The organism is Sphingobium sp. MP9-4 (assembly GCF_005281675.1).
GTDB classification, from domain to species: Bacteria; Pseudomonadota; Alphaproteobacteria; order Sphingomonadales; family Sphingomonadaceae; genus Sphingobium; species Sphingobium yanoikuyae.
Window position 1 is genome coordinate 1 of sequence record NZ_LUFI01000050.1, and the last position, 41,466, is coordinate 41,466.

Annotated in this window: 35 protein-coding genes; 9 read left to right on the forward strand and 26 right to left on the reverse strand. The window is 59.7% G+C overall.

The genetic code is table 11. The annotated features are described in order from the left end of the window. Positions 1 to 179 precede the first annotated feature (179 nt). Positions 180 to 446, forward strand: coding sequence for a hypothetical protein (locus A0U87_RS16745; protein WP_137405750.1), 267 nt, complete (start codon positions 180 to 182; stop codon positions 444 to 446). 793 nt (positions 447 to 1,239) lie between these two features. Here the strand turns inward: A0U87_RS16745 and A0U87_RS16760 are convergent. The 16 genes from A0U87_RS16760 to A0U87_RS16835 all read right to left on the reverse strand — a co-directional run bounded on the left by A0U87_RS16760 (position 1,240) and on the right by A0U87_RS16835 (position 17,398). Then, the gene (locus tag A0U87_RS16760; protein ID WP_240700580.1) at positions 1,240 to 1,911 is read right to left on the reverse strand and encodes a hypothetical protein; all 672 of its coding nucleotides are present in this window, start codon (positions 1,909 to 1,911) and stop codon (positions 1,240 to 1,242) included. Beyond that, positions 1,908 to 3,077, reverse strand: a complete 1,170-nt coding sequence (locus A0U87_RS16765; RefSeq protein ID WP_137405752.1) for a toxic anion resistance protein — start codon at positions 3,075 to 3,077, stop codon at positions 1,908 to 1,910. Before A0U87_RS16765 ends, A0U87_RS16760 begins: the two co-directional genes overlap by 4 nt. A 61-nt stretch (positions 3,078 to 3,138) precedes the next feature. Then, on the reverse strand, positions 3,139 to 4,041 hold the full coding sequence (locus A0U87_RS16770; protein ID WP_137405753.1) for an HpcH/HpaI aldolase/citrate lyase family protein: 903 nt from the start codon (positions 4,039 to 4,041) through the stop codon (positions 3,139 to 3,141). Then, a complete protein-coding gene (locus A0U87_RS16775) occupies positions 4,038 to 5,141 on the reverse strand; it encodes a cysteine protease StiP family protein (protein ID WP_137405754.1) in 1,104 nt (367 codons plus the stop codon). The genes A0U87_RS16770 and A0U87_RS16775 overlap by 4 nt, the downstream gene beginning before the upstream one ends. Then, entirely contained in the window at positions 5,141 to 5,887 is a 747-nt protein-coding gene (locus tag A0U87_RS16780; RefSeq protein WP_137405755.1) for a sucrose-6-phosphate hydrolase, read from the reverse strand. Before A0U87_RS16780 ends, A0U87_RS16775 begins: the two co-directional genes overlap by 1 nt. Before the next feature lie 2 nt (positions 5,888 to 5,889). Then, positions 5,890 to 7,041, reverse strand: coding sequence for a phosphoribosyltransferase domain-containing protein (locus tag A0U87_RS16785; RefSeq protein ID WP_137405756.1), 1,152 nt, complete (start codon positions 7,039 to 7,041; stop codon positions 5,890 to 5,892). A gap of 62 nt (positions 7,042 to 7,103) precedes the next feature. Then, complete coding sequence (locus A0U87_RS16790; protein WP_137405757.1) at positions 7,104 to 8,171, reverse strand: DUF4236 domain-containing protein; 1,068 nt, start codon at positions 8,169 to 8,171, stop codon at positions 7,104 to 7,106. Between the two features lie 9 nt (positions 8,172 to 8,180). Further along, positions 8,181 to 9,323 (reverse strand): serine protease, encoded by a 1,143-nt coding sequence (locus tag A0U87_RS16795; RefSeq protein WP_206366608.1) that lies wholly within the window; start codon positions 9,321 to 9,323, stop codon positions 8,181 to 8,183. A gap of 15 nt (positions 9,324 to 9,338) precedes the next feature. After that, positions 9,339 to 10,337, reverse strand: a complete 999-nt coding sequence (locus A0U87_RS16800; protein ID WP_137405758.1) for an ATP-grasp domain-containing protein — start codon at positions 10,335 to 10,337, stop codon at positions 9,339 to 9,341. 48 nt (positions 10,338 to 10,385) lie between these two features. After that, positions 10,386 to 11,690 carry a VWA domain-containing protein gene (locus A0U87_RS16805; protein ID WP_240700582.1) on the reverse strand — a complete coding sequence of 435 codons (1,305 nt, stop codon included), beginning with the start codon at positions 11,688 to 11,690 and terminating at the stop codon, positions 10,386 to 10,388. A gap of 108 nt (positions 11,691 to 11,798) precedes the next feature. Beyond that, entirely contained in the window at positions 11,799 to 12,380 is a 582-nt protein-coding gene (locus A0U87_RS16810) for a TerD family protein (RefSeq protein ID WP_017500766.1), read from the reverse strand. Positions 12,381 to 12,456: 76 nt separating this feature from the next. Beyond that, entirely contained in the window at positions 12,457 to 13,029 is a 573-nt protein-coding gene (locus A0U87_RS16815; RefSeq protein ID WP_048937930.1) for a TerD family protein, read from the reverse strand. A 76-nt stretch (positions 13,030 to 13,105) separates the two neighbouring features. Beyond that, the gene (locus A0U87_RS16820) at positions 13,106 to 14,242 is read right to left on the reverse strand and encodes a TerD family protein (protein WP_137405760.1); all 1,137 of its coding nucleotides are present in this window, start codon (positions 14,240 to 14,242) and stop codon (positions 13,106 to 13,108) included. 60 nt (positions 14,243 to 14,302) lie between these two features. Next, positions 14,303 to 15,469 (reverse strand): DUF475 domain-containing protein, encoded by a 1,167-nt coding sequence (locus A0U87_RS16825; RefSeq protein ID WP_137405761.1) that lies wholly within the window; start codon positions 15,467 to 15,469, stop codon positions 14,303 to 14,305. Between the two features lie 72 nt (positions 15,470 to 15,541). Further along, entirely contained in the window at positions 15,542 to 16,756 is a 1,215-nt protein-coding gene (locus tag A0U87_RS16830) for a TerD family protein (protein WP_137405762.1), read from the reverse strand. Positions 16,757 to 16,807: 51 nt separating this feature from the next. Then, positions 16,808 to 17,398 carry a TerD family protein gene (locus A0U87_RS16835; RefSeq protein WP_137405763.1) on the reverse strand — a complete coding sequence of 197 codons (591 nt, stop codon included), beginning with the start codon at positions 17,396 to 17,398 and terminating at the stop codon, positions 16,808 to 16,810. Positions 17,399 to 17,704: 306 nt separating this feature from the next. Here A0U87_RS16835 and A0U87_RS16840 point away from each other — a divergent pair, with 306 nt between their 5' ends. Next, positions 17,705 to 18,253, forward strand: coding sequence for a hypothetical protein (locus tag A0U87_RS16840; protein WP_137405764.1), 549 nt, complete (start codon positions 17,705 to 17,707; stop codon positions 18,251 to 18,253). Between the two features lie 508 nt (positions 18,254 to 18,761). On the opposite strand, the gene A0U87_RS16845 is transcribed toward A0U87_RS16840, so the two are convergent. The 7 genes from A0U87_RS16845 to A0U87_RS16875 all read right to left on the reverse strand — a co-directional run bounded on the left by A0U87_RS16845 (position 18,762) and on the right by A0U87_RS16875 (position 25,244). After that, positions 18,762 to 19,730: a fumarylacetoacetate hydrolase family protein gene (locus tag A0U87_RS16845; protein ID WP_137405765.1), complete on the reverse strand. Its 969-nt coding sequence runs from the start codon at positions 19,728 to 19,730 to the stop codon at positions 18,762 to 18,764. A gap of 2 nt (positions 19,731 to 19,732) precedes the next feature. After that, the gene (locus A0U87_RS16850; RefSeq protein WP_137405766.1) at positions 19,733 to 20,524 is read right to left on the reverse strand and encodes a cyclase family protein; all 792 of its coding nucleotides are present in this window, start codon (positions 20,522 to 20,524) and stop codon (positions 19,733 to 19,735) included. Between the two features lie 34 nt (positions 20,525 to 20,558). Then, positions 20,559 to 21,026: a hypothetical protein gene (locus tag A0U87_RS16855; RefSeq protein ID WP_137405767.1), complete on the reverse strand. Its 468-nt coding sequence runs from the start codon at positions 21,024 to 21,026 to the stop codon at positions 20,559 to 20,561. Continuing rightward, positions 21,026 to 22,183, reverse strand: coding sequence for an alpha/beta fold hydrolase (locus A0U87_RS16860; protein WP_137405768.1), 1,158 nt, complete (start codon positions 22,181 to 22,183; stop codon positions 21,026 to 21,028). Before A0U87_RS16860 ends, A0U87_RS16855 begins: the two co-directional genes overlap by 1 nt. A 3-nt stretch (positions 22,184 to 22,186) precedes the next feature. Beyond that, positions 22,187 to 23,089 (reverse strand): VOC family protein, encoded by a 903-nt coding sequence (locus tag A0U87_RS16865; protein ID WP_137405769.1) that lies wholly within the window; start codon positions 23,087 to 23,089, stop codon positions 22,187 to 22,189. 43 nt (positions 23,090 to 23,132) lie between these two features. Continuing rightward, positions 23,133 to 24,248 (reverse strand): FAD-dependent oxidoreductase, encoded by a 1,116-nt coding sequence (locus A0U87_RS16870; RefSeq protein WP_137405770.1) that lies wholly within the window; start codon positions 24,246 to 24,248, stop codon positions 23,133 to 23,135. An 81-nt stretch (positions 24,249 to 24,329) separates the two neighbouring features. Continuing rightward, on the reverse strand, positions 24,330 to 25,244 hold the full coding sequence (locus A0U87_RS16875; RefSeq protein ID WP_137405771.1) for a LysR family transcriptional regulator: 915 nt from the start codon (positions 25,242 to 25,244) through the stop codon (positions 24,330 to 24,332). A 122-nt stretch (positions 25,245 to 25,366) separates the two neighbouring features. Here A0U87_RS16875 and A0U87_RS16880 point away from each other — a divergent pair, with 122 nt between their 5' ends. From A0U87_RS16880 to A0U87_RS16890, 3 genes are read left to right on the forward strand one after another with little or no spacing between them, the layout of a single operon-like run. Beyond that, complete coding sequence (locus A0U87_RS16880; RefSeq protein ID WP_137405772.1) at positions 25,367 to 27,649, forward strand: TonB-dependent receptor; 2,283 nt, start codon at positions 25,367 to 25,369, stop codon at positions 27,647 to 27,649. A 58-nt stretch (positions 27,650 to 27,707) separates the two neighbouring features. Continuing rightward, positions 27,708 to 28,262 carry a cupin domain-containing protein gene (locus tag A0U87_RS16885; RefSeq protein WP_137405773.1) on the forward strand — a complete coding sequence of 185 codons (555 nt, stop codon included), beginning with the start codon at positions 27,708 to 27,710 and terminating at the stop codon, positions 28,260 to 28,262. Beyond that, positions 28,259 to 29,188: an NAD-dependent epimerase/dehydratase family protein gene (locus A0U87_RS16890; RefSeq protein ID WP_137405774.1), complete on the forward strand. Its 930-nt coding sequence runs from the start codon at positions 28,259 to 28,261 to the stop codon at positions 29,186 to 29,188. The genes A0U87_RS16885 and A0U87_RS16890 overlap by 4 nt, the downstream gene beginning before the upstream one ends. Here the strand turns inward: A0U87_RS16890 and A0U87_RS16895 are convergent. Beyond that, positions 29,175 to 30,119 carry a LysR family transcriptional regulator gene (locus A0U87_RS16895; protein WP_137405775.1) on the reverse strand — a complete coding sequence of 315 codons (945 nt, stop codon included), beginning with the start codon at positions 30,117 to 30,119 and terminating at the stop codon, positions 29,175 to 29,177. The two genes, A0U87_RS16890 and A0U87_RS16895, sit on opposite strands and share 14 nt — an antisense overlap. Positions 30,120 to 30,255: 136 nt before the next feature. On the opposite strand from A0U87_RS16895, the gene A0U87_RS16900 reads away from it, so the two are divergent. Beyond that, positions 30,256 to 31,275: an aromatic ring-hydroxylating dioxygenase subunit alpha gene (locus A0U87_RS16900; protein ID WP_240700583.1), complete on the forward strand. Its 1,020-nt coding sequence runs from the start codon at positions 30,256 to 30,258 to the stop codon at positions 31,273 to 31,275. Between the two features lie 39 nt (positions 31,276 to 31,314). Here the strand turns inward: A0U87_RS16900 and A0U87_RS16905 are convergent, their stop codons facing one another. Further along, a complete protein-coding gene (locus A0U87_RS16905) occupies positions 31,315 to 31,953 on the reverse strand; it encodes a TetR/AcrR family transcriptional regulator (RefSeq protein WP_137405777.1) in 639 nt (212 codons plus the stop codon). A 191-nt stretch (positions 31,954 to 32,144) separates the two neighbouring features. Between A0U87_RS16905 and A0U87_RS16910 the strand changes: the two genes are divergently transcribed. The 3 genes from A0U87_RS16910 to A0U87_RS16920 are packed head-to-tail and all read left to right on the forward strand — an operon-like array spanning position 32,145 to position 38,911. Further along, entirely contained in the window at positions 32,145 to 34,472 is a 2,328-nt protein-coding gene (locus tag A0U87_RS16910) for a TonB-dependent receptor (protein WP_137405778.1), read from the forward strand. 11 nt (positions 34,473 to 34,483) lie between these two features. Beyond that, the gene (locus tag A0U87_RS16915; protein WP_240700581.1) at positions 34,484 to 35,791 is read left to right on the forward strand and encodes a family 1 glycosylhydrolase; all 1,308 of its coding nucleotides are present in this window, start codon (positions 34,484 to 34,486) and stop codon (positions 35,789 to 35,791) included. Between the two features lie 45 nt (positions 35,792 to 35,836). After that, the gene (locus A0U87_RS16920; RefSeq protein WP_137405779.1) at positions 35,837 to 38,911 is read left to right on the forward strand and encodes an alpha-L-rhamnosidase; all 3,075 of its coding nucleotides are present in this window, start codon (positions 35,837 to 35,839) and stop codon (positions 38,909 to 38,911) included. Between the two features lie 282 nt (positions 38,912 to 39,193). Here the strand turns inward: A0U87_RS16920 and A0U87_RS16925 are convergent, their stop codons facing one another. Beyond that, positions 39,194 to 40,948, reverse strand: coding sequence for a relaxase/mobilization nuclease domain-containing protein (locus tag A0U87_RS16925; RefSeq protein ID WP_137405780.1), 1,755 nt, complete (start codon positions 40,946 to 40,948; stop codon positions 39,194 to 39,196). Positions 40,949 to 41,466: the final 518 nt, after the last annotated feature.

The window sequence follows — 41,466 nt, forward strand, 5'->3', positions numbered from 1 at the left end:
CTCGCCGCATGAACTTCCACGCGACTGTGTAAGCTATCGAAATGAGGGGTCCCTTTTAGACGCCGATCACCCCGCTAACGGGGTTCTTTTTGCACGCCGATTCACAGCCAACCGGCACCAAGCCTGCGCCAGGGGCATCCTTCGTTGACGCAGCAGCTGCGCCCGGACAGCATAGTGCGATGGAACAGCCCCAGATCAAGGGCGGCGAGACATATGCCGAATATGAAACCCGACGCGATTCGCTGGAAGGCTCGGCGGGTTCCTATGAAGGTTATGGCTGCACACAGGATTGCAGCGGCCATGACGCTGGATATCGGTGGGCTGAGGACAATGACCTGACCGACCCCGACGATTGCGGCGGTAAGTCCTGGTCCTTTGAAGAAGGTTGTCGCTCTTTCGCGGAAGAACGCCAGGACGCAGAGGCTGAAGACGATTCGGAGCAATGAGGCCCTGGCATGTCGGCATGGTTGGGATGCCCCAGTCCCAACGGCGCAGTGCTATGTTGCGTATTCCGTGATTGGCAAAATTGCCCGGCTATAGCGGATTTTTGCAGAGCTGAAGAAACCGCCGCATTCGTTCTTCGCCAAACAGCCTGTGCAGTCGGGCATGTATTCCTGTTTCCAGTCGCTGATTGAGCGACGAGCGAAGCGTCGGATCGACGGCGCAAGGACGCAGGTCTGGCTGTTGTAAATCGATGTCCTGAGCCCGGCCCGATCGAGGATTCCTACGGCTTCGGCCAGCTCTGCCTGGTAGACGGCGTGGGTAACCGGAGTTACTCACCGCCCTCGGTCATTCGTTCACTTTCGGGCTAGTGCTGGAATCGATGATCACGGCAATATCGAGGCCAGACCAACACCATTTTAGTTGCGATCATCGCGCACGAAAGGTCGCGCTCATCGGCCAAAGTGCACCATGCCGCCGTACGACTTCCGCCGGCGTCTCCGACTGAACGACATACCATCGGGGCTGACCGAACCTGAATGTGGCCAGTCGCAATGCGTCCTTTTCGTCCTCCGAACAGATTGACCAATGCGTCACGCGCTTGCTGCGCTGACGCTTGAGGACAAGGCTGATTAGCACGGCATGTGCCATCGGCCTCTAGCGCAGCGATGCCGCTGATCCGAACTTTTGGACCCTCGGCACACCATACCGGTCCATCTCCGTCATATACGTGAGTGGGACGACACTGGAAAATCTTGCCAGAAGGCACAATCATTGCAGCGGCGGCAATCAATGATATCATAAAAAGGGGTTGTCCTCATCCGCATAGCGCTGCCCGATAAACTGGGTGTTTTGAGTGAAGGCATCTATGTCATGCTGAGCGAGATTGCGCAGGATTTCGTCGATCCGGCTCTGCATCTTGTCGAGGCTCTCATTCAGGATGAAGCTGGCTGATTTGCCGGTCTTGCGAAAGATCTCTGACCGGTGCAACGCCGGGATGTCGATGTAGCTTTTGACAAGCTTGGGCAGATGATGACTGCGCATTTGCTCGACATCGACGCGGGAGAAGCCGGGAATGGTTTCACGTTCCATCGCTGCCTCGACCTGCTGCAGACAAGCATGGATGCGGCGTATCCGGTCTTTGGCTGGGCCGGGTACGCGTTCATCTTCATAGTCGATGATCGCCGGCGGTAGCGGAGTGGCGGCGGCAGAAATGGCATTGGTCGGCTTCGTGGATGGGGAATTCTGGGCACCGAACAGGGCGCGGTTGAGCTTGTCAAAAATGCTCAATTCAGCCTCCAGCTCGCGTCTTGCTTCTCGCCATGACCTTCGTCCATCTTTCTTCAACCGCGCGTCATACACCACCCATACTGCCCTGCCAGCACGCTTATTGCGATACTGGTAGAGCAGCAACTGCAGGACGTACCATGCAGCAATCAGTCCAAAAAGGATTGCAAGGGCAGCGATCATGCGATGCTGAGAAGCGGATCCGTCCCGAGAGCGCGCTGCGATGCGCCTTCCGAGCGGGCGATATAGCCCTTGGCCTTTTCGGTTTCGGCCGAGAGGGCATCGACCGTCTGCTTCATGTTCGACAGCGCCTTGATCTTGAATTCATCGACGGCGTCCATCGTCGCGTAGATGTTGGCAAAGGCCCTCTGAAGCGTTTCGACCTGAATGGTCGAGGAGGCCGCCTCCTCATGTATGCGTGCCGTGTTGGTCTTGAGCAGTTCGCTGGTGCTCTCGATCATGTTCGAGGTGGCCGTGTTGAGGGCCGTGATCTGATCCAGCACGAGCTTCTGGCTGGCGAGCGCCTGCGCTACCGTCACGGCGGTGCGCAGGGCTGCAATGGTCGTCGTTGACGCACGATCGACGCCCTTGATCAGCTCGATGTTGTTCTTCTTGATCAGGTCCATGGCGAGGTAACCCTGGACCGTGACGGCCATCTGGGTGAGAAGATCGGTGGTGCGCTGGCGAACGTAGAACAACGCCTGCTCGCGGATGGCCTTGGCTTTCGCTGGATCAATCGCGTCCAGCTCTGCCGCCTTGTCCTCGAGGCGGGTGTCGAGGGTCTTGGAGATATGGATCATCTGCTCCAGTTTCCCCATCATTTCCCACATTTTGCGACGCTCAGCTTCGATGGCGATGTTGTCCTGAAGCAAGCCATCCTTGCCTCGGGTCAAAGCCGTGAGAATGCCGTTGATGTGGCTTTGAGCAGACGCATATTTGTCGAAATAGGCCTTCAGCTTGCTGCCAAAGGGGATAATGCCGAACAGCTTGCGTGGCTGGAGCAGGCCGCCATCGCGCGACGGATCGAGCCCTTCGATGACATTGCGCAATTCAATCAAGGAGCTGCCGACGCCACCCTCACCGTCCATCGCCTTGGTTGGGCGATCGAGAAAGCGGTTGCTCTGGCTCGTGAGGGCAACGATCTCCTTCTGGCCGATGTTGGCCAGCTGGTTGACCTTGTTGCCGAAGTCCGGGCTGTTGGCGTCGAGCGATACCAGTTCGCCGACATATTGGTCCACCTTGACGTCGAGCTTGCTCTTAACGTCGGAATCAATCGGCACAAGGACAGCAGCCTTTTCCGATGGGATAGAGGCTACGGGTTCCGGCGCTTTAAGGACAAGATCGTTCATGGTTACCCCCAAAATTCGTTCTGCATTCAGTAACTAGGCGATTTCTTGCGCGTGCTCCAGCCTATGCGACTCTGCTTTGCGCCTCTGTGACCGGTGTCGCGGTGCCATAGATTTGTGCTCGCTGAATGATCGTGCCGGCCCATCGCGAGTGCGTGGCAGGCTCGCACATGCTGCCATGGGCGCCGAAAACCGCCGGGGCGTCCTTTTCGAGGATCGCCCGAGCTTCGGCCATTTCTGCGCCGCTTGGACGGTACAGGCTCTGGATGGTTTCCATCTGCAAAGGATGAACCGCTGTCTTGGTCAGCAAGCCATGTTCGATGTCCTGTTCAACCTCAGCGCGGAGCAAATCGGTTGAGGAGAAATGCTCGAAAACGGGCGCTGCGACGCTGAAGCCGTAGGGCAGGAAGGTTCCAGCAATGTCGCGGATGACCGGCCCAAGCGGACCATCATAGGCGGTCCGCGTATTGGAGCGACGAACCCCTAGGATGTTGAGGATATCATTGCCGCCAATGCGAATAGCGGTGACACGGTCGGCATAGGGCAGCAGCTGGTCCCGCAGACGGCTAAGCGCCGTCCGTTCAAAGGCTTCCTCGCCCTCGATCGTGGGCATGAAGGCATGTTTTCCGTGGACGAGCACGGAAAGCCATTGGGGCAGGTTCTGAGTCGTGATCTTCGGGAGGACAAATCCCTGGATTGCTTCAATGCCCGGAAGGCGCAGCAAGCGGACCAGCATCTCGATATTGCGCGGACGCGCGAATACCAGAACAGGCGTTTCGCGCGCAGCAAATTGGGCCAGCGCTTCGGCAAAGCGCGCTTCAGCTTGCTCAACCTGATCCTCGCGAATGGCGTCCTCAAGGCAGATGACAATGGAACGAACCGAAGGGTTGGCTCCGTAGGCAGTGTCGAGGAGATTGTCCTTGATCGCAGGGACGTACAGGGTTGCCCCCAACTCAATTGCTTTCATTCCTGTTCCCCCTGCAGGCGCTTGATGATCGTCACGGCGCGGTAGTTTTTCAGGTCCATTTCTTCGACCACCAGGCCGACAGCTTCTGCCAAATGCCTGATATGCTGGACTTCAGGGTCATCGAGATCGCGGACGCAGACCCGATCAGGAACTCGGCGCAGGATCGCGCGGGTAGCTTCGGCGATGCCCGGCTTGATCCGGTTTACGTCGCTGATCTCACCTTCCACGGTGAACTTGCGGAGCAGGGCTTCGCGTCCGTCGCGTGCTGCATTCGCTTCATTCAGCGACCATGGATTCCAAATTGCCTTCGGCATGGGCGCATTTTCGATGGCAGTGATGAAATGACGGCTGATGTCGAATGGCGCGTGCTCTTCCTGGAAAAGGCAGGCGTGGAAATCGTCTGGACCCACGAGGTCATCGGTCAGGACAGAACGGCTGATGAGACCCGAGACGATGCCGTTCAGTAGGCCGCTCGGAATGACATAATCTTCGGCCGTGGCAGCCAGATCCGCGCAGCCAGCGGGATCGGCGATGACTGCAAGATAGGGCGAGAAGCCGAGCGATTCCTCAGCGAGCGAGCGCTCGAGCTCACCCTTGATCGCGCCCTTGCCGGTCCATCCGTCGAGGAAGATCGAGGTTTCGGTACCGTGACGAGCCTTGATGTAGCGAAGGGCATTGAGATCGATGCCGCGACCGCGAATGATACTGATCGAATAATGATGGGCATCAACGCCGATACGGACCAGAGCGCGCTTCAAAAGGACGCCGATGGGCGTCCCTGCCCGCGCCAGAGAAATGACGACACATTCCTTGGCGGTTTCCGGGCACGCCGCGGTCTTGCGCGCGAGGAACTCGATATGTGCCCGCAGCGTCCCGCCATTACGGCGAAGCGCGTCGGCGTAGAGCGTCATATAGCGCTCGTCCGGCACCTTTTCCGGTGACAGCATTTCAGAATAGTGGCGCGTGCCCGACTGGATCAGGCGCTCCTTCTCCTCGACATCGACATGCTGGATTGCGGCCGGCTTAAGCAGGATCTGGACGTCAGACGGATCGTAAGAGCCGGAGAACAGGGCGGGTTTTTCAGCGAGGATCGTGCTCATTAGCGGGTCCAATCATTGCCGCTGCGCACAGCGTTCCAGAACTGAGAATTAGTGGGGGCCATGGCAAAGTCACACAGGTCCATGAAGCCGACGTCCGAGGTGCTGTCGCCGACGCCGATGATCGGGGCGCCGGGCGCGGTGGAGCGGACTTTCTCGATGAGGTAGGTGACCGCGTGCCGCTTGCTCAGCCACGAGGGCATGTAGGCGAGATTGTTGCCGTTCTTGTGGCGACGCCAGCCGAACGGCGTAATCTCGGCATGAACCTCGGTCAGCTCATCCAGGATCTCGCCATCATCGATGTTGCTCTTGATGACGATGTAGAGTGGCAGGCCGTGCTCGGAGACGATCCAGTGACGGAACTGCTCTGCTTCAAGCGGTCGGGTCATCTCCCCGTATATCTCATGGATGCTGGGCTCTTTGGCGGCCGAGGCGATGAGGTGGCTGTGCCACTCTTCGTCGACCGCCCCCCCTTCAAGTGTGATGCAACCACCGTTGGAGCAGATCGCTGGCGCCTGCTCAATATCGACCCGGGACACCACTTCGGTGCTGCGGGCGGTCACGGGGATGACCTTGCCGGCGCGAAACCAGCCGAGCAGGTTTTCCTGGCGCTTAGTGGCATAGCCCGACGGCGAACCATCGACGAGCGTGCTCATCAGGCGGAGACCATCCGCCTTCTTGTCAGGGCACTTCCGGGCAGTTTGGAACAGGGTGTCATCCAGATCGGTGAACACAACAGGCGCGGTCATTCTTATTTTTCCTCCGCAGAGTGGTATGCGCAAAGGACCATCTCAATCGGTATGTCCTTGCCAAGAGCGGCGACGGCCGCCTTCGCCTGGCGGACCTGTTCACCCGCAATCTCAGCAGTGATGATGATGCGGTCGGGCTGATGGTCTAGGATGTTATAAAGGTGGCAGGGGGCGCCGCTGCCGTAAGCATCGTCGAAATGCGATACGTTCTCCATGGCATGGCCCAGCAGCGCGGGCGTCCGGGTGATGCATTGGACGGCGGCAATCCCGCCCTTGGCTTCGATTTCCTCGGCGATGAGCAAGGCTTCATAGCTGTGTTCGCCGTCGCCAAGCACAAGGATGCGCTCTCCGGCCTTGGGTTCCACCGGCGCTCGGAAGGCGCACTCCGGGTCGAGAAGACCCGAACGGCTGCCCATGCCAGTGGCCGGCGCCGTGCCCACACCATTGCTGGTGCTGGCCAACTGGGGCGGCACCTGGTCCGGGTTCTTCTCCCAATTCATCGCGCCCCGCAGGATCGCGTGCCCGGTGGTGGGAAGCGGCATGGCCGTGCAATAGGCCTGGCCGCTCCAGTCGGTGAGGCAACAGGTTTCGATGCGCTCAAGGTTCGGCAAGGCCGCCATCATTGCTTCCGCGCCGCCGATGAAGGTGTGGCCCGTGCTGCATTCGTCATCGATGATGACGAGGGTTCGGGCGGAACGCGCGAGCGCGATCAGCTGCTCATCCGCGATCTGGACGAGATGCGAGGTTGCATGGCTGTGCCCCTCTTCAAAGGTTGCGATGATCGTTGATCCGTCGACGCGCTGGCGGGAGGTCTGCAGGTAGAGAGCAGAGACATCAGGATTGTTGCGCCGATAGGCGGCAAACACGCCTTGCCCAAGAGCTGTCGCCGTCTCTGCCATGCCGAGGAAGGCGACCGGCTGGGGTAATTCGGCGGGCAGCATAGCCCCCAGCTGATCCATGGAACCGCGCATGGCGGCCGGAGCCGCCGGCAGGTGGCGTCCGAGAACCTTCGAGACGATCAGGAACCCACGCTTAGGATTGGCGCGAGCTGCAAAGCCGCACAATTCGTCGATCGAAGCGTCGTTCTGAATTTTGAGAGTGAGAGTGCCGCTTTCAAGCGTCACGACGCGCGTGTCGTCGACCATGATCGTCATGGATCAGAAATTTCCTCTTTATCTGTGAGCCCGATAGCCGGGTATGCCCTGCATATATTTGATCATGTCAGAGGCGTCTGGACCAGCAGTATTCCTCTGCTGTTGGTTTCTATTTTTGCCCCGAGATGCCGGAGCAGATTTTGAGGCTCAATCTGTGCTAGGGAGGCAAGATTGACCTCGGCCCATGCAGGCCGATCGACCGACAAGGTGGCCACATATTCATCTCGTTCCTGCCCAATTGCCCCGCTTCTCTGCGTGTAGGCGGACAGGGCGACGGTATGGATAGGTTCAGCGACCGCCATAGAATGCCCTACGAGCCGCACCAGCAGCGAACAGACATGGTCGAGGTAGAGAGCTGCGCGCTCCTTCTGGGTCAGCTCTTTCGGGCGGAATGCCAGCTGTGTGAAGTCAGCCGACCATTTGACCGAGGGCATGTCCTCGATTTCCGGCAGGTCCACGTCGAGTAGTAGCCTGCCGTCGCTGAAGGAAATCGCGATATTGGTTTCGCGGGGCCATTCCAGCGAGCCGAGACGTTGCAGCAAAGCGTCTTCGATCGCAGCGAGATCGGGTCCCGCGTTCGCTTGAGCGGCCCGCCAAGCCATGAGCGCCGCCATGTGTTCCTCGCCAGAAGCAAATTGCTCGCGGCTTGGCTTTCCCGCGCTGGAGCCGGAGATCTGGCCGACGGTTTGGGGAATGTCGAGATGGATGGTCGTTAGAGAGGTGGCAGCGCCATTACGCGCATCGACATTTTCCTGAAGGAATTCGCGCAATTCGTCCTTCATGGTTCGCTTGATGAGCGGGATCAGTGCGGGGTCAATGGACTGGCCTTCCCCATCGAGAAACACCAGCTGATGCTCGACAATCCGAGCTACGAGGCCGTTGGGGATCTGAGGCTCCGGGGGCGTTGGCGCGGCTGGTGGCCGACTTGGAGTGGAGCTGCGGCTGGGCTTGTCGAGCCGCTCGCGATAGCTCAGCCCGGTTCCGGGGATGCCGACATTGCCATAAACACCGCGCTTACCCATCGTAATCGAGGCGCCACGCGGCCCGACCGATAGCGAAGCACCAGAGCCGCTGAGGTTGAGCCGGACGCCCGGCAAGATTGAAATACGTCTGCTGAATCGAAAACCCACGAGCCCCCCTCAGGCGCTGACGATGATGCTGACGACGCTGGCGCGCAGCCGGTTGACGACCTCCCGGCGATTATTCTCCGAATGGTGGCCAAGGGTTGGCGCGGTGAAGCCGGCGGCCGCGATCATTTCGAAAACAAAGCTGCTGCGGATGCCAAAGTTCACATTCTCTGAGATCGAACCGCGCTCGCGCATATTTCCATGGGCAAGGGACGCCGAGGTGACGCCGACCAGGTTCCCATATTCATCGACGATGGCGCCGCCAGAGGAGCCTGACCCGATGGGGGCGGTGAACTGGAAGCGGGAGATGTCGCCGTGGTTTCCGGTGAGACCTGAGATGTTGCCGGTAGTCACCTTCAGATCAGCGCCCAGCACATCCATCAGGGGAAAGCCGGCAGCCATCACGCTTTCGCCGAGCCAGATAGGCGCACCGATACGCATGGGCAGAGGCTGGCCAATGGTTGAGCCTTCGAGCAGCGCCAAATCATGCTTGGGATCTACTGCGACCGGTCGGAGAAGATTTTGCGTCCGTCCCTGACGAAAGCTCTCTCCATCCTCGATGACATGGGCATTGGTGATCACGAGATCAGGCGCAACGATGATACCGCTGCCGGTGCCGATGACCTGTCCTGGGGCTGCGGACGGGCGATGCCGGTCGGGTTCAAACGGCGGGGGTTGGTCTGGCTCTTCCGTCCGCGCCCGCTTTTGCTGTCGGAAGGGCATGGTCACAGAGGCGAGATTGCGGGCGCGGAGATAGGCGTCGATGCCGAAGGTATAGCCTTCGTTCGAGACCTTCATCCGCCGAGTGACGGCCTTCACGTAGATTTCAGAGAGGATGATGGCGGCGAGTTGGCCGTCTGGAGCCGGCAGCGCATATTGCTCGCCTGAAATCTCCATCTGGATGGGATAGCTCTGATTGACGAAGCCTCCTGACCGATCATCAACGATGTAGGCGATGATCTCGAACTGATCACCCAACGAAGCGAAGGAGGAGAGATACCAGCTCCCCTGCTGACCTTCCTCGAACGGCAGAACTGCGCCCTGCGGGTTGATCGCTGCGACGCCCAATCGCTCAGCATCGCGCCCCAGAATCCGGATGTGGCATTCTGGATTATTGTTGAGCTGGATGCGTTGACCAGGTTGCGGAGTGATCACCAGAGGCCCTCGTGCTTAGCTGACTTCAAGAACGGTGTTTGAGATGGCGATCTCAGTGTCGATCGAGCGACGGTCGATGCTGTCCGGGGTGAGACGGCCGGTCAGCAGTCCCGCCCAATCCGCAATGATGCGCGTGCCGACTTTCTCGCCATAGACAACGCCGCCGGCGGGACGGCTGTTGATCTCAAGCGCCTTCCAGCTACCGTCCTTGGCCTTGCGGAACTGAACATTCACAACGCTATGCAGGTTGAACAGCTCGATCAGCCGGGCGGCCGCGTCCTTCAGCGGATGCTCGGACTGGACACGCTGGCGGCCGTTCTCTTGTTTCGTGCGCGCGACTGCCTTCAGCAGCCGGCCGTGGTGCGCGAGAATGTCGAACGAGATCTCTGGGCCCGGCAGGAATTCCATCAGCAAGAGTTCATCGATCGGGCCGTCCACCTCCTGCGCGCGCATGGCATCGAGGTAGAGGTCCACTCGGATCTTCCGCTCGTCTGGGTTGAGGATATGGCTGGTCGGATTGACCTTGGTCAGATGCCAGAACCCGAGGCCATTGACGCCCTTGCGCGGCTTTACGCAGGGTTCGGAGTCCTCGCCATGGACTTCTGGAAAGGTGAAGATGCTGCTCTCCAACTGCCACGTGGTTTCGACGGGCGTGGTCAGCAGGTGAAAGGGTTCGTCGCGGATCGCCTCCGCGAAATCATATTTGTCCTCGAGAAGAGCGAGCGTCTCGATCGAACCTGGCAACTCCACCCGGCAGGGCAGGTCTGCTTGCGAGAGGGCTTTGCGGTACCGTGTCGGGATTAGGATATCGATGCCCCGGGCGATCACCATCTCCCGCGCCCATTCGACATATTGAGCCACCGGCAAATTGGGTTCGACCCAGGTCTCGGTCGGCCCCTCATAGGCCGGCATGCCTTCGCCCACGCTCGCGTAGACCTCCAGCGTCGGATCGGCTGCGATCATGGCAGCCGAAATAGGAGCAAGGGAGAAGCCGCGATTGAACCAGATACGCATGGGAAAGTCCTAGAGGAGAGATGGTCTTTTTGTGGTTAAGACAGGCGGTCAGGGCATGATCCGTGCGGCACGCGCAGCCTTCAGCCAAGCTGGGAATTCGGATAGAATGCGGTCGTAAAGCTGATCGTCGCTGATGCGCGAGAGATCATCGACGCTGAAGAAGCCCGCATTGTCGACAACCCGGCCGTCGATGGTATCGAGCTTTCGCAAAACCCCGTAGTTCGCGTTGCCGACGCCCACGAACTGCCAGAAAATCGGGCGGTTCGAGATCCGCTGGAGTATCGCGATGATCTCTTTCGAGGTCGAACCGTCGATTCCGCCGTCGGTCAGGAAAATGATCAACAGCGGCTTGGTGCGGTGGCTCGGCTCGGCGTCCAGAATGGCATTCATAACCACTGGCTCATTATTGCCGTAGCCGATGGAGTCCCCGCCTTCCTTGACCGCGCCGCCGAAGAAGCCCTTCTTGCCGGTCTCGCGGGCGCCGATTTTCGCGCCGGGAGAAGGAAGTGTGCGTGCGACGAAGCCTTCGAGGTTTATTGCGGTCAGATCCTCGACCTGCTTGCAACGCGAGGCATAAAACCACGTCGACATGGTGCCATCATCGTCTAGCCGCAGGGCTACTGGCGCGATGCGTTCCACCGTCTCCTGGACAGTGCCATTGCTGTAGAGTTTGGCCATGGAGCCGCTGCCATCGATGACGAACAGGACTTCGGTCTTCTCATGCTCGATACCCGCCTTCTTGAGCGAGACGCCGACTTGCTGCTTGCGCAGATCGACCTTGCTCAGCGAGACAGGCGCGGATGGCGCGGCGGACGGAATGGGCGCCGGCGCAGGGGTGCTCGGTGCGGGGGATGAAGCAGATCCGTCATCGACCTCTCCGCCGAAGTGTGTGACCAAGGCCGCAAGACCACCGGCAAAGCCCTGCACGACAGCGCCGAGGCGCCAGGCACCATTATGGCGGTAGAGATCCAGCAGCATCACTGCTTTTTCGTCGCCAAGATGCGGCTTGGCGTCGACGGTCACAGCGTTGTTGATGGTCGCCTTCAACACGGTGGCTCGTTGCAGCGGGAGCGTGTCATGGGTCGCGGTGATCGTGATGCGGTCGATATGGCCCGGGACCTTCTCAGGATAGATCGAGAAGAGCGTCCCGCTGTCCAACCGGGACATCGTGATGGATTTGTCCGGGCTAGCGCTGTTGCTGAAGAGGACCGTATAGTGGTCGTCGGCAATCTTTTTCGCCGCGTCGAGTCCGAATGCGGCAATGTCGATGTCGGCCGGATCATGGACAACGATCACGTTGATGACATTGCTGTCAGTGAAATCCGCGATGGCACGCTTTTCGCCGGGGTTCATCAGGTTCAAGGCTCGATACCCTATGGACAAAAAAGACAGTTGAACCGCCGGAGGCAGGCCCCGGCGGCTCGAGAGGTAGCAGCTAGGTGACCGGCCGCTTCATGGATATCAGCCGAGGTTAACGCCCATACCGCCGGCCAGGCCCGCCAGGCCTGATTCCCAGCCTTCGCCGATCGCCTTCACCTTGATCTCGCCCTGGGCGCTGCGATACAGCTCGACGAAGATCATGGCGGCGTTGGTGCTGCTGTCTTCCGACAGGTCGAAACGCGCGAGCTCCTTGCCATCGGCATCATTGATGACGCGTGCGTAGGCGTTCGAGACCGAACCGAAATTCTGTTTGCGCTCGGCGCCTTCGTGGATGGTAACCGCGATCACGACCTTCTTCACGTCGGCCGGCAGTTTGGCGAAATCGATCTTGATGGTTTCGTCGTCGCCTTCGCCGTCACCGGTGCGGTTGTCGCCGCCATAGACGACCGAGCCGTCGGGCGAGGTTTTGTTGTTGTAGAACACGAAGTGCGCGTCCGAGATGACCTTGTCGGTTTCCCCGATGATGAAAGCCGAGGCGTCGAGGTCGAAGGCCTGGCCATCGGTCTTGCGCACGTCCCAGCCGAGGCCGACCGTGACGGAGGTGAGGCCCGGAGCCTCCTTGGAGAGCGAAACGTTGCCGCCTTTGACGAGAGAAACAGCCATTGAAGACTCCTGCTGGCACTGTGTTTTTGAAAGGTGTGAAGGCAGGCCGGGGGCGCGGCTGCGCCCCCGGAACAGATCAGCCGACGTTGACGCCGTAATTGGTGGCAAGCGGACCCAGGCCGCCCTTGAAGCCCTGGCCGACGGCGCGGAATTTCCAGTCGGTGCCGTGACGATAGACTTCGCCGAGGATCATCGCGGTTTCGACCGAGGCGTCTTCCGACAGGTCGTAGCGGACAACTTCGTTGTTCGACTTCTGGTTGACCAGGCGGATGAACGCGTTCGAGACCTGGCCGAAGCTCTGACCCTTGGCCTCGCCTTCGTGGATGGTGACGACGATCGCGACCTTGTCGACGTCGGCCGGCAGCTTCGACAGCGTGACCTTGATCTGCTCGTCGTCACCTTCGCCGGCACCGGTGCGGTTGTCGCCCTGATGCTCAACGCCGGCTACGACCTTGTTGTTGTAGAAGACGAAGTCGCTGTCGCTGCGGACCTTGCCGCTGGCGGCCAGCAGGAAGGCCGAGGCGTCGAGGTCGAAGTCCGAGCCGTCGGTGGCGCGCGCGTCCCAGCCCAGGCCGATCATGATTTCGTCGAGAGTTGGATCTTCCTTCGACAGGCTGACATTGCCACCCTTGGAAAGCGAAATTGCCATGTTTCAAACGTCCTTTCATTTTGGCGTTGGTGGTTCCGCGCGGCGCCCGCCCAGCAGCGCGCGAGAGATGATCAAGCTACTTGCGCTTGAATTCGATTGCCCCCTTGCTGATGTCCCAGGTGCCATCCGCATGAAGGCGGGGCGCCCGTTCAGCAGCAACAAAGGCGCGGCCGCTCTTCCCATATGTCTCGACATGCTGGATCACGATCTCGCGATCGATATCGAGATGGGTGATGGCGACCCAGTAGGAGGTCCGGTTCGGATTGAGCAGTGGCACGGTGACCTCGCTGCCATCCTGGCCGTAGAAGATGAGCTTGGGACGATAGCTCTCGAAAGAGCCGGCGCCGTTGCTGACGGCGCTGTAAGCACCAAACAGGGCGTAGCGAAGCTCGTCCGGACGATGCAGGACTATTTCTTCTTCACCAGCTACCTGAGAATCTCCCGACAGGGTGATGTAGGGCAGCGCGTGAGAGCGCCCCATGTCCTTCCAATACACCTTGCCGCAGGTCCCGTCCTTGAGGACGTAGAAGCAATAGAGGTCGAGGTCGCCCTCTCCCTTTCCACGTCCTTCCCATTTGAGCTTGGCGCGAATGCTGCCCGTGGCTTTCGACAGGCTCACACGCTCATTTTTGGCGAGCGTGACCTTCTTGAGGGAGACAGCGCTCACTGGTGTTGACGGGGCGGAGGCTGGCGTTGGCGCTTGTTCATTGGCGCCTTCGACGTCGACGCCGAAATTGATAGCAAGCGGGGCCAAACCGCCGTTGAAGCCCTGACCGACGGCCCGCACCTTGAGGGTGCCGTTGCGCTTATAGACTTCACAGATGATGAGAGCCTGCTCGGACATGCCGGCTAGTGGGATCTCGAAGCTGTTCGATCCCATCTGCATTTTGAGAGCACCAACGTCGGCGAGGCGGCGCGACTGATCGTGGCTTGTGTCCAGTGCCACGCAGAAAGCGATGGTCTCGATGGTCGCAGGCAGTGTGGCTGGGTTGATCTCGAAAACCGCTGCGCGCTGTTCCTGATAGATCGTGAGGTTTGCACCCGGGACGCTGGGCTGGCCATAGAAAACCATGCCAGCATCACCTTCGACCTTGCGCTCGCCGGTCAAAAGATAGGCTGAGACGTCCACCTCGGCTTTGCCGGGCGTGGCGTGCCAGCTGATTTCCACGATATTGCTATTGATCTCGGCGTTTGCGCCTTTTTGAAGCTGCATGGCTCTTGCGTATGTCTGATGGTGATATGACGGGGCGCCGTCGGGCGCCCCGTTGCTCGATCAGGCCGTCTGCGGACCAGGATTGCCGGTCGGCGAAGCAGCCGGGCTGGTCGGTTCGACCGTGTCGGCGCCTGCCGTATGCGCACCGACGATGACCTGGCCGGTGGGCAGGATCGCCTCGGCTTCACCACTCTCTTCATATTCATGCGGAAAGCGCTTGCGGTGGCGGACCGATGCCCAGAGCGAGAGCGCTAGAATGGCCGCGCCCAGCAGGCCAGTGACGACTTCCGGGGTTTCGATCCGGATGCTCAGAAGCATGATCATGCCCAAGGCGATGATCGCATAGAAGGCACCAGGCTCGAGGAAGCGGAATTCCGCCAGGTGGCCACCCTTCACCAGCGCGATGGTCATCGAGCGGACGAAGAAGGCGCCGATGCCGAGGCCCAGAGCAATCAGGATGATGTTGTTGGTGATGGCAAAGGCGCCGATCACGCCGTCGAAGGAGAAGGAAGCGTCCAGAACCTCAAGGTAGAGGAACGCGCCTGCGCCTGAACGAACGACCGCACCGGTCGCATCTTCTTCGCCGCCGACCAAATCCCCGAACCACTGCACGAGGAAGTAGACCACAACACCGGCGAGGCCGGCAATCAGGAAGGTCTGCTGTTCATGACCGTGGACGAGGAAGGACAGGCCAGCAACGATCGCGACGGTCGCGATGTAGGGAGAATAAGGGATCTTGGCGAAGGCCGACAGCGGGCCTTCGATGAAGCCGAGCCAGTGATGCTCGCGCTCGTCGTCGAAGAAGAAGCTGAGGCCGACCAGCATCAGGAACGCGCCCCCAAAGCCAGAAATGCCGACATGGGCACCGGTGACGATCTGCTCATAGAGTTCATGTTCGGTGACCGCGATGCGCGCGGCTTCCCACGGCCAGACGAAGGCCGAGAAGGAGACGATCAGGATCGGGAAAATGATGCGCATGCCGAAGACAGCGATGAGCATGCCCCAGGTGAGAAAGCGGCGGCGCCAAACCTCGTCCATGTCCTTGAGGACGGTCGCGTTGACAACCGCATTGTCGAGGCTGAGCGAGGTTTCCATAACGCCGAGCACCAGCGCAAGGAAAGCCATGGAAAGGGCGCCGCTGAGCAACCCGGACTCACTGTAACCGACCAAACCGGCTGCAATGAGGGCAAAGACGGTGAACGCCAATGACCCTGTGAAATTCTTCATTTATACCCCCCTGTGGGCTGACTGGATCAGGTCAATCCTGCCGCAAAAATGTGAAACGATGAGGTGGCCGGCTCAATCCTTCGAGCCGGCTGTCCAGCGCAGGCGGATGCCGATGTCGTCGGCGAACTGCTTCTGGTCGCGATAATATTTTATATGGCGCTTCATCTGCAGGTTCCCCCCCACGTTATCGATGAGGGCGATACCGCAGAGACGGCGGTTATCATCCCCTTCATTCATCTGAACCTCGATCTCGGGCTGCCCTGGGATGTTCATCCGGACGATACCGTCGGTCTGGCGCCAGTTGGGGACGCCGTCGTAGATCAGAGCGAACACCCCGATGCGCTTGATCTGGTCGAAGAAGCGTCCGTTGACCCGGATCGTCTCGCCGGTTGCGACCGAGCCGGTGCGGTCATCGCCGGAGAGCTCAATCCAGGGCGCATAGTCAAACGAGCCGAAGCTCTCGCCGAGAGCCTGGATGCAACCCTTGAAGCCATCATGCATCTCGAACATGACGCCGAGGTCAAGGTCGACCTTCTTGGACCCGCCGCCGAAGAAGCCGCGCTTCGCTTCGCCCTGGTTCCAGTTCAGGTTAAGGATGATCTCGCCGAACGTCGAACCGGTCTTTTTGAGGCTGACCGACGGATTGGATTTCTCCAATGTGATCTTCTTCAACGAGACAGGCGCTGCCGGAGGTGGAGGTGGAGCTGGAGGCGGAGGCGGAGGCGGCGCTGCGGGACGCGGGGGCGGCGGAGGCGCGGCCGGCGTCGGCGTGGGGGCAGGCGAATGGGTTCCAGCGATTTCCCCGCCGAAATGCTCGATGAGAGCGGCCAGCCCTGCTGCAAAGCCGGCCGCCATCGTGCCAACCTTCCAGCCGGAGCTGTGGCGATAAAGCTCGATCAGCATCACGGCCTTTTCGGACGAGAGATGCTCTGCGACGTTGAACATCGCCTTGGAACCGTCAATCGTGACAGTGAGCGGCCTGGATTCAGCGATCGGGCGTGTATCATGGGTCGCGGTAAATACGATCCGATCCACGGCCGCTGGCAGTTGGTCAAGGTCGATGTTGAAGACGGCACTGTCGGATGTCGGAATGAGCGTGACTGCTCCCTCCGGCGTACGCGTGTTGGAGAAGAGAACGACATAGCGGTCGTCCCCAATCTTTTTTCCCTTGTTGAGGCCGAAGGCTGCGATATCGACACCTTCGAGGCCAAAATCCACCTTGATCGTCAGACGATTGCCGACGCCAAGATCAGACAGGCCGCGCTTTTCCCCCCGCTGCAGCTGCATGCGTTACTCCAGAATGAAGGCGGGGACCTTTTGTCTCCCCGCCAAAAGGCATCAGATGTGGCGAGCGGCTTCCGCCGTCAGGTCATGAGCCGTGCGACCGTTTGCCCGGGCGCCGATGGCCTTGAACGTCCAATCGCCGCCATTGCGCGTGACGCTCGCAAGAACCAGGCCGGTGTGCGGGCCGGAGTCGGAGATGTCGAAGCGCGCCAGTTCCGTGCCGTTCGAGTTCACGACGCGGCCATAGGCGTTCTGGATCTTATCGAAGGTCTGGCCCCGGAAGGAGTTCACGGTCAGCACCAGCGTTTCGACCAGACCTGGCAGCCGGGCCAGATCGATGGCGATCGATTCATCGTCACCGTCGCCCTCGCCGGTGAGGTTGTCGCCGCTGTGTCGGACCGAACCGTCTTTGCTGTTGAGCTGGCCGAAATAGACGATGTCGAGCGGCTTGCCGCTGCCGTCGAAGAGAATGCAGGAAGCGTCAAGATCGATGCTTTCCGGCTGGCCGCCACCGAACAGCTTGCCCATGAAACCGCTGCCGCTGGTGGCAACATCCCAGCCGACGCCCAAAGTAATACCTGTCAGGGTACTGCCGGCTTGCTTCTGAAGGCTGACGCTCGAGTTCTTCTGCAGGGTTACCGTCATCGTTATACTTTCCTTGTGCTAATTTTTGTAGAAATCGCCAATCTTTGCCGCGCAAGGCGACTGCCCTCCTTCCGAAGGGCCGCAGGATTGCCAGAACAGCTTAAAAATTCACGAATTCCCCCTCGCAATGCATCTTAATCTTCAAATGAACATGGGGAAGCCCCTATGAAAATTTCGATGGTCTCGCTCTCTCAGTCGAATGCATGGTGCAATCCGGAAAATTTCCGGGATGAAAATGCCGGTTAGCTGGGTCTTGGCTGGAAGTGATTACCGCCATAGGCAGAGCAGACTTTATCGGGAGGGCAAATGAAAAAGCTACACTCAACTGCTATTTTGCTGGTGTGCATGGGCGGGCTTCCCGCGTGCGGATCCTCGTCAGACGAGCGAGAGGCCGTGCGTGCAGCGAATGAGACAGTGCTCGCGGAAGCTGCGGCTGATGAGGCGCTGAATCATGCAGACGCCGCGCTTGGCAAAATGGACAAGCCGGGAGCCGTTGCCCCCAGAGAGCCAACTACGCTGTCACGTAAGGATCAAGTCCGTGCCTGCAAAGCTGGGATCGCTATTCTGATGGGGAAAAGTCCGTCCATTATGAAGGCTTCTGCGGACGGAGATATTGTACACAATCAGTATAAGCGTCCGGATGACGGGAAGCTGTGGACGCAGGACTGTCGGATTGTAGGGAATAGGATTCACTGGCGGGGCGTGGACTCCTTTGCTGGATCAGGCACTGGAAGGTGGCGTGATGGTCCAGAGGACGAAATCCTCACATTCTCGTTTGAGGGCAACAAGGTGCGAGTGATCGAGGCATATTCAGATGGTTCAAAGACTGAAGAAGTTTACACCATCAAGAGTTAGGCCATACGTAGCACTGCAGGTCCGGTTCAAACAGGCTTGAATTGCTTTGCTAAGGCGGTGAATATCATGATCGGCTACATAGATGATGCGGCCGATCATCCAGTCGACGGGTGGCGGATATCGGCTCACTTGACCCAGTCATAGGTTGCGCCTGAACATGGCTCAGCAATCGAGCAGATAGGGATCGTGACCACAACCTCGCTCGCCAGGCGCCGCCGCCGGCCGGAGCCGGATGGCGAGAGCAACGGCAACTCCAGTGTGAAGCCGTAGACCCTGTAAGATACAACGCAACCGAGTGAAGCTTCGGCCCAGACAGATCAGCTTCGGTCCCGCCACTTTCCAGATCGCCGAACAGTTCCTCAATGACCAGTTTTGGGCGCAATACGGTGGTGGTGATAAAGGTGGCGAATGTCTGCTTCCTTGGATGAACGTCCGAAAGTTGACTGTCGCGAATGTCCCAAAGATGGCTCGCCCGGCGACATTCCCAGACAGAATGCCAAGCTCGAAATCAGCGACTTGTTTCTACAACCTGCTGGCTGATGCTGCCAAATGGCGAGCCTTTGTCCTTAATCGCGGCCAGCGAAACGCGATCACCGAAGGCAAGGAAAGGCGTCTTTGTCTCTCCTTGCTCGATCACATCGATAGCGCGGCGCTCGGAGATGCAGCAGGAACCCAGTTTCGCATAATCGGCATTGGACACGGTGCCCGATCCGACGATGGTGCCGGCGACCAGATCGCGCGTGCGGGCGGCATGGGCGACAAGTTCGTGAAAGCCGAATGCCATTTCGCCGCCATGGGGATTTCCGAACCAGGCGCCGTTGACATGAACCTCCAGCGGCAGATGGACGCGGCCGTCCTGCCAGGCTTCGTCCAGCTCATCGGGCGTGACCGCAAAGGGCGCGACAGAGCAGGCGGGCTTGGCCTGAACCCAGCCGAACCCGGTCTTCATCTCGATCGGCGCGATCGCGCGCAGCGACCAGTCGTTGATGAGCAGGACCAGCTTGATATGGGATAGCGCGTCCTGTGCGCTGGTGCCCATCGGCACGGCATCGGTAATGACGCCGAACTCGCCTTCGAAATCGATGCCGTCAGCTTCGCTGGGAAGTCGCACATCCTGCGTTCCGGACAGGAAGCGATCGGACAGGCCCTGATACATCAGCGGCCGGTCGGTTTCGATCGGCGGCAGGTTGAACGCCTTCTGCATCAGCTCGCCATGCTGTGGGAAAGCGGAGCCGTCGAGCCATTGCCAGGCGCGGGGCAGGGGAGCGAGCAGCCGGCTTTCGTCCAGCACATCGCCTTCCCCCTGTTCCAGCCGGTCGGCTAGGAGTCGCAGCGCCGGCTCCACGCTGTCCCATCGCTCGATCGCCTGCTGCAGCGTATCTGCTACACCGTCCGCGGGCAGGCAGCGACGCGCATCGCGGGAGACGACTGCCAGACAACCGTCCGGCTGACCATTGTGGAGGGTGGCAAGGCGCATCTTTATTCCTCGAAGATTGCGACCGCGCGGGTCCAGCCGGCCGACGCGCCCTTGATCTTGTGCGGGAAGCAACTGACCATGAAGCCATGGCCGGGCAGGCTTTCCAGGTTGTGCAGCTTTTCCAGGTGGCAATAGCCAATGTCGCGGCCGGCCTTGTGCCCTTCCCAGATCAGCGAGGTGTCGCCGGTTTCCTTCACCTTCTGTGCGGTATAGCTGAACGGCGCATCCCAGGACCAGGCATCGGTGCCGGTGACGCGCACGCCCCGCTCAGTCAGGTAGATGGTCGCCTCATAGCCCATGCCGCAGCCGCGATTGACATAGTCGGGCTGCCCCAGCGCCGTGCCGGCGGCGGTGTTGACCAGCACGATGTCGAGCGGCTGGAGGCTGTGGCCGATGCGCGCCAGTTCAGCCTCGACATCGGTGGCGGTGACGACATAGCCATCGGGGAAATGGCGGAAGTCGAGCTTCACGCCGGGCTGGAAACACCATTCCAGCGGCACTTCGTCGATCGTGATCGATCGCTGCGGTTCGCCGTCGCGGCCATCCATGGTCGGATGGAAATGATAGGGCGCGTCTAGATGCGTGCCGTTGTGGGTTGTCAGCGTCACCCATTCCGCGGCAGCGAAGCCGGCGCCATCGGGCGTGTCCTCCGCCGTCACGCCGGGGAAAAAATGCTGGAGCTCGGCGACGGTTTCGCCATGCGCCTGGTAGGTGATCTTGGGCCGAAGAAATGGCGGATCGGAAAGCACATCATTGTCGAGCGTGATCGAGAGATCGATGAAACGGCGGGTCATCGAGGCATTCCTTGAGATAGAGGATATGATGACATCATGCGGCCAAGGCCGCGCGAAGAGCAGGAGGCGTGACGATCAAGGCGAGAACGGCCCCATAGGTCACCTTGAAGAGGAGCGCGGGGATTGGGGCGATAGTCTCCAAACCCATCAGCCCGACCAATCCAGCCATCAATGCTGTGCCGATACTAGCCGATAATCCCGCCAGGATCAGTGCGCGCACCAGCAGATTGCGCGGGAGGACCGAGCAATGAGGAACAGGCGCCAGCGCCCCCGTTTTGAGCTTTTGACGGGCGAGCGCACCAGGGATGAGAACGCTCATCAGAGCGATCATGAAGCTCTGAGGCAGAAAATCGAACACCCATTGCCCGACGCCCCAGCTCTCCACCGGCCGGCCGATACCGAACACCGCAAGGAAGATCAGCAGCGACAGCATGGCGTTGATCGCCATGCTGATGCGCGTCTCCCTGCGGATATAGGCGTCGATGACTGCGACCTCTGTCATTATCGGGCGTGCCCACCCAGCGTCTCGGCAAACCAATCAGAGATGAGGTCGCGCCCATAGGCCATGTTGTCGGCACCGACATGCTCGACGCCCCCCTCCCGCGCGGTGAAAATCACCTTCTCACGGCGAGGTGAATTGACGAGCTGATCATAGAGATCATTGGCGTAGGAGACGCTGATCTGTCGATCGTCTCCGCCATGGGTGACGAGGAATGGCACCTTGATGCCGTCCATATGGCCGTTGAGGTTCATCGCTTCCGATTTCGCCAGGAAGTCTTCCTGATCGCTGGCACCGAAAGCCCAATGGACATGCGCCCAATAATGGGGGACCGGGTTTTCACCCTCGCGGGACATGCGCTTGTCCTGCACTTCGCGCCAATTATGGTTGGCCCCCCAGACCGCGCCACTGGCAAAGCGCGGCTCGTAGGCGACGGCGCGCGGCGCGAAATGGCCACCAAGCGAGATACCGGTCATGCCGATCGCCTTTGGATCGATTTCGGGCCGTTGCTCGAGCCAATCGACGGCTTTGCTGGCCCAGCTTTCGCTGTGTGGATCGACAGGCAGGCCCTGCAGTCGCAGAGCTTCGCCTGATCCGGGCTGATCGACACAAAGGGTGGATATGCCCCGGCGAGCCAGCTGTTCCGGGAGCCGGCTCCAGTAGAGTAACTCCTTGCAGCTATCGAGGCCATTGCAGAACACCACCACCGGCTTCCTGCCGTCCCCGGGCGCACGGGTGAAAAGCGCAGGCATGGTTCCGGTCTCAAGCGGAATTTCTACGCGCTCGCGATTGATCTGGCCAAGCGCGGTCGACCGATCGAAGGCCGCTCGAGCCCTGGCATAGGTCGCCTCGCGCCCGGGCGCGCCATGACCCTGCATCCGTTCGGCCGTGATCAGATAGAGCGATGCGCGCTCCAGCTTGTTCGAGGCGGAGAAATAGCGCCCTTTCGCCTCGTCTTCGCCCGCGAGCTCAAGCAACTTGTCGCCCATCGCTGCCCAGGCCTTCATGAACTGGGGCGTGCCGGCGTCAGCGCCGCTATTGGCTGCATCGCGGATCGGCTGACACATGTCGATGATTTCGCCGAGCTGGGCGCCAGACTCCATCGCGATCGAAATCGAGAGATTCCAGATATAGTTGGGGAAATATTCGAACAGCGCCATGGTTCAGGCCTCCACCGGCTGGAAGAGGCCCTTGTCGGCCTCGGGATGCGGCATGGTCTGCGGACCGCCGATGCCGATGCCCCACTGGTCCATCACCTTGGGCCCGGGTACATGGACCTGTGGCTCATGTGCCTCGAAATTGACCTCCTCCAGTTCTGAAGTGTATTCGACGGCAAAGCCGGCGGGCGTTGTGAAATAGCTGAACGTGTTGTTGCCCGCCGTGTGCCGGCCGGGCCCCCAGCGAATGTCGGTGCCCTTCTGGCGCAGTCGATTGATGCCGACCATCATGTCGTCGACGCTCAGCATGTCGTAGGCTACATGGTTGAGACAGGGCGGTCCCGGAAGGATGGCCAGACGGTGATGGGCTGCATTGCAGCGCAGGAAGCACATGAAATCGCCCAGCCAGTCGCTGACTTTGAAGCCCAGCACATCGACGAAGAAGCGCACCAGACCTTGATGATCGGGCGAATGAAGGACGATGTGGCTGATTTTCTGCGGTACGCCTTCCCAGCGATCAAGCACCCGTGCCGTACGCCGCTCGACATCACTGGATATCTCGAACGGCAGTCCGTCTGGCGAGAAGAAGCGAAAACCGTAGCCGCCCGCCAGAGTGGCCAGGTTGCGAGGCGGAAAGATGATCCGACAGCCTGCAGCGACCACCTTGTCATGCAGCGCATCGACATCGGCCTGGCTTTCGGCTGCAAGAGCGATGACATCGACGCGCCGATCGTGGTTCTCGCGCAGGCGCACGACAAAGGCTTCATCACCGCCATCGGCCGCGAAATGGACCATGCCATCCTTCTCGCCGACGTCGACCAACTTCCATTGATCGGCGTAAAAGGTCCGCTCGGTAGCCAGGTCGGGCACGCCGTAGCCGACATAGCGAATTTCAGAAACGCGGCTCATCAGAAGACTCCTTGGGTAGATGCATGGGACGCGGACTGCCGCCTCAGATCGGCTCGGCGATCATCTCGAACATTTCGTGGGTGGCGGCCGCATTATCGACCGCCGGCCCCTTGCCGATCTGGCCGTGGCAGATGGCGAGGCTGGCCCGCACAATATAGGCGCACCGCTCGAAGCGGCGTACATGATAGGCTTCAAACGCCGTCTCGAGGTCGTCATGTCTGGAAAGCTCGTCGGCGAGGACGAGGCTGTCCTCGATCGCCATGCCCGCGCCCTGGCCCAGGTGCGGCGTGGTCGCATGGACCGCGTCCCCGAGCAGGACGATCCTGCCCTTGTGCCACGGCCCTTCGACCAGCAGGCCTTCGAGCGGACGATAGACCACGGCGCTGTCCTGCGTGATCTGCTGTGCCAGCGCCTGAATGGCCGGCGCGGTCCCCGAAAGCTTGGCGCGCATGGTCGCTGCCAGCCCTTCGAGCGGATAGCGCGGATTGTCCGGTTCGGGCGTGGTCGCGTACATATACATTAGCGCGTCGGAAATGGGCACGAGGCCGACACCGGTCGGCCCGTTATAGACTTGCAGCGCATCCAGCCCTGTGGGGCGTGGGAAATTGTAACGCCATACCGACTGGCCGGTGAACTGCGGCTTTGGCGCATCGGGGAAAATGAGGTCGCGCGTTTGTGAATAGACGCCGTCAGCCCCTACAATCAGGTCGTAGCGCTCGCTGCTGCCGTCCGAGAAGTCGACAGCCACGCCGTCAGCCTCGTCGACGATGCGATCGGCGGTCACGCCAAGGCGAACGGTCGCACCGCTGGCCAATGTGCGATCACCTAGAACCTTGTGGAGTGCGGGCCGACCGATGCCGACATTGGCGGGCTTCCCCTCGACCAGCCGGGGTGAAGGGACACGGGCGACCTGCATCCCATTGGGGAGGAATATCTCGATCGCGTCGAAGCCGACTCCTGCGGACAGATAATCGTCCAGCAGGCCAAGCTGCGCCATCGCGCGAACGACGTTGGACTGTTGGATGATGCCGACGCCATAGACAGACCAGTCGGGATCCCGCTCGATCACATCTACCTGGTGCCCCTTTGCGCGAAGGGCAATCGCAGCCGTCAGGCCCCCGATACCGCCGCCAATAACCAATATGCGCTGCGCTTCCAAGCTTTCCTCTCCTCCGATCTGTTATGGGAGAAGTGTAGGCCGCGCTTTTGAATATCAAAATTCGATTGTTTGGATCGAAATTTATCCATCTTGTGGATGGGTTGCGACCCGACGCAGTTGATCGCGAAGCCAGTTGAGCCCTTCGTCAGCCGCGCGCGTCTGATGGAATTGGACAAGTTCCTGCATCACCGGGAAGGCAAATGGCATTGGCGTCGATATCAGGGGAAAGAGGCGCATCGCTGCCCGTGCGAGGCGTTCATGCATGACTGCCAGGCGCTGGGTTCCCACCAAAAGCCACGGAACGGTCGTGAACGACGAGGTCGATATCTCGATCCGGCGATGCTTGCCCATCAGAGCCAGATGCCGATCGGCAAAGGCGATATTGGACCGGGAACCAATGGCGACACCGACATGGCCTGCGCCCAGAAATTGCATTTCGTCCATTGGAGTCTGGAACAACGGATTTTCGTTCCATCCCACGACCACATGCTCTTCCTCGAACAGCAATTCCGTCGGATGATCGGCTGAGAGAAATTCGCGTGGACTGATCATCAGATCCGCCTTGCCATCGCCGATCAGTTCGGGGCTGTGCTGGTCAGGCGAGATCAGTTGCAGCCTTACGCCGGGCGCCTGCGTGGCCAGGTCCGCCATCAAGGGAGCGACAAGCGCCGTGATCACATAGTCGGACGCGATGACCCTGAAAGTCCGCTGCGAGGTCGCAGGATCGAAGGAGGCCGATGTCGCGAGCAGCGTTTCGATCCCTCCCAGGCATTCGCGCACCAGCGGCGCTAGACTTTCCGCAAAGGCGGTGGGGTACATGCGCTTGCCATGGGTCACCAACAGGGGATCACCGAAATAGTCACGCAGTCGGGACAGGGCTGCGCTCATTGCAGGCTGGCTCAGATGCATTTGCCGTGCAGCACCTGACACCGAATGCGTCTGCATGAGCCCTTCGAAGACAGCCAGAAGATTAAGATCGAGACCGCGGAAGCGCATGATCCATCCATATCATGATTGGATAACGATAAGATCAAACGATTTAACCTATGGACCACAACTGATCTACTCTTTCCTCACAGATGCGTCGGCATAGGCGCACATCAGGAGAGGAGACAGGCATGAAAGCGGCCCTACTGGCGACAGTTGCAGCGATATTGATCCCGGCTGCACCGGCCCTGGCGCAGAACCAGGAGAGCGGTGAGGCAGTGGAGGCCGAGGCGTCGGGCATCGCCGACATCATCGTTACGGCACAGCGGCGTAGCGAAAATCTGCAGAAGGCCGCAATTGCCGTCAGCGCAGTGGCCGGCGATACGCTCGTCAAGCAGAGCATCACGCAGGCCAATGATCTGACCCGCGTCGTGCCAGCGCTCCAAGTGGCCCCGGCCGCATCCTTCACCCAGATCTATCTTCGCGGCGTCGGCACCTTCGGCGCCAATGCCTTCGCGGAACAGGGGGTCGCCTTCAATCTCGATGGTGTCTATCTGTCCCGCCCGGCCGCACCGGCCGGCCTCTTCTACGATCTTGAGCGCGTCGAGGTTCTCAAGGGCCCCCAGGGCACCCTCTATGGTCGCAACGCCACCGGCGGCGCGGTCAACGTCATCACCGCCAAGCCCAAGCTTGGCGAAACCTCGGGCTATATCAACGCGGAATATGGCAATTACGACGCGCTGAAAGGATCGGCCGCTCTCAACCTGCCGCTCGGCGAGAAACTCGCCTTCCGCATTGCGGGGCAATATGTGAAGCGCGACGGCTATTATAGCGATGGCTATGATGACGAGGATACCCAGGCCGTCCGCGCCCAATTGCGTGGCGAAACTGGCACTGGCCTCGATGCCACCTTGTCGGTCGATTATGCGCATGTGGGCGGAATGGGATCGGGCGGCACGATCATGCCACTGCTCGACGGAAAGCATCGGCTCGGCCCCAGCGATCCGCGCGTGATCGCGGCGTACGTTTCGCGTTCGCCGACGCCCCCGGTGCCGCAGGCGATCGCTAGCGACGATGGCTATCAGGACAATGAGTTTTTTGGCGCAGCCCTCACGCTCAACGCGGATCTCGGCTTTGCGACGCTGACCGTCGTTCCCGCCTATCGCAAGACGGATCTCGACTTTCGCTCCTACGCCTCGAGCTTCCTGATCGATATTCAGGAGAAGTCGAGCCAGATGTCGCTCGAGACCCGGCTGGGTGGGCATAGCGGCCCAGTTGAGTGGGTCGTTGGCGGCTATTATTTCGCCGAAGATGTGAGCGCCCGGCAGCGGTTCGACCAGGCGAGCAACGGCACCCGAATCAACTCGGAGCTGAATACCGAAAGCCTCGCCGCCTTCGGCCAGGCAACGTTTTCCGTAACCGACAGATTTCGGCTGACAGGCGGACTTCGATACACGACCGACGGAAAGCGGCAGGCAACCGAGGCGCATACGCTTCCATTCGTCGGTTTCGTCAATCCCGCGCAGGGCAACTTCACCCCGATCATCCTCGATATCGTCAGCTATCCGCGTACCGACGTGGATTTCAACAAGGTCACATGGAAGGCCGGCGTCGAGTATGATGCCGGACCGCGGTCGCTGCTCTACGCATCGGTTGCCACTGGATTCAAATCGGGCGCGCTATTTGCGGCGACCGGGCGCAACTACTCCGCGCCGGAAAATATGACTGCCTACACGATCGGCTCGAAGAACCGCTTCTTCGACAACAAGGTCCAGCTGAATGCGGAAGCGTTCCTCTGGAAATATAAGGATCAGCAAATCTCGCATCTGGGCCCGGTCCAGATTGCCAGCACGCCGGCGGGCGCGATCTATGGTCCGGTCTTCACCACCGAGAATGCGGGGAAGTCGACGATTTACGGCCTTGAACTGGAGGCCCTTTTCCAGCCGACGAGCAACGACCAGTTTTCGGCCAACATCCAGTATCTGCACAGCAGATATGATGAGCTGACCTATCAGGCCTATTCGACGACCGGCACGGCCCCGGTCATCGGCTGCACGGTGACGCCCACCAGCCAGATCGGCGCCTCACCGGCGGCCCGCATCTATGATGTGGATTGTTCAGGCCGACCGCTGGTCAACGCGCCTCGATGGGTGTTCAATCTGGGCTATGAACATAGCTTCCAGCTTGGCGATCATGGCAGGCTGATAGCGGCAGCCGACACGCGGATCGAAACCTCGCGCTATCTCTCGCTCGATTTCCTCGAGCTGGGGCGGCAGGGGTCCTACATGATGTCCAATGCGCGGCTCACCTATGAAAGCCCGTCGGGCAATCTCTCCCTGACCGGCTTCATCAACAATATCGAGAATGAGCTGGTCTTCGCCAATTCGCTGCAGAGCCCGGCAAAGCCAGGGGTGATTTACAATCAACTGCGTCCACCCCGCACCTATGGTGTGCGCGCTGGCTTCCGGTTCTAACCAATCCAAGCCCGCTCGCGCGCCCTCATTTGGCCCGCGCGAGCGCCAGGAGAATGATATGGGTACAGAGCCAGGCACCACTTTCCGCAGGATTGTTACCGGGCATGACGCAGGTCGGCGATCGCGCATCGCCAGCGATGCGCCGCCGGTCCGGGTTTTCGACGATCTGGGAGAGGAGGGCCTGGTGTTCCACGAAGTCTGGAATACCGGGCAGACACCAGCCATCCTTGACCGGACCGACGCAGAACCTGAAGAATCGCAACTATTGTTGGCGCCGCCGTCGGGCGGGACCCGCATCCGTGTGCTCGACATTCCGCCGGAGCAAGCCGCGGCAGATTTCGATGCCGTGTTCGAAGCGATTGGCGGCAGCGACGCACATGTCGGCAAGACATCCGTTCGACATGCCAGTTTCCATCGCACCCGTTCAATCGACTACGGGATCGTGCTTTGGGGCAGCATCACGTTGATGATGGATGAAGGCGAAACCGTTGCCCATGCCGGCGACATCATCATTCAGCGTGGCACCAATCATGGCTGGATCAACCGTTCCGGCGCACCCTGCCGGATCGCCTTCATCCTCATTGACGGCATCTTCTGCGACGATCTGGCATGACTCTGCTGGTCACCGGGGCATCCGGATTTGTCGGTCGCGAAGTGGCTTGCCTGCTGGCCGATCAGGGTGGAAATGGCGTTGTCAGGCTGACGGATCGAACCGAGCCCCCCATACCGATCGGCAGCGGATTTGAAGCGGTCGCTTTCGACCTCGGCGACACGGAGCATCTCGACACGCTGCTTGAAGGAGTCGATCGCATCATCCATCTCGCTGCCGTCCCCGGCGGTGCGACGGAGCAGGCGCCTGCATTTGCGCGCCGCATCAATGTCGATGCCCCGCTCGCCATCCTCGAGTTTCTGGATCAGGTCGGGCGCCCTTGCCGCTTCGTCTATGCCAGTTCGATCGCAATATTGGGGACGATAGCTACACCCGTCGATGATGAGACCGTGCCTGTGCCCGCCACCCTCTACGGCGCACATAAGCGCATGATAGAGATCGCGCTGTCGCAATTTGCGCGTCGAGGGAGCGTCAGAGGTATCGGACTGCGTCTGCCCGGTATCGTTGCCCGGCCCATGGGGCCAAGCGGTCTTGCTTCCGCCTTCATGAGCGAGCTCTTCCATGCGGCGCTGGAAAGTCGGCCGATGACCTTGCCCGTGTCGGCAGATGCCAGCATCTGGATATTGTCTGCGCGGCAGGCAGCCTGGAACCTGGTCCATGCGCTCCATTGCGACATCGAGGACGGCATAAGCCTGACCTGCCCGGCCCTGCATGTAACCATCGAACAATTGGTCCAGCAGCTGTTTTTAGACCCGGCGCAGGTCCGTCATGCACCTGATCCTGAGCTTCAACGCCTGTTCGGATCCCAGCCGGCCCTCACGACGCCATCAGCGACCAAGGCCGGCTTCCGGGCCGACGAAAGCCTTGAGGCGCTGATCGCTTCGGTGTTTGCCTCGATCTGCGCGCAAGCGCCCTCTATCGTCCGATAGCGCCGCCCGCCGGCATGGACGGATCACGGCCGAGGAAGAGTTCTGCCACGAGGCTGCGAAACCAGACGATTGCCGGATCGCGATCGACACGTCGATGCCAGAATTGCTGGAGGCTTATCAGCGGCGTTTCGAATGGCGGCGGCAATAGCTTGAGTGGCGCCATAGTGGCGAAGATGGCAGCAACGGCATGCGGCACGGTCGAAATGAGGTCGGACCCAGCGACAAGCAGCGGAACGCTCATGAAGTGGGGCGATTGAAGCTGGATACGGCGTGATAGGCCAAGTTGCTGCATTCGAATTTCCACCAGTTCCTGGCTCCGTCCCTTCTGCGAAACCAGGATATGGCCCAGCCCGAGAAATTGCTCGAGCGAGAGCGCGTCTCCGACCTCGGGATGATCCTTGCGCACGATGCAGCTGAAGGGGTGCTCGAACAATGTCTGGCACAGGAAGTTGCTACCCTGAAGATCCGGGAAATAGCCCAGCGCCATATCGACCGTGCCGTCGGACATGGCCCGCTCCAACTCGTGGGGCGGCATGGAGTGGGAGCGTAAGGTCGCGCGCGGTGCGCGCTCTTTGAGTACCTCCAGCAAGGTCGGCAGGAAGACGAGTTCGCCAATGTCGGATGTGCTGATCGAAAAGCAGCGTTCCGCATGGATCGGATCGAAGATCGGCAGCCCCAGCAGATCTGCGTCGACCATCTCCAATATGCGCCGGACCGGTTCCCGCAATCGGTCGCCCATGGGGGTTGGGTGCATGGCGTTACCGATCCGCACCAGCAAATCGTCTTGAAAAAACTGTCGTAGCTTGCCGAGCGCGAAGCTGACGTTGGGCTGGCTCATGTTGAGCCGTCGTGCGGTCGCGTGAACTCCGCGTTCCTCGAGCAGCGCATCCAGCACCACCAGCAGGTTGAGGTCGAGTCTACGGTAATCCATGAAACTGATCCGATAGATAGATATAACTAGTTATATCGATTGGCTGGCGGTGCGCTAGGCTTCCTGCAGAATTATACAGGAGAGCGATGTGAGCGCGCAGTCGGGGCCAAGGGTCGGGTCATCATTCCTTTACGACGTGTGGTATGTCGCCGGTTGGGGCCATGAATTGCAGCCAGGGTGCCGGACCTCCCGAACAATATTGGGGCAACCGCTTGTGTTGTTCCGCACCGAACGCGGCGACGTCTCAGCGCTCGAGGATCGCTGTTGCCATCGGGCCATGCCGCTGAGCGAAGGCACAGTCGTGGGCGAGAGCATACGTTGTCCCTATCACGGCCTAGAATTCGGTACGAACGGCGCCTGCGTTCATATCCCTGCACAGGACAAGATACCCAGCACGGCGCGTGTTCGTCATTTCCCACTGGTCGAGAAAGACGCCCTTCTGTGGATCTGGATGGGGGATGCGAACAAGGCAGACATCGCCACCATTCCCGATCATCCCTATCATCGGGATCCAGCCTGGGCCTGGCGGAGCGCCCATTATGATGTGCAGGGCAATTGGCAACTGCTCGTCGACAATCTCATGGATTTGTCGCACTTGCCCTATATCCATCCCTTGACCATCGGCGGCGATCCGGAACTGCATTTCAAGACGCCTACGATATCCACCCGACTGCCCAACGGTGTTCGCGTCGAGCGCAAAATGCCGTCCTCAGTCCCCCCGCCGACCTATGTGGCCGCGGCGGGCTTCAAGGGACTGGTCGATCGCTGGCAGGAAATCGAGTTCCAGCCGGTCTTCATCCGCATTCATACCGGTGCATGCGACGAAGGGACCGGTGCCTATGATGGCGATCGATCCCATGGTCTCTCGATGCTCGGTTTTCACGGCATCACCCCGGAGACCGAGACGACCACCCATTATTTCTGGTCGATGGCGACAAACATCATACGAGATGACATTCCAGACCTGGTTTTCGAGCAGACGGCGCGTACCTTCAAGGAGGACCAGGCCGTTCTGGAAATGCAGCAACGTCGCATTGCGCTAGAGCCAGGGCGGCAGCTTGTCGACATTGCGAGCGATGTTGGAGGCCGGCAGACGCGCCAGTTCATCCAGCGTCTGTTTCGGGCCGAACAGGAGGGAGAGGCCGTAGTTGCCTGAGGGCTTGGGGGAAATGCGATAATGCAGCTATCCCTCCCCCTATTTCTCTATCGGTACGCGCATCTTCTCCATCCGCCCATCGGGCGCTGCCAGACGCATCATCTCTCCAAGAAGAAGGATAGCATGTTCGGTTTCGGCTCGATGCGGTAGATAGCGGTCCGCAATAGACAGGCCGCGCACCGACCAGACCATCAGGCGCATGACAGTTCTGGCAAGCGTTTCATCGCCGCCAAAGGCGCCCCGCATCACGGTGAGAGCCGATTGCTCGACCTCCTCCTGCATGGGGACAACGAGCTCGGCGAGTTCAGGATCGCTACGGGTCGCCTGAAGGATTTCAAGTACCGCCATGCCGGGAGGGCGGCTAAGGACTGACCAGAGCAATCTGGGCCAGTCAAAAAGATTGTCGCCCATTCCGGTGCGCACGCGGGTGTCCTCATATTCAGCCATTTCATTGTCGAATACGTGACGCACCACCTGTGCCATCAAGGTAGCGCGCGTGGCGAAATGATGCAGCATCGCTCCTCGGCTGACACCGGCCCGCTGGGCGATCAACGTCGTGCTGGCACCGGCATAGCCATAGTCCCCGATTGAAGCGATGGTAGCCTCTATGAGGGCCAGCCTAGTCTGGGCGGTCCGTTCCTCCTGAGTCCGCCTGACCTTGGGTTCTGCTCGATCCATTTTCTTCCTTCGTCACCGGTTGCCGACCGCCAGGCGTCCACAACCATCCTCTCTTATCTATCGCACTTGATCGCATGCATAACAAAAATGGATCGATATCCATACAAACAATCAGGATTGACTGTTTTTATGGCAAAGACCAAAGCGGTGGGCAAGTGCAGGAAGCGCTGCGCAAAAATAGGGAGGATGAAATGCGGAAGGCACTGTTGTTTGTTGGCGCGAGCCTGATCTCCTGCGCTCATGGAGCCTACGCACAGGAAGCCGATCAGAGCGAAGGTGTGACCGACATTGTCGTAACCGCGCAACGCCGCGCCGAACGGCTTCAGGATGTTCCGGTCAGCGTAACGGCGCTCGGCGGCGATTCTCTCAAGTCGCGCAATCTCAATGACCTGACCCAAGTCGCGCTGGCTGCGCCCAGCCTGCAGGTCGGGAATGACAACAGTTTTGCCATTCGCGGGGTCGGCACCCAGGCCTTTGCAACCACCATCGACTCCAGCGTTGCCACCGCATTAGATGACGTCAATCTCGGCCGCCCCTTCCTGACGCAAGGGCTTTTCAACGACGTCGAGCGGGTCGAGGTGTTGAACGGGCCGCAGGGACTGCTCTTTGGCAAAAACGCCTCGGCAGGCCTGCTGAACGTCGTATCGACACGCCCCAAGATTGGCAGTTTCGGCAGCGAGACCAACCTGGAGCTCAACAATCGCACGACGCCTGGCAGCGATGCGCAAGCCTGGTCCGTGATTGCCCGACAGACGGTCAACATCCCTGTCGGCGACTCTGCGGCCTTGCGGATAAACGGCACATATTCTGTGGAAGAGCCGGGCACCAATTTCGTCGGCACTGGCGGTGTCCGCAACGACCTGGATCGCAAGCAATATGGGGTTCGCGCCAAATATCTCCAGGAAATCACGCCTGAGCTCGAGCTTTACGTCATCGGTGAATATGCCGAATCTCACGGTGTCGCGGGAATCTATGACCGCACCTATCGCGAGCTTGGCGAAGGAAGCGTCAATGAAGCCCCGCTTGCCGCATCCAGCATCGTTGCAGGCGACAAGAATTTCACCTTCGCAGGCGACGGTGGATATTGGCGCGACCTGAAGCTGGGCGGCGCTCAGGCCTCGCTCTCCTACACCGCGGACAGTGGCCTCGTCGTGAGCAATATCTTCGCTTGGAAATTCTATAATTTCGATGCCCAGCTCGATACCGACTTTACCAACAGCAACGGCGCGAACATCAACTATTCCCATGCCGACTATGATCAGTTTTCGAACGAACTGCGCGTAGCCCTGCCGGCCGGGAACCGCCTGACGGGACAGGCCGGCCTCTATTATTTCCATTCCACGATCGATCAGCGCAGCCAGATTGCCGGCAACAATTACCTGCCCGAATTCCTGCTGCCCACATTCCCCTTCTGCGTCGGCGCCGCTGCAGTGCCCGGCGCCTTCCCGCCCACCTGCTCGGTCAGCAATGACTATTTCCTCGGACGCGACAATCGCTATCGGATGAAGACCGACAGCTACGCTGCATTCGGGCAGTTGACCTATGCCCTGACGGACGCGCTGAAGCTCTTCGCCGGCGGCCGCGTAACGCGCGACGAAATCAGCATCGATCTAGACCAGAATCGCGGTGCCTATTTTGTTACCCTGGGCGTGCCAGGCGCGATCGCACAATCCTATGGCCATACCGATTTCAGCTGGCGCGCCGGCGGCCAATATCAGCTGGCACGCGATGCGATGATCTATGCCTCCTATGGTCGCGGCTATAAGGGTCCCGGTTTCAATGACACCGGCGCAACCGCAACGACCTCGCTGCTGGTCAAGCCAGAGAAATCGAACACGGCTGAAATCGGCGCCAAGACCAGCTGGTTCAACCGTCGCCTGGTGGTGAACGCGTCGGTATTTCACACCAAGTTCAAGAATTACCAGACCCAGTCGCTCGACACCCAGTTGCAAAGCTTCGTGGTCCAGAACGCGGCATCCGTGATCAGCAAGGGCGTCGAGCTGACCGTCAATGCCAATCCTTTCCGGGGGCTGTCGATCAATGGATCGGCGACGTTCCTCAGCTCCAAATTCAAGGATTTTGCGGGCGCTGAATGCTATCCGGGGCAAGCCGACGCCAGCTGCACGGTGAGTGGTTCATTTAACGCCGGCGGCAAGCGCACGCCGACCGCGCCGAAATTCACCTCGTCTCTCCAGGCCAGCTACGAGTTCCAGACGGACGGAGCCGTGCATCCCTTCATTGAGGGCAACTGGTACCATCGCACTCCGATCAACTATCTGATCAACCAGGCGCCGGGCGCTACCGTCCCGACGACCGATCTGATCGGGGCGAGTGCGGGCGTGCGGATCGACAATGGCATGCGCCTGTCGATCTTCTGCAAGAACTGCACGAACGAATATAATCCCAACTTCATTGGCCTGGATTCCGGCGATGCGATTTCCGGCGTTGCGACCTATCAGCAACAGTTCGGGTTCGATTCCGTGCGCACCATCGGCGCCAACATTCAGTTCCGCTTCTGAGGATGGATGCCATGTCCTTTGCACTCTCCCGACGCTCCATGCTTCAGCTTGCCGGCGGGAGTCTTGCGATGACGCTCGCCGGTCCTGCGCTCGCTGCGCGTCGCAAACTTCGTCCTGACTTTCTCTGGGGGGCAGCTACCGCAGCCCACCAGGTAGAAGGCAATAACATAAACAGCGACAGCTGGGTCATGGAGCATCTGACGCCCAACAGCTTTGCCGCGCCGTCCGGCGACGCCTGCGACAGCTATCATCGCTGGCGCGAGGACATGGCGCTCGTCAAGCAGATGGGCCTTAATTGCTATCGTTTCGGCATCGAATGGTCACGCATCGAACCGGAACCGGGAGAATATTCCAACGCCGAACTCGATCATTATCGCCGCATGGTGGATGGTTGCGTCGAGCTGGGTCTAAAGCCCTTCATCACCTATTCGCACTTCACCGTCCCGCGCTGGTTCGCAGCAAAGGGCGGGTGGGAAGAGCAAGCGAATGTGGATCATTTCCTGCGCTTTTGCGAGCGGGCCGCTAAGGCGCTGGGCCCCGACTATGGTCATGGTCTTACCTTCAACGAACCCAATCTGGCCGCCCAACTGTCATGGCAGCCCGGTTTTCGCGCAACGATGCCTTATTTTGCGCAGGCGTCGGCCGCTGCCGCCAAGGCGGTAGGAAGCAACCGCTTTTCATCGACGCCTATTTTCGATGCCCGGCGCGCCGGCTCAATTCAGGCTGATGCGCATCGCCGTGCGAGCGAAGCGATCAAATCCGTGCGCCCCGACCTCAAGCTGGGGTTGAGCCTGGCGGTCGCTGATGAGCAGTCCGCTCCTGGAACAAGCTGGCTTCAGCGCAAGATCGAAGAAGTCTATGCGCCTTGGTTCGATGCCGTGGCCAAAGATGATTTCGTTGGCGTGCAGACCTATGGCCGGGCCGTTGTCGGCAATGACGTCGACTTGCCGCCAGCGCCCGGCGTGGAACTCACGCAAACCGAAATGGAATTCTATCCCCAGGCGCTCGAAGCCACGGTGCGCTGGGTGTCCAAAGCCACAAATCGTCCGATCATCGTCACTGAAAATGGTGTGGCGACCGGCGATGACGGCCGCAGAGTAGCCTATATCGACGGAGCGCTTGCGGGCCTTTCGCGAGCGATCGCAGATGGCGTGGATGTTCGCGGCTATATTCATTGGTCGTTGCTCGATAATTTCGAGTGGAACAGGGCCTATACGGCACAGTTCGGACTGGTAGCGGTCGATCGGAATAGCTTCCGCCGGACGCTTAAGCCGAGCGGCTTGCATCTTGGCCGGTACGCGCGAGACAACAGTATCTGACCCGAGCCCTCGCCCGATGCATATTGATTTCTCAAGGAACTGCTCATGCCCATACTCGATCGTCGCTCCTTCATGGCGACCAGCGCATTCTTGGGCTTGAGCGCCAATCAGGCGCGAGCCGCATCGACGCCGCGGTTCGGCGCAGCGCAGCTGCGTACAGCCATGCGATCGAACCCGATCGGGATCGATGATCGGCGCCCCAGCCTGTCCTGGCAGCTCATCGGCCCTGATGGCACGATGCAGTCGGCCTATCGCATTCTCGTTGCATCCAGTTCAGCTTTGCTTGGGCGCAATGTCGGCGACATATGGGATAGCGGTCGCATCGCGAGCGCCGGCTGTACCGGCATCCAATATGAAGGCAGAGCCTTGCGCTCGCGCGAAACCTGCCACTGGAAAGTGCAGGTCTGGAATGAAGAGGGCCATCCAGGTTGGAGCGACCCAGCCTACTGGGAAATGGGACTTCTCGAGCCGAATGACTGGTCGGGAGACTGGCTCGCCGCAGAAGATGCCGTCGAGCGTGACGATCGGATCAGCGGTGCCAAGTGGGTAGGGGGTAACGCCCCCGCGCCCGACAAACCACGCAGCTTTCGCCTCGCCTTTCGCAGCGACGCCGGCGAAGCACTGCTGACCATTTTCGGTGATGGGGTGATGTCGCGGCTGATGCTTGACGGCAAGCCGCTTGCCTTGCCCGAGCGGGACCCGAACGGCTTTGGCGGCGCGCCCGCAACACGCCTAGCATTGCGGCTCTCGGCCGGTGAGCATCTGTTAAGCCTCGACATCGCTCCTGCACCGGGCTTCTTCATCAAGCCATTCGTCTCGATTGCCGGACAGATCCGTCTTCCTGCCTTGAATGGCTCGAATAAACGTTTGACCGGCGGTTGGGAAACCCGTCTGGGTGAGGAAGAACACTGGACGATCGCACCGCAGCTCGACACGCAGCCCAATTTCCCCTGGCCGCCGACGCCCGCCAGATTGCTGCGGCGCCGCTTCTCCAACGATGGTGCGATAGTCCGGGCCCGGCTCTACGCGGCAGTGCTTGGTGGCTATCGCCTGTCGCTCAACGGGCGCCGGATAAATGACGATGAACTGCAGGCCGAGCCCGTCAATTATGCCGTTCGCATTCCCTACCGCGCTTATGACGTCACCGGCTTGATCAAAAAGGGCATGAACTGCCTGGGGGCTATGATCGGCGATGGCTATTATGCGAGCTATCAGGCACCAGACGGGCGCTACGCATTTGGCGGCGCGCCACGCAGACTGCAAGCGATACTGGAACTGACCCGGTCCGATGGCTCGATCGAGCGGATCGCTACCGACGACCAGTGGCGGCATGCGGGCGCACCAATCTTGATGTCGGAGATTTATGCCGGCGAAGATCAGGATCTGCGATTGCAGTCGCTGGGTTGGGACCATCCGGCCTTCGACGATAGCAAATGGGACCAGTGCTGGACGGCGCCGGAACCGAGTTCCCCGATTTCGGCGGCACTTGCCGAGCCTGTACGCATCGTCAAGGAGCTGCGGCCGGTTACCATTCGCAAGCTTGGCGAGGCACGGCACATTGTCGACTTCGGCCAGAATTTTGCCGGCCGAGTGCGGCTTCAGATCAAAGGCGATGCCGGGCAACCCATCACGGTGCGTCATTCCGAAATCGTGTCCGAAAAGGGCGAACTGGACCGTCGGAACCTGCGGGCGGCAAGGGCCGAGGATCGCTACTGGCTGCGTGGCGAGGGGGTGGAGACGCTCGAGCCTGTCTTCAGTTACCAAGGCTTTCGTTATGCGGAAATCAGCGGGGTCAGCTCGTTCACTACTGACATGATAGCGGGCCTGGTCCTTTCGAGCGCCATGCCCGAAACTGGGACGTTTCAGATCAGCAGTCCGGACGTCCAGAAGCTCTGGCTGAACACGCTATGGAGCCAGCGCTCGAATTTCATGGGGATCCCGACGGATTGCCCGCAACGCGACGAGCGGCTTGGCTGGACCGGCGATGCCCAGATCTTCTGGGATGCCGCCAGCTTCAACATGGACGTGGGCGCCTATACACGCGCCTTTTCCCGGACGATGCGCGACGCGCAGGCCGGCAATGGCGCATACCCGCTCTGGGCACCTTCTCCACAGGGCCTGGGCTGGGGCACGGATAGCCCGACCCCAGGCTGGGCCGATGCCGGTGTCATGCTCCCCTATATCGCCTATCTTCACAGCGGCGATCGCACGATCGTCGATGAGAATTGGCAGGCGATGACCGCTTATGCGCGGGGCATCTTGGCAAAGAACCCCGACGGCCTATGGTCGAAAGGGCGCGGAGCGGACCTTGGTGATTGGCTTGCGCTTGATGCAAAGTCGCCGATGGACGAGACAACGCCCAAGGCGCTGATCGGGACTGCCATGCTTGCTCGTTCCGTTGAGCAGATTGCGCAGATGGCTGTATGGACGGGCCGTGCCGACGAGGCCATTACTTGGCGCGCGCATCATGAGCGGATCTGCAGCGCGTTCTCATCGGCCTTTGTCCGAGCTGACGGCACGGTCGGAAACGGCAGCCATTGCAGTTACATTTTGGCCCTCCGGCTCAATCTAGTTCCGCAGGCGCTTCGCGCGAAGGCAGCCTCTCTCCTGGCTTCGGACATTCGCAAACGCGGTACCCTGCTCACGACGGGGTTCCTGGGCACGCCGCTAGCGCTCGATGCGTTGGTTGACGTTGGCGAAAAGCAGCTCGCCTTCGACCTGCTGCTGCGCACGCAGTTTCCTTCCTGGGGTTATATGGCGCGCAAAGGCGCGACCACGATATGGGAGCGCTGGAATGGCGATACCGGCGACATCGCGATGAACAGCTTTAATCACTATGCGTTGGGCGCCGTGTGCGGATTCCTTTACCGGCGAGTGGGCGGTATTGAGCCTGTCGAACCGGGCTTCGCTCGGTTCCGCGTTGACGCTGTCTTTGATGCTCGCGTGCCAATGGTAAATATGAAACTGGTCAGCGTCTGGGGATTAATTGAGACCCGATGGGCTTGTCGGGCAAATGCTGTAACTCTTGAGCTGACAATACCTGCAAATAGCAGGGCGGATGTCGCGTTAGCTGACGGCCCGCGTACCGTGGGGCCAGGTCATCATCGATTTGAGATGTAGCCAACACATGGCGGCCCGTATCGCGCTGTCTGCGGATTTTTTGCAACCGCTCCTTTCAAGACATTCCGCCATGCAAAACCAGATCTCATGAATGACTGAAATGGAGCGTGTTGCTGCCCTCCGGCAGAATGATTCTACAAGTCCGTGAAGGACCGCTTTCCTGGGTGGGTTTCTCCGAAGGCGACAATGGCGAAAGTCCTATGTTTTGCCTCTTCTGGGCCGAGAGAATTCGGAGTTACACAATGATCGTCGTCACTCGATGGGTTGGTAACAAGTACGCAGTCACCTACCAGCTCCGCGGTGCTTCTGAGCGAGATGTTGAAGGTAGGCTAGATCATCCGCAATATGTTCAACATCTGGCAATTTTTTATCCGTCGGCTGTGGCGTTTCGTTCGCAATGTCGACCATCTTCTTCCTCGCAATTTGGGTTCCATGTGGCTCCTGCGAACGGATGGGCGTTTCCCTTGTTTTACGCTGCGAGGACCTGTCACCCATCGCAGATGGAGCAGCGATGAGTTGCTGGCCTTCGTAGAAAACCGAAAGGCCAAGACGGTTGGCTTCGATCCGGCACTGCTCGATAAATTCATGGTCACCGGTCAGATTTAAAGCTGAGCCGGGCCATTTTTGCGCAGCTAGCCTAAGCGCCAGCATGGTAGTTTCTCGCGAGATATTGAATGAGGCGATAGCCGCGCTGGATTCGGACAAAATGCGCCTGCCATCGATGTGATGGATGCGCAGCTTCGCGTCGCCCGAAGCGCTGTATGCGAAATTCTCGATTTGCCATTGGTTTGGCAAGATAAGCGCAGGCAATGTGACTGGGATTGCTGGCGGACAGCCTTCCGCATGCCAGCGGTCATGATCGAGTTGATTCGCGGCGATTGTGCGCCGGGCGTCCTCGAAGGCTTTTTTTATCTGCGCTTCCACCTCGTCCAGGATCATTTGGAGGCGTACTTCTGCAAGCAGAAGCTCGAGCTCACTGTCAGCTTTTATTGATTGGATCGTCCGCAGATAGGCCTCGCGCGCCTCTTGAAGCGCCTTTTTCTTCTTCTCATTCACCCGTTTACGCTCGCGGGAGTATGCCTCTTTGTACCTATCGTGGGGCGTCTGCTGCGCGAGCGGGCTTGGCTGATAGGGGCCAAATTTCTGCTGTAGAGCAGGTAGGCTGAACTGCCGACCAAGCGTCGATGGTTTGTAGCTTTTCTTGCCAACGATGAGCATCGCGCCACTACCTTTCAGGCAGTATCGCGCGTCTTGCAGTAACAAAAGATGGTGGAGTTCAAACCACGAATTCGCCGCCGACATGGCGGATGCCACAGAACTCAGTTCTGGTTCGATGTTATCAAACCGTGCGTTTGTTTTGGCATTACGTTTGTACAACCCAAGATGAGAGCCGTCCGCGCGACGAACCATTTGGCCGGTCTGCACATCGTATACGTCTCCGCCTTGCGCAGTATAAATAGCGTTGGGCTCTTTACTCCAGCCCTGCGCTTCCTCGATGACGGCAGCGAATTGGTGCAAACGATCAATTTCCCAACCCTCGGCAGGAAGGACCGGGCGACCGCTGATTAAATTAACACGGGTTACGAGAATATGTATGTGGAAATTGGATGTGTTCGAGTGCGCTGACCAGAGTAGTTGGCAATTTTTGTAACCCATCATGGCAACAAAAATCTCAATGACCTGTTCGATCTGCGCCGCGTCCGGTATTTCGCCTTTACGGAAAGAGACGACATAATGTTCGATTGGATCATGCGCATTCGGAGCGAGGTGAAGTGCGGCGGCCATCTCGCGCTGGATTTCCTGCAGCTTTGTGGACCGAAGATTGCGGCTGCCGGAGGCGGCCACCTTCTCCCCCGCCTCGGCATGTTCTCGCAACTCATTGTAGTGATCCAGCAAATAGGCTGGCAGCGCATGCGCCGCATGGCTCTCTGGCGTCGTGAGATCCAGGATGTAAGCGGCCGACATGTGTACCGCCGTCATGACATGATGGAGGTATCGCTTTTTCCGTCCGGCTTTACGGATGCGTTTGACAATCATCGAATATCAGTCCGCTGCAAGGAGGCGAGAGATGTGAATGTCTATGGCCTCGGCGAGTTCGGTCTGACCGAAGTTCGTGGCGCGATGGAGGGTTTGCAGAAGCGCAGCGAGGGCGGCAGTTCGGTGGTCCGTTGATGAAGCTCGTTGGAAAATGCGACGGCGGATATATGCGGCGCGGCTCAAGCCGGCTGCCATGGCGTCTGCTTCGATAGCGGCAACCTCTTTGTTAGTTAGTCGAATCGTGATTGGCACCGTTTTTTCGAAGTCTACCCCACTCATTTTGAACTACTCACTAGGTGCGAGAAGGCGGCCGCCGAGCACCGTGACGACCATGTGTACACGGTCCATCCTGCCTCGTTTTTTTGCCTCTGAGATGAGAAGGAAGTGAGATGCTGACTGTGAATCGGCGTGCAAAAAGAACCCCGTTAGCGGGGTGATCGGCGTCTAAAAGGGACCCCTCATTTCGATAGCTTACACAGTCGCGTGGAAGTTCATGCGGCGAGATCGGGATGTTGGTT

What these genes read in the sequence shown, in the direction of transcription:
- A0U87_RS16745 (WP_137405750.1), top strand. Translation starts at nt 180, where the DNA reads ATGGAACAGCCCCAGATCAAGGGCGGCGAGACATATGCCGAATATGAA.
- A0U87_RS16760 (WP_240700580.1), bottom strand. Translation starts at nt 1,911, where the DNA reads ATGATCGCTGCCCTTGCAATCCTTTTTGGACTGATTGCTGCATGGTAC.
- A0U87_RS16765 (WP_137405752.1), bottom strand. Translation starts at nt 3,077, where the DNA reads ATGAACGATCTTGTCCTTAAAGCGCCGGAACCCGTAGCCTCTATCCCA.
- A0U87_RS16770 (WP_137405753.1), bottom strand. Translation starts at nt 4,041, where the DNA reads ATGAAAGCAATTGAGTTGGGGGCAACCCTGTACGTCCCTGCGATCAAG.
- A0U87_RS16775 (WP_137405754.1), bottom strand. Translation starts at nt 5,141, where the DNA reads ATGAGCACGATCCTCGCTGAAAAACCCGCCCTGTTCTCCGGCTCTTAC.
- A0U87_RS16780 (WP_137405755.1), bottom strand. Translation starts at nt 5,887, where the DNA reads ATGACCGCGCCTGTTGTGTTCACCGATCTGGATGACACCCTGTTCCAA.
- A0U87_RS16785 (WP_137405756.1), bottom strand. Translation starts at nt 7,041, where the DNA reads ATGACGATCATGGTCGACGACACGCGCGTCGTGACGCTTGAAAGCGGC.
- A0U87_RS16800 (WP_137405758.1), bottom strand. Translation starts at nt 10,337, where the DNA reads ATGCGTATCTGGTTCAATCGCGGCTTCTCCCTTGCTCCTATTTCGGCT.
- A0U87_RS16805 (WP_240700582.1), bottom strand. Translation starts at nt 11,690, where the DNA reads ATGAACCCCGGCGAAAAGCGTGCCATCGCGGATTTCACTGACAGCAAT.
- A0U87_RS16810 (WP_017500766.1), bottom strand. Translation starts at nt 12,380, where the DNA reads ATGGCTGTTTCTCTCGTCAAAGGCGGCAACGTTTCGCTCTCCAAGGAG.
- A0U87_RS16815 (WP_048937930.1), bottom strand. Translation starts at nt 13,029, where the DNA reads ATGGCAATTTCGCTTTCCAAGGGTGGCAATGTCAGCCTGTCGAAGGAA.
- A0U87_RS16820 (WP_137405760.1), bottom strand. Translation starts at nt 14,242, where the DNA reads ATGCAGCTTCAAAAAGGCGCAAACGCCGAGATCAATAGCAATATCGTG.
- A0U87_RS16825 (WP_137405761.1), bottom strand. Translation starts at nt 15,469, where the DNA reads ATGAAGAATTTCACAGGGTCATTGGCGTTCACCGTCTTTGCCCTCATT.
- A0U87_RS16830 (WP_137405762.1), bottom strand. Translation starts at nt 16,756, where the DNA reads ATGCAGCTGCAGCGGGGGGAAAAGCGCGGCCTGTCTGATCTTGGCGTC.
- A0U87_RS16835 (WP_137405763.1), bottom strand. Translation starts at nt 17,398, where the DNA reads ATGACGGTAACCCTGCAGAAGAACTCGAGCGTCAGCCTTCAGAAGCAA.
- A0U87_RS16840 (WP_137405764.1), top strand. Translation starts at nt 17,705, where the DNA reads ATGAAAAAGCTACACTCAACTGCTATTTTGCTGGTGTGCATGGGCGGG.
- A0U87_RS16845 (WP_137405765.1), bottom strand. Translation starts at nt 19,730, where the DNA reads ATGCGCCTTGCCACCCTCCACAATGGTCAGCCGGACGGTTGTCTGGCA.
- A0U87_RS16850 (WP_137405766.1), bottom strand. Translation starts at nt 20,524, where the DNA reads ATGACCCGCCGTTTCATCGATCTCTCGATCACGCTCGACAATGATGTG.
- A0U87_RS16855 (WP_137405767.1), bottom strand. Translation starts at nt 21,026, where the DNA reads ATGACAGAGGTCGCAGTCATCGACGCCTATATCCGCAGGGAGACGCGC.
- A0U87_RS16860 (WP_137405768.1), bottom strand. Translation starts at nt 22,183, where the DNA reads ATGGCGCTGTTCGAATATTTCCCCAACTATATCTGGAATCTCTCGATT.
- A0U87_RS16865 (WP_137405769.1), bottom strand. Translation starts at nt 23,089, where the DNA reads ATGAGCCGCGTTTCTGAAATTCGCTATGTCGGCTACGGCGTGCCCGAC.
- A0U87_RS16875 (WP_137405771.1), bottom strand. Translation starts at nt 25,244, where the DNA reads ATGCGCTTCCGCGGTCTCGATCTTAATCTTCTGGCTGTCTTCGAAGGG.
- A0U87_RS16880 (WP_137405772.1), top strand. Translation starts at nt 25,367, where the DNA reads ATGAAAGCGGCCCTACTGGCGACAGTTGCAGCGATATTGATCCCGGCT.
- A0U87_RS16885 (WP_137405773.1), top strand. Translation starts at nt 27,708, where the DNA reads ATGGGTACAGAGCCAGGCACCACTTTCCGCAGGATTGTTACCGGGCAT.
- A0U87_RS16890 (WP_137405774.1), top strand. Translation starts at nt 28,259, where the DNA reads ATGACTCTGCTGGTCACCGGGGCATCCGGATTTGTCGGTCGCGAAGTG.
- A0U87_RS16895 (WP_137405775.1), bottom strand. Translation starts at nt 30,119, where the DNA reads ATGGATTACCGTAGACTCGACCTCAACCTGCTGGTGGTGCTGGATGCG.
- A0U87_RS16905 (WP_137405777.1), bottom strand. Translation starts at nt 31,953, where the DNA reads ATGGATCGAGCAGAACCCAAGGTCAGGCGGACTCAGGAGGAACGGACC.
- A0U87_RS16910 (WP_137405778.1), top strand. Translation starts at nt 32,145, where the DNA reads ATGCGGAAGGCACTGTTGTTTGTTGGCGCGAGCCTGATCTCCTGCGCT.
- A0U87_RS16915 (WP_240700581.1), top strand. Translation starts at nt 34,484, where the DNA reads ATGTCCTTTGCACTCTCCCGACGCTCCATGCTTCAGCTTGCCGGCGGG.
- A0U87_RS16920 (WP_137405779.1), top strand. Translation starts at nt 35,837, where the DNA reads ATGCCCATACTCGATCGTCGCTCCTTCATGGCGACCAGCGCATTCTTG.
- A0U87_RS16925 (WP_137405780.1), bottom strand. Translation starts at nt 40,948, where the DNA reads ATGATTGTCAAACGCATCCGTAAAGCCGGACGGAAAAAGCGATACCTC.